This window comes from Thioalkalivibrio sp. ALJ4, assembly GCF_000377225.1.
Taxonomy (GTDB): Bacteria; Pseudomonadota; Gammaproteobacteria; order Ectothiorhodospirales; family Ectothiorhodospiraceae; genus Thioalkalivibrio.
Map to the genome: position 1 here is coordinate 616,067 of NZ_KB897918.1, position 57,671 is coordinate 673,737.

At 65.0% G+C, this 57,671-nt stretch carries 45 protein-coding genes and 1 tRNA gene (2 of these 46 running past the window's edge); 23 read left to right on the forward strand and 23 right to left on the reverse strand.

Features of this window, described 5'->3' with window-relative positions; translation table 11 throughout:
• From C936_RS0109090 to C936_RS0109120, 7 genes are all read right to left on the reverse strand, one after another.
• Positions 1 to 502 carry the 5' portion of a PhoX family phosphatase gene (locus C936_RS0109090; RefSeq protein ID WP_018138499.1) on the reverse strand. 1,478 nt of this gene lie to the left of the window's left edge, so the window shows 502 of its 1,980 coding nt (coding positions 1-502); the start codon lies at positions 500 to 502; the stop codon falls past the left edge of the window.
• Between the two features lie 246 nt (positions 503 to 748).
• Positions 749 to 1,252 carry a GFA family protein gene (locus tag C936_RS0109095; protein ID WP_018138500.1) on the reverse strand — a complete coding sequence of 168 codons (504 nt, stop codon included), beginning with the start codon at positions 1,250 to 1,252 and terminating at the stop codon, positions 749 to 751.
• A 572-nt stretch (positions 1,253 to 1,824) separates the two neighbouring features.
• Complete coding sequence (locus tag C936_RS0109100; RefSeq protein ID WP_018173992.1) at positions 1,825 to 2,136, reverse strand: circadian clock KaiB family protein; 312 nt, start codon at positions 2,134 to 2,136, stop codon at positions 1,825 to 1,827.
• Positions 2,133 to 3,848 carry an ATPase domain-containing protein gene (locus C936_RS0109105; RefSeq protein ID WP_018173993.1) on the reverse strand — a complete coding sequence of 572 codons (1,716 nt, stop codon included), beginning with the start codon at positions 3,846 to 3,848 and terminating at the stop codon, positions 2,133 to 2,135. Before C936_RS0109105 ends, C936_RS0109100 begins: the two co-directional genes overlap by 4 nt.
• Positions 3,849 to 3,862: 14 nt before the next feature.
• A complete protein-coding gene (locus tag C936_RS0109110) occupies positions 3,863 to 6,589 on the reverse strand; it encodes a GGDEF domain-containing phosphodiesterase (protein ID WP_018173994.1) in 2,727 nt (908 codons plus the stop codon).
• A gap of 428 nt (positions 6,590 to 7,017) precedes the next feature.
• Positions 7,018 to 7,371, reverse strand: a complete 354-nt coding sequence (locus C936_RS14620; RefSeq protein ID WP_018173995.1) for a hypothetical protein — start codon at positions 7,369 to 7,371, stop codon at positions 7,018 to 7,020.
• A gap of 281 nt (positions 7,372 to 7,652) precedes the next feature.
• The gene (locus C936_RS0109120; RefSeq protein ID WP_018173996.1) at positions 7,653 to 8,147 is read right to left on the reverse strand and encodes a GFA family protein; all 495 of its coding nucleotides are present in this window, start codon (positions 8,145 to 8,147) and stop codon (positions 7,653 to 7,655) included.
• Between the two features lie 357 nt (positions 8,148 to 8,504).
• Here C936_RS0109120 and C936_RS0109125 point away from each other — a divergent pair, with 357 nt between their 5' ends.
• Complete coding sequence (locus C936_RS0109125; protein ID WP_018173997.1) at positions 8,505 to 8,819, forward strand: c-type cytochrome; 315 nt, start codon at positions 8,505 to 8,507, stop codon at positions 8,817 to 8,819.
• A gap of 18 nt (positions 8,820 to 8,837) precedes the next feature.
• The gene (locus C936_RS0109130; protein WP_018173998.1) at positions 8,838 to 10,133 is read left to right on the forward strand and encodes an NAD(P)/FAD-dependent oxidoreductase; all 1,296 of its coding nucleotides are present in this window, start codon (positions 8,838 to 8,840) and stop codon (positions 10,131 to 10,133) included.
• Between the two features lie 174 nt (positions 10,134 to 10,307).
• Here C936_RS0109130 and C936_RS0109135 read toward each other — a convergent pair whose 3' ends face one another.
• From C936_RS0109135 to C936_RS0109160, 7 genes are all read right to left on the reverse strand, one after another.
• Complete coding sequence (locus tag C936_RS0109135; protein ID WP_018862962.1) at positions 10,308 to 10,724, reverse strand: hypothetical protein; 417 nt, start codon at positions 10,722 to 10,724, stop codon at positions 10,308 to 10,310.
• A gap of 945 nt (positions 10,725 to 11,669) precedes the next feature.
• Complete coding sequence (locus C936_RS14925; protein WP_155988210.1) at positions 11,670 to 12,440, reverse strand: hypothetical protein; 771 nt, start codon at positions 12,438 to 12,440, stop codon at positions 11,670 to 11,672.
• 75 nt (positions 12,441 to 12,515) lie between these two features.
• Positions 12,516 to 13,106 (reverse strand): hypothetical protein, encoded by a 591-nt coding sequence (locus C936_RS0109140; protein ID WP_018648960.1) that lies wholly within the window; start codon positions 13,104 to 13,106, stop codon positions 12,516 to 12,518.
• 289 nt (positions 13,107 to 13,395) lie between these two features.
• On the reverse strand, positions 13,396 to 14,502 hold the full coding sequence (modC, locus tag C936_RS0109145; RefSeq protein ID WP_018648959.1) for a molybdenum ABC transporter ATP-binding protein: 1,107 nt from the start codon (positions 14,500 to 14,502) through the stop codon (positions 13,396 to 13,398).
• Positions 14,499 to 15,191: a molybdate ABC transporter permease subunit gene (gene modB, locus C936_RS0109150; RefSeq protein ID WP_018174002.1), complete on the reverse strand. Its 693-nt coding sequence runs from the start codon at positions 15,189 to 15,191 to the stop codon at positions 14,499 to 14,501. The genes modC and modB overlap by 4 nt, the downstream gene beginning before the upstream one ends.
• A gap of 6 nt (positions 15,192 to 15,197) precedes the next feature.
• Positions 15,198 to 15,956: a molybdate ABC transporter substrate-binding protein gene (gene modA, locus C936_RS0109155; protein WP_018174003.1), complete on the reverse strand. Its 759-nt coding sequence runs from the start codon at positions 15,954 to 15,956 to the stop codon at positions 15,198 to 15,200.
• Between the two features lie 260 nt (positions 15,957 to 16,216).
• Positions 16,217 to 17,470: a NupC/NupG family nucleoside CNT transporter gene (locus tag C936_RS0109160; RefSeq protein ID WP_018648958.1), complete on the reverse strand. Its 1,254-nt coding sequence runs from the start codon at positions 17,468 to 17,470 to the stop codon at positions 16,217 to 16,219.
• Positions 17,471 to 17,646: 176 nt separating this feature from the next.
• Here C936_RS0109160 and recC point away from each other — a divergent pair, with 176 nt between their 5' ends.
• The 6 genes from recC (at position 17,647) to C936_RS0109190 (ending at position 33,036) form a co-directional block, all read left to right on the forward strand.
• Positions 17,647 to 21,138 (forward strand): exodeoxyribonuclease V subunit gamma, encoded by a 3,492-nt coding sequence (recC, locus tag C936_RS0109165; RefSeq protein WP_081616880.1) that lies wholly within the window; start codon positions 17,647 to 17,649, stop codon positions 21,136 to 21,138.
• Positions 21,135 to 24,842: an exodeoxyribonuclease V subunit beta gene (recB, locus tag C936_RS0109170; RefSeq protein ID WP_018174006.1), complete on the forward strand. Its 3,708-nt coding sequence runs from the start codon at positions 21,135 to 21,137 to the stop codon at positions 24,840 to 24,842. Before recC ends, recB begins: the two co-directional genes overlap by 4 nt.
• Positions 24,839 to 26,878 (forward strand): exodeoxyribonuclease V subunit alpha, encoded by a 2,040-nt coding sequence (gene recD / locus C936_RS0109175; RefSeq protein ID WP_018862892.1) that lies wholly within the window; start codon positions 24,839 to 24,841, stop codon positions 26,876 to 26,878. Before recB ends, recD begins: the two co-directional genes overlap by 4 nt.
• A 227-nt stretch (positions 26,879 to 27,105) precedes the next feature.
• Positions 27,106 to 28,410: an efflux RND transporter periplasmic adaptor subunit gene (locus C936_RS0109180; protein ID WP_018648957.1), complete on the forward strand. Its 1,305-nt coding sequence runs from the start codon at positions 27,106 to 27,108 to the stop codon at positions 28,408 to 28,410.
• On the forward strand, positions 28,410 to 31,556 hold the full coding sequence (locus C936_RS0109185; RefSeq protein ID WP_018648956.1) for an efflux RND transporter permease subunit: 3,147 nt from the start codon (positions 28,410 to 28,412) through the stop codon (positions 31,554 to 31,556). The genes C936_RS0109180 and C936_RS0109185 overlap by 1 nt, the downstream gene beginning before the upstream one ends.
• Positions 31,557 to 31,563: 7 nt before the next feature.
• A complete protein-coding gene (locus tag C936_RS0109190) occupies positions 31,564 to 33,036 on the forward strand; it encodes an efflux transporter outer membrane subunit (protein ID WP_018648955.1) in 1,473 nt (490 codons plus the stop codon).
• A 12-nt stretch (positions 33,037 to 33,048) separates the two neighbouring features.
• On the opposite strand, the gene mutS is transcribed toward C936_RS0109190, so the two are convergent.
• A complete protein-coding gene (gene mutS / locus C936_RS0109195) occupies positions 33,049 to 35,691 on the reverse strand; it encodes a DNA mismatch repair protein MutS (RefSeq protein ID WP_018648954.1) in 2,643 nt (880 codons plus the stop codon).
• Positions 35,692 to 36,080: 389 nt separating this feature from the next.
• Here mutS and C936_RS0109200 point away from each other — a divergent pair, with 389 nt between their 5' ends.
• From C936_RS0109200 to C936_RS0109240, 9 genes are all read left to right on the forward strand, one after another.
• Positions 36,081 to 36,380 carry a PilZ domain-containing protein gene (locus tag C936_RS0109200; protein WP_018138515.1) on the forward strand — a complete coding sequence of 100 codons (300 nt, stop codon included), beginning with the start codon at positions 36,081 to 36,083 and terminating at the stop codon, positions 36,378 to 36,380.
• A 7-nt stretch (positions 36,381 to 36,387) separates the two neighbouring features.
• Entirely contained in the window at positions 36,388 to 36,918 is a 531-nt protein-coding gene (locus C936_RS0109205) for a CinA family protein (RefSeq protein ID WP_018648953.1), read from the forward strand.
• A gap of 153 nt (positions 36,919 to 37,071) precedes the next feature.
• The gene (gene recA / locus C936_RS0109210) at positions 37,072 to 38,118 is read left to right on the forward strand and encodes a recombinase RecA (protein WP_018138517.1); all 1,047 of its coding nucleotides are present in this window, start codon (positions 37,072 to 37,074) and stop codon (positions 38,116 to 38,118) included.
• The gene (locus tag C936_RS0109215; protein WP_018862893.1) at positions 38,093 to 38,581 is read left to right on the forward strand and encodes a regulatory protein RecX; all 489 of its coding nucleotides are present in this window, start codon (positions 38,093 to 38,095) and stop codon (positions 38,579 to 38,581) included. Before recA ends, C936_RS0109215 begins: the two co-directional genes overlap by 26 nt.
• A gap of 379 nt (positions 38,582 to 38,960) precedes the next feature.
• A complete protein-coding gene (locus C936_RS0109220; RefSeq protein ID WP_018648952.1) occupies positions 38,961 to 39,251 on the forward strand; it encodes a GIY-YIG nuclease family protein in 291 nt (96 codons plus the stop codon).
• A gap of 389 nt (positions 39,252 to 39,640) precedes the next feature.
• A complete protein-coding gene (gene alaS / locus C936_RS0109225) occupies positions 39,641 to 42,250 on the forward strand; it encodes an alanine--tRNA ligase (protein ID WP_018138520.1) in 2,610 nt (869 codons plus the stop codon).
• Positions 42,251 to 42,401: 151 nt separating this feature from the next.
• On the forward strand, positions 42,402 to 43,646 hold the full coding sequence (locus tag C936_RS0109230) for an aspartate kinase (protein WP_018138521.1): 1,245 nt from the start codon (positions 42,402 to 42,404) through the stop codon (positions 43,644 to 43,646).
• A 68-nt stretch (positions 43,647 to 43,714) separates the two neighbouring features.
• A complete protein-coding gene (csrA, locus tag C936_RS0109235; protein ID WP_012982990.1) occupies positions 43,715 to 43,963 on the forward strand; it encodes a carbon storage regulator CsrA in 249 nt (82 codons plus the stop codon).
• Between the two features lie 84 nt (positions 43,964 to 44,047).
• Positions 44,048 to 44,138 (forward strand) — tRNA-Ser (locus C936_RS0109240).
• A gap of 109 nt (positions 44,139 to 44,247) precedes the next feature.
• On the opposite strand, the gene C936_RS0109245 is transcribed toward C936_RS0109240, so the two are convergent.
• Positions 44,248 to 44,757 (reverse strand): hypothetical protein, encoded by a 510-nt coding sequence (locus C936_RS0109245; RefSeq protein ID WP_018648951.1) that lies wholly within the window; start codon positions 44,755 to 44,757, stop codon positions 44,248 to 44,250.
• Between the two features lie 275 nt (positions 44,758 to 45,032).
• On the opposite strand from C936_RS0109245, the gene C936_RS14930 reads away from it, so the two are divergent.
• Positions 45,033 to 45,227 (forward strand): hypothetical protein, encoded by a 195-nt coding sequence (locus C936_RS14930; protein WP_155998944.1) that lies wholly within the window; start codon positions 45,033 to 45,035, stop codon positions 45,225 to 45,227.
• A 6-nt stretch (positions 45,228 to 45,233) separates the two neighbouring features.
• Here C936_RS14930 and C936_RS0109250 read toward each other — a convergent pair whose 3' ends face one another.
• The 5 genes from C936_RS0109250 to C936_RS0109270 all read right to left on the reverse strand — a co-directional run bounded on the left by C936_RS0109250 (position 45,234) and on the right by C936_RS0109270 (position 48,814).
• Complete coding sequence (locus C936_RS0109250; protein ID WP_018993144.1) at positions 45,234 to 45,461, reverse strand: hypothetical protein; 228 nt, start codon at positions 45,459 to 45,461, stop codon at positions 45,234 to 45,236.
• 74 nt (positions 45,462 to 45,535) lie between these two features.
• A complete protein-coding gene (locus tag C936_RS0109255; RefSeq protein WP_018648949.1) occupies positions 45,536 to 45,742 on the reverse strand; it encodes a hypothetical protein in 207 nt (68 codons plus the stop codon).
• 146 nt (positions 45,743 to 45,888) lie between these two features.
• Positions 45,889 to 46,509 (reverse strand): hypothetical protein, encoded by a 621-nt coding sequence (locus tag C936_RS0109260; RefSeq protein WP_018648948.1) that lies wholly within the window; start codon positions 46,507 to 46,509, stop codon positions 45,889 to 45,891.
• A complete protein-coding gene (locus tag C936_RS0109265; protein ID WP_018648947.1) occupies positions 46,506 to 46,925 on the reverse strand; it encodes a hypothetical protein in 420 nt (139 codons plus the stop codon). The genes C936_RS0109260 and C936_RS0109265 overlap by 4 nt, the downstream gene beginning before the upstream one ends.
• Entirely contained in the window at positions 46,922 to 48,814 is a 1,893-nt protein-coding gene (locus C936_RS0109270; protein WP_018648946.1) for a DUF927 domain-containing protein, read from the reverse strand. The genes C936_RS0109265 and C936_RS0109270 overlap by 4 nt, the downstream gene beginning before the upstream one ends.
• Before the next feature lie 43 nt (positions 48,815 to 48,857).
• On the opposite strand from C936_RS0109270, the gene C936_RS14935 reads away from it, so the two are divergent.
• Positions 48,858 to 49,133 (forward strand): hypothetical protein, encoded by a 276-nt coding sequence (locus tag C936_RS14935; RefSeq protein ID WP_155988212.1) that lies wholly within the window; start codon positions 48,858 to 48,860, stop codon positions 49,131 to 49,133.
• 119 nt (positions 49,134 to 49,252) lie between these two features.
• Here C936_RS14935 and C936_RS0109280 read toward each other — a convergent pair whose 3' ends face one another.
• The gene (locus C936_RS0109280; RefSeq protein ID WP_018648944.1) at positions 49,253 to 49,468 is read right to left on the reverse strand and encodes an AlpA family transcriptional regulator; all 216 of its coding nucleotides are present in this window, start codon (positions 49,466 to 49,468) and stop codon (positions 49,253 to 49,255) included.
• A 95-nt stretch (positions 49,469 to 49,563) separates the two neighbouring features.
• Entirely contained in the window at positions 49,564 to 50,160 is a 597-nt protein-coding gene (locus tag C936_RS0109285; RefSeq protein WP_231363230.1) for a hypothetical protein, read from the reverse strand.
• 256 nt (positions 50,161 to 50,416) lie between these two features.
• On the opposite strand from C936_RS0109285, the gene C936_RS0109290 reads away from it, so the two are divergent.
• The 4 genes from C936_RS0109290 to C936_RS14635 all read left to right on the forward strand — a co-directional run.
• Complete coding sequence (locus C936_RS0109290; RefSeq protein WP_081616878.1) at positions 50,417 to 51,961, forward strand: class I SAM-dependent DNA methyltransferase; 1,545 nt, start codon at positions 50,417 to 50,419, stop codon at positions 51,959 to 51,961.
• A complete protein-coding gene (locus C936_RS0109295; protein WP_231363231.1) occupies positions 51,958 to 53,199 on the forward strand; it encodes a restriction endonuclease subunit S in 1,242 nt (413 codons plus the stop codon). Before C936_RS0109290 ends, C936_RS0109295 begins: the two co-directional genes overlap by 4 nt.
• Complete coding sequence (locus C936_RS0109300; protein WP_018648940.1) at positions 53,196 to 56,420, forward strand: type I restriction endonuclease subunit R; 3,225 nt, start codon at positions 53,196 to 53,198, stop codon at positions 56,418 to 56,420. Before C936_RS0109295 ends, C936_RS0109300 begins: the two co-directional genes overlap by 4 nt.
• A gap of 149 nt (positions 56,421 to 56,569) precedes the next feature.
• Positions 56,570 to 57,671, forward strand: the 5' portion of a protein-coding gene (locus C936_RS14635; RefSeq protein ID WP_196801240.1) for a S1C family serine protease. 980 nt of this gene lie beyond the right edge of the window; only the first 1,102 of its 2,082 coding nucleotides appear in the window; its start codon is at positions 56,570 to 56,572; the stop codon falls past the right edge of the window.

Below are 57,671 nucleotides of genomic sequence, written 5' to 3' on the forward strand. Positions count from 1 at the left end.
CCTTCTCCGCGGTCAGATTGGCCTGGCCATCTGGACCCTCGCCGTCCCCGTGCAACAGGCCTTCATCGGTGAATTCGTGGTTCATGACCAGCAGGCCGTGGTCAGCGTTGTCCGAACCCAGAGGCAGCGGGAAGAACTGCATGCCGTCGTGGTTCATGCCCGCCTGCTGAGCCTGTTCCTCGGCGGTATTCAGGCCATCCTGGCGGAAGGCCGGGCCGTCGGAAACGGGGTCGCCCCACGCGTAGAGAACGCGTGCGGTGTAGTTCAGCGGTACTCGCACCTGGTCAGCGGTCGAGGTCGAGATGGCGTCAAAACCGAGGCGCCCGCCCCCGGCTGCTTGTGAAGCCACGCCGATCGCGGACGCGGATGCACTCCCCGGGGCAGCGAGGGCGGTGCCGCCTAGGAAGGCGGCGGACGCCAGGCCGATTCCGCCGGCCATAAAGTCTCGGCGCGAAACCCGGCGTTCAATGAGCGTGTCGATCGATTCGTTTTTGTGGCGCATGGTCGTCTCCCGTTAGTACGTACTTGAACGTAACGGGAACGCTAATTGGGGACTGTTTCAGGCCTGTTTCCGCCAGGCGAAGAATGTGTGACTTGATTGGCAACGAGAGTCCGTCAGCCGAAGGGACCGGGCGGCGACAGGAAGGTAGCGGTTGTCCCGTTCTTCTATTCGTTGCGCTTCCAAGCGGGAATGACCGTCGTGGTTTCAGAAGGCCATCGAGGTACGGCCCCGATTTGTCCGACATAGCTATCCACTTGAGTCCTTGTCATCGCCCTCGTCGCTTTCCTCCAGCCCCAGCCGTTGGTGCCACTCGGCGATGCTTTCCTCCGGGAAACCGGAGAAGCATTGACTGGTGTCGTCTGCCTCCACATCCACCCAGTTGGCCTTGCTGTCGAGCAGGATATGGACGTGCTCGGGCGGGGTCGGCAGTTCGCTGTCGATGGCGGAGGCAAAGGGGTGGACGAGGTCGGGCCAGCGCGGATCATAGACCCAGAGAGCACTGGCGCAGTGGCGGCAGAAATGGCGCTCGCCGACGCTCGGCTCGCCGTCGATCACTGCATGGTAGATACCCGTGTGCTCGGCGCCCTCGACCTCCAGCGTCTCGGCGCGTCCGCTCAGGTTGATGGCATAGCCGCCGCCCCCGGCGGTCTTGCGGCATATCGAGCAGTAGCAGCGCTGGTAGGGATACGGATGCGGCGATTCCACGCGAAAACGCACCACGCCGCAGTGACAGGACCCTTCGAGCAGCATGTCCTCTTCTCCCGATGTGGGGGCTTACTGTGAGTCTAGTGCAGGCTCACGACACCCAATAGAAAGCCCGTGGAGCGGTTCCTTGGCCGTTACCAATCGGGTCTGGCGCCATGCGCTCGGATCAGGTGCAAGGGCCGTCCCTCGTTTGTCCTGTGCGGACAAAGCAGCCAAACCGGGCACTTTGGCCGACAAAGTGCTGAATTGTCGGTTTGTTACGACGACGGTTATGGCCTGCGAAGGAAGATGGGTGTCCTGCCGCTGGAAAGCCCGTGGAGCGGTTCATTTGGCCGTTACCAACCGGGCCTGGCGCCATGCGCTCGCATCAGGTGCAAGGGCCGTCGCTCGTTTGTCCTGTGCGGACAAAGCGGCCAAACTGGCAAAGGGGTCAGACCTTGCTTCTTGCCCCTCCCGTTGTCCGGCCTGCGAAATCCAAAGGTAGTCCCCCTAACGTCACTTTGTGCCCCCGTAAGGGCAAAGGTCGACCCCTAACTTCGTATGTGCGTTGCGCAGCAGCGCTTAGACCGGTCGTATGAAGGTGGCAGGTTCAATCCTGCCGGGGGAGCATTTCCGGTTTACGTGCCGGTTTCCAGTTCCGCCAGGAACTGGCGCAGCGGCACCTCTTCTGACAGGTCCCCGTAGAGCATCGAAACCTCGCCGTTCGCGTCAGTCTTCAGCAGCGACGGGGTGGCGAACACCGACTGGGTGATGCCCTTTTGGGGCTCTTCCAGCAGATCAACCTCCAGGGGATGGAGGTCAGTACGGCCGATTTGCTCCAGCATTCGGGCTAGATTGGCCCGCGCGCGCTGCGAGCGGGGGGCCGATCCGGTCACGAACAGGGTCAGCACGGGGATGGGGTTTTCGCCGCGGTCCCGGGTCTCGTTCATGGTTCAGTTCCTCCGTCGGTGGGCAGGGCGTGGTCGGCAGAGCCTGGAGCGTGATCCGGGTCCCTGCGCCGACGGATGTCCTCGCGGTAGTTGTGTTCCAGGCGGTCGGTCTCGCCGCTGATCTGCCCCAGGTGATCGCGTTCGGCCTCCAGCCGTCGTTGCTCAGCCTGGGTCTGCAGGATGCGCTGTTCCAGATCCAGACGGCGGCGTTCGCGCTCCAGCTGCCGCTGGCGCTCGTGTTCCCGGTCCTCGCGCTCTTTTATCGCGCGCGCCGTGCCCATTAGTACCTCGGACCCGGACTCGTAGGCATCAGCGAGGTCCAGCCCACTGTCGGACAGGATCAGTTCGCGCTGCTGATTGGAGTGGGCCGAACCCCGGGATTTCACGATCGACAGCGACCGGTTTCGTTCGCCGCCGCGCTCGTTGTACCCAACGACGATCCAGGTATCGGCCAGGGTGGAGACATCGCCCAGCGTGGCTTCGCCTTCCGGATCTTCCACGCCGCTGAGAGCGGTGAGGATGGTCGTGATGCCGCGTCGCCGGGCAAGGTCAACCAGCTGTTCGGTCGCCAAGTGTGCGCCCTCCGTAGAGGTCGCCTTCAGCAGAGCGGAGACCGGGTCGATCACCAGGCAGTCGGGGCTAAAGTTGTCGACCAGACGACGCAGGGCGAGGAAGTGTTCGGTAACACTGGAGGCGTAGGCGGAAAAATCCTGGAAACGCATGGCCCCGCGGGCGATCGGGGTGGCCAGGTCGATGCCCACCGATGCCAGGTTGCGGACATAGGTGGCTTCCAGCTCGTCGAAGCTGATGTACAGCACGCGTTCGCCCTCCCGGGCCCGGGCCTCCGCGAAGCTCCCGGCCAGGGTGCTCTTGGCTGTGCCAGGGCGGCCGGAGATCAGCAGGCTCGATCCACGGAAGATCCCGCCACCCAGCAGGCTGTCCAGACGCGGGATACCGGTGCTCAGACGTTCGCTGCCGGCGGCAACCCGACCGAGTGGTGGGATCTCGTGATAGGGGAGCTGGACGCCCTGGTCGTCCAGCAGCATCGGCATCTCGTCAGTGACATGGGCGCTGCCTCGGTATTTGGTGATGCGCAGCGAGCGGTTGAGTTTCTGATGGGCTACGTGGGCGGACAGCAGCAGGCTCGACGACAGCAGGAACTCGATTCCTTCCAGCCAGGCCGGTGCCTGGCTGGCACCGCGAGCCTTTCCAGTGAGCAGTACCGCCCAGTTGTGGTTCTCGCAGTGGTCGTTGATCCGTCGAATCTGCTCGATCGCTGCATGCCGGTTTGGTTGAAGCTGCAGCAGCTGGTCGATGCCGTCGAAGATCACCCAGCTTGCATCGCCGCCGGCCGCGGCGGTGATCCCGCTCAGCAGGCCCTCGATGTCGAACTCGCCGGCCGTTTCGGCCCCCGGATGCGGTCGCGCGTCGATCAGCTGCCAGCGGTCGGAGTCCAGTAGCCCGGCGCCCCAGTCGAAGGAGGCGGCGTCGCGGCGGACCTGCGCTGGTGATTCCTCGAAGGTGACGAATACGCCGCCTTCACCGCGTTCCACCGCTCGCGCCAGAATCTGCAGGCACAGGACCGTCTTGCCGGCGGCGGGCTGCCCCAGGACGAGCGTCGCCTGGCCGGTGGGTAGTCCGCCCCGGGTTGCGCTGTCCAGCCCGGCGATGCCTGTTTCTCGCTTTTGCAGTTCGCTTGTGGATGTGTCCATGCGTATTCCTTTGATCAGGCCGGTGGCGGGTTGCTGCGGGCCAGCGGCAGGCGGCTTCGCCGCTCCAGCAACCAGCGAAAGTCTTCCGCCTCCAGCGGCATACTGTAGTAGTAGCCTTGGCCGAAGGGGCAGCCCATTTCCAGCAGGGCCTCGGCGACCGCGGCGGATTCGACGCCTTCGGCGACGATATCCGCATCGATCGCCCGGGCCAGCGACGCTACTGTCTCCACGATGCTGCGATTAAAGGGCTCATCCAGCAGATGGAATACGAAGCCCTTGTCGATCTTGATCTCGTCGAAAGGGTACTGCTTGAGGTAGAGCAGCGAGGAGTAACCCGTACCGAAGTCATCCAGTGACAGGCGCACTCCCATCTCATGCAGCGTGCGTATCTGTTGCCGCAGGGCGGCGGATTGATGAATGAACACGCCTTCGGTGATCTCCAGCGCCAGTTCCTCCGGAGCCACGCCTGATTCATCGAGGATTTTGCGCACGCGCCGTGCGAAGTTGCCGACTTGGAACTGGGTCAGTGACACGTTCACCGACACACGGACGGGTGCGAGCCCGGCACCGCGCCATTCGCGCAGATGCCGGCAGGCCCGCGCGAGCGCCCAGTCGCCCACCGCGGTGATCAGCTGACTCTGTTCGGCCACGGCGATGAACAGGTCGGGCGGGAGCAGGCCGCGTTCGGGATGATTCCAGCGCAGCAGGGCCTCGCAGCCCACCAGCTGGCCGCTGGCCAGATCGACCTTGGGCTGGAAGTGCAGTTCGAGTTGGTCTTCGTTCAGGGCCTGACGCAGTTCGCGCGTGAGGTCGATGCGCTGCTGGGTCTCCTCGAGCAGACGGGTGGTGAACGCCGACCAGGGTTCCGACGACTCCGCACGGTTACGGAACTGGGCGAGTTCCGCCTCGTGCAGCAGATCCTCGGCCGTGCGCTGCTGCGTGCCCATCCGGGTGTATCCCACACGGATCGAGACCTCGAAGTCCGTTCCTTGGATCGCGAAGGGCGCGGTCAGCGCATCGTGCAGTTCGCTCAGGGCGAGTTCCAGTGGCTCGCGGGGCTCCGGCATGAACAGGGTGAACTCGTCGCCGCCCAGCCGGCCCGCCAGGCCCCGCTCGCCCGCCTGTGCCTCCAGGCGCCGGCCGAATTCCGTTAGCAGCCAGTCACCGGTCTGGTAGCCGTAGGCCTCGTTGATGTCGCGCAGCGCATTGATGTCGGTGTTTACGAGGAGGCCAGCGGGGTGCCAGTGTCCCCCGTCGATCCGCTGCTGCAGCGCCCGCGCGAAGCCCGGACGTGACAGCAGACCGGTCAGGACGTCCTCGTAGGCGATCCGCCGCAGTTGCTCCTGGGCCTTTTTCAGGGAGGTGATGTCCTGCTTGATCGCCACATAGTTGATGATCTGTCCCTGTTCGTCCTTGAGCGGGGAGATGACCTCCTGTTCCCAGAACAGCGTCCCGTCCTTGCGCCGGTTCTGGATCTCTCCGGTCCAGGTTTCTCCCTCGGTGATGGTCGCCCACAGGTCCCGGTAGATATCGTCCGGCGTATTGCCACTGCGGATCCGTGCCGATGTCTGTCCCTCCAGCTCCTCGCTGGAATAGCCCGAGATCCGTTCGAAGGCCGGGTTCACGTATTCGATGCGGCCCTGCAGGTCGGTCACGGCCACCGCCGCCGGGCTCTGTTCGATGATGTGGCGGAAGCGGTGCAGCAGGCGCTCGCGTTCGCGGTGCTGGGTCAGGTCCTGAAAGGCGCCCTGTGCGCCCACGATGCGGCCGTCGGGATCACGTATCGGCTCCCCCAGGGCGCGCACCCATTTGCGCTGACCTTCGGCGTCGATGAGGGCCAGTTCATCGTCGTAGGGGATGCCCCGTTCGACGCAGTCATTGAATAGGGCTCGGATCCGGTCGCGCGACTCGGGGGCGTAGAAATTGATCCCCTCTTCGAGCGGTGGGGAATAACCATGAGGGAGGGCGTGGATCTCTGCGACAACCGGGGACCAGGCGATCCGGCCGTCATCAAGATCCACCGACCAGCCACCCACGCGCGTGATTCGGCCGGCCATCTCGATCAGATGGGCCTGGCGTTGCAGCTCGGCCTCGGCCGTATGCAGGTCGGTCACGTCGGTGATTACCGCGCCCGCCCGCTGTTTCTGACCGTCAGGAAGACCGAGCGGATAGTAGTTCACCCGGAGCCGATGGCGCTGGCCATCCGCCGAGGTGCGCTCGGTCTCGTAGCGTACGGCCTCACCGCCGAGGCAGCGATCGAGATGGGGTTTGACGGTCTGCTCGAAATAATCCGCACCCAGGACCTCGGGCAGCGAACGCCCCGCGAGTTCCGTGTCATTCAGTCCGTAATGCTCGCGGTAGGCGCGGTTGACCCAGACGTAGCGGTAATCGGCGTCCGCGATGCCGCACAGGTCCTCGCTTTTTTCCAGAAGATCGTGGAGGTGTTGAAGGAGTTCGCTCTGGGCGTGCAGCCGCGCTGTCGTCTCGTCCGGCGAATACAGCATCCGTCGGAGCGTCGTTGCCAGTCCGGACTTTTCCGCCTGTGCTCCGATAGGTACCAGAGCGGCGGATACAGCCCGCCGAAACTCCTCCAGCTTGCTCTGCGTGGTTTCTTCCGGTGTCTTGCGGCGGCGAAGACGTACCAGACGGAATGCGATCACCGTGAGGGCGGCGGAGAGCAATCCGGCGATCAGTGCCGAGAGCGGGCATACATAGAAGCTGGAAAGACCAGCCGGGATCAAGATGCCCGCTCCGGTGTCGTGCGGTGGCCGAACCCTTTGCCGATGGACTCTGCGAGGGCCCGGAGTGCCGTCGGTGTATGAGCGATTGAAACCAGGTGGACCGGATCATGCAGGGCGCGGTAGCGGGCTGCGTCACCAGTCCCTGAAAGTACGAACCCGGCCCGGCACCAAGTGCGGTTCATTTTTACTGTGATACCTGTATTAGACCAGTATCATACGATATAAGGTCTGCACATAACCGTCGAGTGATTCCACTCTCGCCCTCTTCGAATATCGCAAGGTGCGTTACCGGAGCCTGAAGAAAAACCGGCGCCGCTGCACAGCCCGTTCGCCCTTTCGCCCAGCAAAGGGGTCTACCTTCAGACCTGTTTTGTGTCCCCGTACAATGGAAAGCGCTAAAGGCAAGTTCTGACCCGCTGGCTTCTCTTCTACAAGCCCTCCGGGTTTCCGTCGCGGATCTTGCCCGTGCCGGCTTCCTCGCCGTCGCGCAGCCAGGTAATGCTGTCGCCTTCAATCGAGAGTCGCCAGCAGTCCGAACCCCCGTTGAACGTCATGCACAGGGCATCGTCCTCGACCGTCCAGCTGGACTCGATCTCGTCGTTCTCGTTAAGCATTTCTCCGTCTTCGGCGAAGTAGTCCACCGTGCGCCCCGCGCCGTGAATCTTGGAATCGACGGTGTCTCCGGAGATAGCGGCCTCGATCTCCGAACCCGTCGCGGGTTCGAGATCCGCAAACGCGGGTGTGACCGCGAGGGCAAGGATGCTCAGGATCATGACACGCATGGTGGCCTCCTGGATCAACAGCTTCAGGGGCTCGCACGCCCTCAGCCTCGTAAAGCATCGTGCAAACGCCCGAACCCGTCATGCTGCATGTCGAACACAGTGCCGACAAGCCTGCGTACTCATGCAATCGTGGTTTTCCTCGGGGTATCTCCGTGGATGCCCCGGGCGTTGGCCGAAACGGGCACGGGCGCTACGTTCGCAGATGGCCACGCCCCCTTCGGAGCCTCGCCATGAAGGGCCAGAGAAAAGGAGACACGGCCCTTACGCCGAGCCTGGCCGCTTCAGTTTTCATCATTTCTCTCGTTGTTAATCTCCAGACCCAGCCGCTGGTGCCACTCGGCGATGCTCTCCTCCGGGAAACCGGAGAAGCATCGGCTGGTGTCGCCTGTCTCCACCTCCACCCAGTTGGCCTTGCTGTCGAGCAGGATATGGACGTGCTCGGGCGGGGTCGGCAGTTCGCTGTCGATGGCGGAAGCAAAGGGGTGGACGAGGGCGGGCCAGCGCGGATCATAGACCCAGAGGGCGCTGGCGCAGTGGCGGCAGAAGTGGCGCTCGCCGACGCTTGGCTCGCCGTCGATCACTGCATGGTAGATACCCGTGTGCTCGGCACCCTCGACCTCCAGCGTCTCGGCGCGTCCGCTCAGGTTGATGGCATAGCCGCCACCCCCAGCCGTCTTGCGGCATATCGAGCAGTAGCAGCGCTGGTAGGGATACGGATGCGGCGATTCCACGCGAAAGCGCACCGCGCCGCAGTGACAGGACCCTTCGAGCTGCATGTCCTCTTCTCCCGATGTGGGGGGCTACTGTGAGTCTAGTGCAGGCTCACGACACCCAATAGAAAGCCCATGGAGCGGTTCGTTGGCCGTTACCAACCGGGTCTGGCGCCATGCGCTCGGATCAGATGCAAGGGCCGTCCCTCGTTTGTCCTGTGCGGACAAAGCGGCCAAACCGGTCACTTTGGCCGACAAAGTGCTGAATTGTCCGTTCGCTACCCCGACGGTTCTGGCCTGTATGCGGCGAAAACGGCCGTAGCAAAGGCCGGCGGGGCTCTTGGCGCGCTTTCTGCACTGGGGTTGAGTGGCCCGGCTGAATGCCGGGGAACCATGAACCCCAACCGTCAGGAGTTCGCTCGCATGAAGCACTCACGCTTGTTCGCAGCGGGGCTTGTCGCCTCGCTGGCGATGGCCGGCACCGCATCCCAGGCCGTCGCCGACAATGACGAAATCACCCGTGGCCAGTTGATGGCCGCTTCCTGCATGGCCTGCCACAACGCCGCCGCGGCCGCAAAAGGTGTTCCCGATCTCGGCCGAGTCTCGGCGGGTGTCATCCAGAGCCAGATGCGCGCATTCCGCGATGGCGAGCGTGACGCGACCATCATGGATCGTCACGCCAGGGGCTACACCGACGAGGAGATCGAAGCGATGTCGGTCTACTTCGCGCGCTTCTGATCACGGGGGATAACAACAATGCATAACTTTACGCGACGTCACTTCCTCAAGGCCTTCGGGATCACCAGTGCGGCCGCCCTGACCGGTATCGGTTTAACGCCTCTTGCTGCGCACAGCGCTGGCAAGGCCCACGTAGTCGTGGTCGGGGGTGGCACCGGCGGTGCCACCGCGGCGCGCTACCTGAAACAACTCTCGCCAAGCATGGCGGTCACGCTGATCGAGCCCAACGCCACCTACGTCACCTGCTACGGCAGTAACTGGGTGCTCGGCGGCTTCGAGAGCATCGAGGCGATCACGCACGGCTACGACAATCTGCGCGACCGCGACGGTGTCGATGTCATACAGGACAAGGTCATTGGCGTAGACGCCGACAGCCGCACCGTGCGCCTGGAAAGCGGCGACAGCCTGCAATACGACAAACTGGTCATGTCCCCGGGTATCGACTTCAAGTACGACGACATGCCCGGCATCGAAGAGGCCGATGCAGAGACGATCCCGCACGCCTGGAAGGCCGGCTCGCAGACCGAACTGCTGCGCGCGCAGCTACAGGCCATGCCCAACGGCGGCGTCTACGTCATGGTCGCCCCGCCCAACCCGTACCGCTGCCCGCCGGGGCCGTACGAGCGCGTCTCGATGGTGGCGTACTACCTCAAGACCCACAAACCACGTTCCAAAGTCATCGTCCTCGACCCCAAGGAGGCCTTTGCCAAACAGGGCCTGTTCGAGGAGGGATGGGCCGAACACTACGGAGACATGATCGAATGGCGTGGCGGCTCTAACGGTGGGCGCGTCGAGGAGATCGACGTCATCGGAAAGACCGCCCACGCGGATGGTGGCCAGGAGCGTGTCCGCGCGGACGTGATGAACTTCGTCCCCGCACAGCGCGCCGGACAGATTGCCCACGATGCAGGCCTCACCAACGAACAAGGCTGGGCCTCGGTCGATCAGCGGACCTTCAAGTCCGTCATGGACGACAACATCTACGTGATCGGGGATGCCAGCGTAGCGGGTGCCATGCCCAAGTCCGGCCACGCGGCCAACAACCAGGGCAAGATCGTCGCGGCGGCCATCCTCCGCGAGCTATCGGGCCAGGAGCCACTGGAGCCATCCTCGGCCAGCACCTGCTACGGCCTGATCACCCCGGACTATGGCGTCAGCATCGCCGCCGTGTACCAGTATCAAAACGGCGCTCAGGCGGCCGTCGAAGGCTCCGGTGGCGTAAGTCCGCTCGGCCAGTCTTCAACCTTCCGCCGCCAGGAGGCCGAACACACCCGCGCCTGGTACGCCGGAATCACCCAGGACATCTGGGGCTAGGCCCCAGCACTCTCCCACCCACTTCGATCGGCGCCTTCGGGCGCCGAGTTCGTTTCCGGGCAGGCCCGCAGAAAGTGGGTGTCCTCTACTCGGGGCGTCCGGGCAGGCCCGCAGAAAGTGGGTGTCCTCTACTCGGGGCGTGAGAAAATAAATCTGTCCCCATTTTTCCTTCAGTTACACAAGAAGCCCGGTGGCCACCCTAGCCAACCCGAGCATTCCCAAAGTGAATGCAGCCACGGCCACAAGGCCAAGAGCCCAGATCACGATCTCCGGCCATAGAAACTGGCGAGGCGCCCCTTTCTCCGGCGCGTCCATTGCACTGCGCCAGCGCTCTCCGAAGGCGTAGTCGCGAGCGATAATGGCGATAAGGCAGAAAATCAGCAGAAGGATTGATGAGACAAGGCTCCACCAGGAACCGCGCAGCACGCACGCAAGCTCCGGTTCTAATTGAGGGGCGGCATGGTTGGTGAATATGCCTATGGAGACCGTGAGTGCGCCACCGCTCAGCAGAAACATGGCTCGCGCCAGGGAGTCAGCTCTCCGCCGAACATCCTCTTGGTGAGCATTGAATTGTTGGAGTTCATCAGACACTGGGTTCCCATCCTTGTTACGGTCTAACGGTGATCGAGGCGAAGTCTGAAAGCCGCCCGCCTTGCGCGATGTGTTAAGTGTGGTTCGTCCCGCGTACTAAGTGCCGAACCTGTATTGCCGCATTCTCTTCCATCGGAGCGATTACATGAATGAGTTCTCGTGATTCGGCAAGCTCTACCAAATGCTCTGACAGCAAGGTCTCAATTCTGCCCAAGTATTCAGGAACCTTTCTATGGAAAGACAACGAACTTTTGCCTTTTGAAAACGGATTTTGGGAATGAAGAATGGCTCCACATGTATCGTACAACCGCTCGAACTGCTTTCGCGTAAGGTACCCACTTGTCACTCTATTCCAGTCTTTCTTATTGAATCCGTCGACGGGGGCTGGATAGAACTTAGGGTTGATACTCTCAATCCTGCGCAAGATTCGATCCGCGTGCCAATCCTTCGCAATGTCACTCCTCACAGAACGGTAGGCTTCTTGATATGACACTAACGAAGAGAAAGCGATCAGTTCAAGCAATTTCCGAAGCTGAAGGGCTTCTGACTCGATCGTGGTCTGGAGATACGTGCAATGAGTCTTTCCGGACGTGAAGTCACGAAGTGTTTCGACCCGATAGCGACACTCCCACATCATCGAAGCGTATTTTCTGCGAATCCTGCTTTCCATGCTTTACCGGTCAACAGTGATTAGGTAGCGCGCACGGATACTGATTGAGCGTGCGAGCTATATATGCCGGATGATCCGACGTCACAAGACTTAAGGGGTTCAGCCGAGTCCGGTGTGTGGGTGACCATGGATTCAGCGCCGTAGAAAATAAATCTGTCCCCATTCTTCGGGGACTAGGCCCCGGCACTCTCCAGCCACTTCGATCGGCACCTCCGGGTGCCGAGTTCGCATACGGGAGGGCCAGAAAATGATGGGTGTCCTCGTGTTCCTTATAACTAGAGGTCTGGATACACTGCATAAACCTGAAGAACTCCAACCACAGCCAATACAAAAGTTAGAACAACAAGCGTCCAATTCTGGATCCGATTGTCTCTGTGACGTCTATCCTCCTCCTCATACTTTGAGACCGTCTCCATGGCTTTAGGCTGAACCTTGTATGCCGGCCCGTCCTTTTTCAAGTCACCGCTATCCGCGAGGGAATCTAGAACAAGATTGTAATGAGATCGGACCATATTCTTGGCTGGATGCCCTACCCACCGAGAAGTATATAGGTCTGTCATAAGGCTCATCGCTGAGGCCGTGTACGCCGGATCATCTATGGTTTTCTCTATTGCGTCTTTAAGAACGTCAATACGATCTTTTCTTAGAAGTTGTTTTCGGTTGAATAGAGTTTGGCGTACCCGGTCCCACAATAATGCAAGCAGCGGCACACGAGATGAGTCTCGCACAAGGAACCGCCATGGGGATCTGTAGATGAATTCCCAGAGACCGTAGAAATGCTGAATCTCCAAGGTGAACTGTGAGAGGTTTTGGTATGGAATTGATACTGGAACTTCGTATGTATCGTTGTCAGGATTGAGAGCACGAGCACGCACACCGAAACCTTCGTCCTCATCAGCCAATACCTTTAATGCTCCGTCATCCTCCTCGAGGTAGAGCACATAACCATCGACCTTTTCCCCTGCTTCTCCGCTTCTGGGGATAGGATTAGGCGTTGGCTTGTTCAATGCTCGTTGTATTGCGCGTTTTCGGATTCCCCAACCCATTACTTGCTCTCGTTATAACGCTGACCATCAGCCGCGCGAGGTACGAGCGTCGGCTGCATGGACTTGTTGGGCGACTCAGTATGGTGCATGCTGCCCGACCTCATTGGCTAACGCCTTAACCTCGCGTACGAGCCACGCAAACCGTTCCTGCTTCTTGATCCACGCACCGCACGCCGGCATGCGGTCAAAACCCGTGGCCTTCTTGGCGGCATTCTTAGACTGGGAACTGTCGTGGGCGGCGTAATTGCGCAGCGCCGAAAGCTGCTCCAGCGGCTTCTTGTACCGATCCTTCTTTACGACCGAAACAAGATAGTGATCATCCGGTACGTACTGTTTAAGTAGCTTAATGAGGCCGTCGCGCCCCTTAAAGTCGAAATATCCGCTTCCCGTAATTAAGTACTCGCACAGCTCGTCGGTCAGGTGATCCGGGAATTCGATTCCAGTAGTCTGGGAGATCGTTGTTGTGTCGTTGTTTATCGCTCCTGTCAGAGCCTCCAGTATCAGGTTTTCGAACTCGCGATATAATCTGATTATCGCGTACTCGTAGCACCAGGTTACGTGTGCGTCGCCGAGCGACTTCTCCGCTTCGCCTACATACTCAACAAGAGAATCCGCCTTCTCCTGGAAGTTTGCGGCCGACCGCTTGATGCTCTTCTTTCGTGGCATACGCCCCCCTATTCCGCCCAACAGTGATTAGATAGCGCGCACGGATATTGGTTGAACGTGCGCGCTATATATCCCGGATGATGCGGCGGCACGAATGGGCGTGTATTCAGCGGGTTACGGTGCATGGGCGACGATGGATCCTGGATATGTTGCTGCATAGACAGGTTGCGGGAGGCGGTAGGTTGGTCTGCGCGGTCTTGCGTGGCAGTTAGCCGGATTCTGGCACGGACGTTGTGGGTTTGCGAGCCGGTCGGTGGTTGGTCCGATTCGCGGCGTACGCGAGCGCCGTTCAGTCGAGAAAGGCGACAGCCTTGACGAGTGCGTGGGCGCGGGTGCCGGGCCGGATGGCGAGGCGTTCGGTGGAGAGGCGGGTGAGTTCGGCCATCAACGTCTGCCCATCGTCCTGCCGGCAGACTGCGAGTACGCGCGCGGGCCCATGGTGCCCAGGCGCCTCGTCCAGCGACTCGATGGTGACAGGGATGATATTGAGGATGGAGACGTCCTGGGGCGGGGACAGGGCGATGGAGACGTCGCGGGCGTCGATGCGCAGGCGGGCCGGGCGGCCGGCGCCGTTGGTGGAGCCGGGGGTGGACGGTACGCGGTAGCGGGCCTCGGGCGGGCCGAACGGGTGCAGGCCGTGGGCGTCGGCCGGGCCGAGCGTGCCTTGCAGGACGGAGACGGCGCCTTCGTCGCGGAACAGAGGCGAGTCGGCGCGGGCGAGGGCGTCGCGCAGGGGTTCCAGGCGTTCGAGCTGGCCGTCGTGCATGAAGGCGACGCGGGTGGCGAGGCGTTCGACCTCGTCCGGGGCGTGGGTGACGAGCAGGCTGGGGATGCCAGTCTCCTCGGACAGGCGGGCGAGGAAGGGCATGATCTCGCGTTTGGTCTGGGTGTCCAGGGCGTTCAGCGGTTCGTCGAGCAGCAGCAGGTCGGGGCTAGTGAGCAGGGCGCGGCCGAGGGCGACGCGCTGGCGCTGGCCGCCGGAGAGCTGGTCGGCGCGGCGCTCCAGCAGGTCGTCGATGCCGAGCAGGCGGGCGACCTCGTCCAGGTGCAGGCGGCGCAGGGGCTCCGGCGTGCGCTTGTAGCCGTAGAGCAGGTTGCCGCGCACGGACAGGTGCGGGAGCAGGGTGGATTCCTGGAACACGAGGCCGACGCGGCGGCGGTGCAGCGGGACGAAGGTCTTGCCGGACTGCCAGGCGCTATCGCGAAAGTGCACCTCGCCGCCGGGCGGGTGTTCCAGCCCGGCGATGATACGCAGCAGCGTGGTCTTGCCGCAGCCGGAGCGGCCGAACAGGGCGGTTACGCCCTCCAGCGGGAAGGCGGTGTCCACGTCCAGCGCGAAGCCGGGGCGTTCGAGCCGGGCCTTTATGCGCAGCGTGTCGGGCTGGGGCCGGGTCACAGGCGCACCGTGTCGAAGCGGCGGTTGATCGCGTAGACGATGAACAGCACGGCGAAGGCGAAGATCAGCAGCCCGAAGGACAGGCGGTGGGCGGAGTCGAAGTCCATCGCCTCGGCGTGGTCGTAGATCAGGATGGACAGTACCTGGGTCTCGCCGGGGATCGCGCCGCCCAGCATCAGGATCACGCCGAACTCGCCGAGGGTGTGGGCAAAGGCGAGCGTGGCGGCGACGATGAAGCCGCCGCGGGTCATCGGCAGGATCACGGTCACGAAGCGGTCGATGCGCCCGGCGCCCAGGGAGCCGGCGATCTCCACCGGGCGGCGGCCGAGGTTGGCGAAGGCCTGCTGCAGCGGCTGCACCGCGAACGGCAGGGAGTAGATCACCGAGCCGATCAGGATGCCCTGAAAGGTAAAGGCCAGGTGGTTCAGGCCCCAGCTCTCCAGCGTGCTGCCGACCGGCCCGGCCGGGCCGAGCAGCACCAGCAGGTAGAAGCCGAGCACGGTGGGCGGCAGCACCAGCGGCAGGGCGACAAGGGCCTGCACCGCGGTGCGCACGCCGGGGGAGCCGCGCCCGTTGGCCAGCCACCAGGCGATCGGCGTGGCGATCACCAGCAGGATCAGCGTGGTGTAGAGCGCGAGCTTGAGGGTGACCTCGATCGCCATCCAGTCCGTGGGGCTCAGGTCGAACATATTCGGTTACGAATCTCCAGGCATTTCGAAGCCGTAGCGCCGCATGATCTCGCGGGCGGTGTCGCGGCCCATGAACCCGGCGAAGCGGTGTGCGGTGTCCTGGTCCGCGCCGCGGCGGGTGATCACGAAGCCCTGGGTCAGGGGTTCGTGCAGCGCGTCGTCGATCAGGTAGTGCGGGTGTTCGGCGAGATCGGGGAACTCGGCGAGTGACAGCGCGATGATGCCGATGTCCGCGCCGCCGGCCTGCACCATGCGCGCGGTCTGGGCGATGTTGTCGCCGTTGACGATCTTCGGTTGTAGCTCCTCCCAGACGCCGGCGGCCTTCAGCGCCTCCTTCGCGCGCACGCCGTAGGGGGCGTGCGTGGGCGAGGCGATGGCCACGCGGCGGATGTCGTCGCGCGTCAGGTCCTCCAGCGTCAGCTCGGAGGCATCCATGCGGTTGCTCCACAGCACGATGCGGCCGATCGCATAGACGGACGGCTCGGTGACGGCGGCACCCTCCGCGTAGAGCCGCTTCGGGTAGGCGATGTCGGCGGAGAAGAAGAGGTCGTAGGGCGCGCCGTTCAGGATCTGCGTGGTCATGCGCCCGGAGGAGCCGTAGGTCACGCGCACGCGGTCGTCCGGATAGGCCTCGCGGTAGGCCTCCACGATCTCGTCCAGGGCAAAGCGCAGGTCAGAGGCAGCGGCGATGGTCAGCGGGCCGGAGGCGTGCGCCAGGCCGGGCATCAGCAGGACGAGGGTCAGGAGGAGGGCGCGCAGGTGCATGCTGTGGGGGCTTCCCGGTGGTTGGGTCCAGGTGGGTTCGGGTGGTTCCATTCGCGATTACTCGCTGCGCTCGCCCTTCGGGCCGGCCTTCGGCCGTTCAACGCAGCTTCGCTGCTTTTGTGCTTCGTCGCGGTGCTCCTCGCAGTGACGGTGAGGCTGGGGATATGCGGGTCGTTATATTTCAGTTTGCATATCGCCAGACAGAAGCCTACACCGGAACGGCCTCCGGCTGCCAACGGTTTGGCAGGTCCGGCCGCGTGTCAGGCGATATGCACGATGCCGACCACGGCGCCGGTCATCAGCGTGGCCAGCGTGCCGGCGACGATGGCGCGGATGCCCAGGCTCACGATCTCGCTGCGCCGTTCCGGCACCAGCGCGCCGAGTCCGCCGATCAGGATGCCGAGACTGCCCAGGTTGGCGAAGCCGCTGAGCGCATAGATCAGGATCAGCTCGCTGCGTGCAGACAGCGCATCGTCCCCCAGCTCCGCCATCTGCAGGAAGGCGACCATCTCGTTGAGGATGGTCTTGACCCCCAGCAGCGAGCCGGCGGTGGTGGCCTCGGCCCAGGGGATGCCCATCAGCCAGGCCAGCGGGGCGAAGGGCCAGCCCAGGATGCGCTCCAGACTCAGCGCGGCCCCGGCGACCTCGGGCAGCGCCCCCAGCATCACGTTGACCAGCGCGACCAGGGCGATCACCACGATCAGCAGCGCGATGATCTGCAGCAGCAGTTCCAGCCCGCGCAGGGTGCCGCGGGTAATCGCGTCCATGGCGCTGGTCGCGCCCTCGGTCTCGGGGAGCAGATCGCCGGCGGTGGAGGGCGCGGTCGGCGGGATCATCACGGTGGCGATCAGCAGCGCGGCCGGCAGGCTGATCAGCGAGGCGACGATCAGGTGGCCCAGCGCATCGTCCAGCACCGTGCCGATGATGGTCGAGTACAGCACCAGCATCGTGCCGGCGAGCGTCGCCATGCCCACGCTCATCAGCGCGAACAGCTCGCTGCGGTTCATCTGGCGCAGATACGGGCGGATTACCAGCGGCGATTCGACCATGGAGAGGAACACGTTCGACGCCGTGCCCACGCCCAGGGCACCGCCAATGCCGAACGCCCGCTGCAGCACCAGCGAGGCCCCGCGGATCAGCACCGGCAGCACGCGCCAGTAGAACAGCAACGCCGACAGGGCCGAGAGCACCAGCACCAGCGGCAGCGCCTGGAACGCGAGGATGAAGTTGTTGGCCGGGTCGTCGACCGCGAACGGCGGGTCGTCCCCGCCGATATAGCCGAAGACGAATGAGGTGCCGGCCTGGGTGGCATCGGTTAGCGCGATCACGACTTGGTTCAGCCACAGGAACGCATGCTGTGCGCCGGGGACGCTCAACAGCAGTAGGGCAATACCGAACTGCAGCGCCAGCCCGGCCAGCACCTCGCGCCAGGGGAAGCGTGTCTTGTGTTCGCTCAGCAGCCAGGCGATGGCCACGAATACGAGCAGTCCCAGCCCGGCTTGCAGTGCGAGCATGCGCCTTCCTTTATTCTGTGACGGCGTTCAAAAACCGCACAGGATACCGGCTTTGGCTCGGATGCCAATGGGGGCGGGCGCAGGGGCGTGCACATTGGTAGGGTAGGCCCATTACACGGCGCTCACATGGGGCACAAGGAGCAGGGGTGACGCAGTCCGGCGATTTGCAGCCAGGGATGGTGGTGCTGCACGGCAACCATCTGGAGTCGCTGCGTGCCCTGGTGGTCGATTGGATGCAGCGTGCGCCGCTCGGCCCGCTGGAGAACGAGACCCTGCTGGTGCAGAGCAACGGCATGGCGCAGTGGCTGCGCTACGCCCTGGCCGCGCACCCGGATGCCGACCCGCCCGGCTGTGGCATCGCCGCCGCGCTGGACATGCAGTTGCCGTCGCGCTTTGTCTGGTCGGCCTACCGCGCGGTGCTCGGGCTCGAGGCCGTGCCGCTGGAATCCCCGTATGCCAAGCGCCCGCTGATCTGGCGTCTGATGCGTCTGCTGCCGGAGTGTCTGACGCGCCCCGAGTTCGCCCCGCTGGCGCGCTTTCTCGCCGATGACGACCCGCGCGATGGCGGCGATCTGCGCAAGCGCCACCAGCTCGCCGAGCGCCTGGCCGACCTGTTCGACCAGTACCAGGTCTACCGCGCCGACTGGCTGACCTCCTGGGCCGCCGGGCGCGACGTCCTGCGCGATGCGCGTGGCCGCGAGACCCCGCTTTCGGAGGACGACCGCTGGCAGGCCGCGCTGTGGCGCCTGCTGCGCGAGGACATCGGCGAGGGCGCGGCCGACACCAGCCGCGCCACGGTCCACGCCCGCTACCGCGAGGCGGTGCAGGGCCTGAGCGAGCGCCCACAGGGCTTGCCGCGGCGGCTGATCGTGTTCGGCATCTCCTCGATGCCCGGGCAGATCCTGGAGGCCCTGGAGGGGCTGGCCGGCGTGTGCCAGATCCTCGTCTGCGTGCACAACCCCTGCGAGCACTACTGGGCCGACATCGTCGCCGACAAGGACCTGCTGCGCGCGACGCGCCAGCGTCAGGCACGCAAGGCCGGCATGCCCAGCGTGCTGGACGACGCCGAGCTGCACCAGCACGCGCACCCGCTGCTGGCCGCCTGGGGCAAGCAGGGCCGCGACTACATCGGCCTGCTGGACGAACACGACGACCCCACTGCCTACGACGCCGTGCTGCAGACGCTCGCCTGGAAGCGGGTCGACTACTTCGAGCCGCACGGCGGCGAATGCCTGCTGCACCAGTTGCAGGAGGATATCCGCGAACTGCGCCCGCTGGGCGAGACCCGCGAGGCCTGGCCGGCGGTGGCGGCGGACGACGACTCCATCCAGTTCCATGTCGCCCATGGCCCGCTGCGCGAGGTGGAGATCCTGCACGACCGCCTGCTCGCGCACTTCGACGCCGACCCGGGCCTGCGCCCGCGCGACGTGATCGTGATGGTGCCGGACATCGACGCCTACGCCCCGCATATCGAGGCCGTGTTCGGCCAGCTCCCGCCGGACGACCCGCGCTACATCCCCTACACCCTGTCCGACCAGGGGCCGCGCGGGCGCGACCCGGTGCTGATCGCGCTGGAGCGCTTGCTGTCGCTGCCGGAGAGCCGGATGGGCGTGGCCGAGGTGCTGGACCTGCTGGATGTGCCCGCGCTGCGCCGGCGATTCGGGATCGCGGAAGAGGACCTGACCACGCTGCACCGCTGGGCCGAGGGCTCGGGCGTGCGCTGGGGCCTGGATGCCGAGCAGCGCGCGGGCCTCGGCCTGCCGGAGGGGCTGGAGCAGAACACCTGGCGCTTCGGCCTGCGGCGGATGCTGCTGGGCTATGCGTCCGGGGGCGCCGGGGCCTGGCAGGGGCTGGAGCCGTTCGACGAGATCGGCGGGCTGGATGCCGTGCTGCTGGGCCCGATGGATGACCTGATCACCGCGCTGGCGGAGGCCTGGGGCTGGCTGCGCCACGCCCATACCCCCGGCGAATGGAACACCCGGCTGCGCGAGCTGCTGGATACCTTCTTCGCTGGCGAGACCGATGCCGAGCTGTTCACGCTGGGGCGCCTGCGCGAGGCGCTGGACCAGTGGCAGGCCGACTGCGCAGAGGCGGAACTGGACGACCCGCTGCCGCTGGGTGTTGTGCGCGAGCAGTGGCTGGCCAGCCAGGAGGACAGCGGGCTGGGGCAGCGCTTCCTGGCCGGTTCGGTCAACTTCGGCACGCTGATGCCGATGCGCGCGATCCCGTTTCGCATCGTCTGCCTGCTGGGTATGAACGACGGCGACTATCCGCGCAGCCCGACGCCGGTGGACTTCGACCTGATGCGCCGCGACTACCGCCCCGGCGACCGCTCGCGCCGCGAGGACGACCGCTACCTGTTCCTCGAGGCATTGCTGTCCGCGCGGCGGCAGCTGCATGTCAGCTGGGTCGGCCACAGCGCGCGCGACAACGAGTCGCAGCCGCCATCGGTGCTGGTCGCGCAGCTGCGCGATCACCTGGCCGCCGGCTGGCGGCTCCAGGGCGCGGGGGAGGCCGATGAGCCGACCAAGGACGACTCGCTGCTGGACCACCTGACCACCGTGCACACCCTGCAGCCGTTCTCGCCGGCCAACTTCCCGCCCGACCCGGCGCATGCCCGGCACTACACCTACGCGCGTGAGTGGGAGGCGGTCCACCACGCCGACGAGACCCCGGCGCCGGACGCGCTCGAACTGCCGCCGCCGGACGAAGCCGACGATGAACGCGTGCTGGGCCCGGATACGCTGATGCGCTTCCTGCGCGATCCGGCGGAGGCGTTCTTCCGCCACCGGCTGGGCGTGGTGTTCGATCGCGAGGAGGCCCCGAGCGAGGACCTGGAGCCCTTCACCCTGGCCGGGCTGGAACAGTGGCAGGTGCGCGAGGCCCTGGTCGCGGCCGCGCTGGACCATGGCGAGGACCCCGAGACCTGGGGCCCGGTGCTGGAGGCCGAGGCCGCGCGGCTGCAGCGCGCCGGTGCGCTGCCGCTCGGCGCGGCTGGCGAGCTGGAACGCGAGGCGATGATCGCCGAGGCCGCACGTCTGCTGGAGCGCATCGGCCTGCGTCTGGCCGTCTGGCCGGAACGGCTGCCGCCATCGCCCGCCGTGCGTCTGGGGCAGGGTGGCTGGATGCTGGAGGGTGCCGCCCCGCCCCTGCGCGGCGGGGCCGGGCAGGCCGTGCTGCTGGACTACACCGTGAGCCGGCTGAAACAGAAAAAGGACTGGCGCGTGGACAAGGTGGCCAAGCCCTGGCTCGAACACCTGCTGGCGAACCAGGGCACGGGCGCAGGCGGCCGGGTTGCCACCGAGGTGATCGGGCTGGATACCGGGATGCGCCTGCCGGGCGTGGGGCCGGAGCAGGCCCGCGAGCACCTCGGGGCCCTGGTCGAGGGCTGGGTGGCCGGGCTGGAACGCCCGCTGCCGGTGGCCTGCGCCACTGCCTTCGCCTGGCTGCAGGCCGAGGCGAAGGACGACCCCGACCCACTGGCGCGGGCGCGCAAGGTGCTGGTCGGGGACGACTTCAGCCCCGGTGAATGGGCGCGCAGCCCGGCCCTGGCGCGTGCCTGGCCGGACCCGGAGGTGCTGCTGCAGGATCCGGCGTTCGGGCACTGGCGCGACCGGCTGTACCGGCCGCTGTTCGACGCGCTGGCCGCCGGGGAGGAGATGGAATGAGTGCAGGTGCGCAGCCGCTGGAGCTGATGGAACTGCCGTTGCACGGCAGCCGGCTGATCGAGGCCAGTGCCGGCACCGGCAAGACCTACACCATCGCCGCGCTGTATCTGCGGCTGGTGCTGGGCCACGGCGAGCTGCCGGAGGGTACCTGCGAGCTGACCCCGCCGCAGATCCTGGTGATGACCTTTACCGAGGCGGCCACCCGCGAGCTGCGCGAGCGCATCCGCGCGGTGCTGGCGCGCGGGGCGCGCATCCTGCGCGGCGAGCCGGCCCCGGCCCACGAGGCGTTGTGGCCGGCGCTGCTGGACGCCTACCCGGAGCCGGCCGCACGCGCCGGGGCCGCGCGGCGGCTGGAGCTGGCCGCCGAGTGGATGGACGAGGCGGCGGTCTCGACCATCCACTCGTGGTGCTATCGCATGCTGCGCGAGCATGCGTTCGACAGCGGCAGCCTGTTCAACCAGCGCCTGGAGGCGGACCAGAGCGAGCTGCAGGCCGAGGCGGCACGCGACTACTGGCGCCGCTTTGTCTACCCGCAGCCGGCGGATCACCTGAAGCTGCTGCGCCAGGCCTTTGGCGAAGGACCCGACGAACTGCAGGCCCGGGTGCGGCCGCTTCTCGGCCATCTGACAGACACGGCGGGGCTGGAGCCCTACCGCACGCCGGACGGGCTGTATGCGGAGCTGGCCACGCGCCTCGCACGCCTGGCCGAGCTGAAGGCCGTCTGGCGCGAGGATGCCGCCGAGGTGGAGCGACAGTTCCGCGAGTTGCTGGCGAACGTGCTGCTCGGCACGAAGTACCAGAAGCCGGACGAGTTGATCGAAGTGATGCGCGCCTGGGCCGAGGACCCGGCCGCACTGCTGCCGGACAAGGTCGGCACGACGCCTGTGCTGGAGCGCATGTGCGCGGCGGGGATGGCCGAGCGGCTGAAGAAGGGCAAGTCCCTGCCGGACGACCTGCACCCGGCGTTTACCGCGCTCAATGCGGCCGCCGAGGTCTGCGCGGACGACAGCGAACGCCTGCTGCAGGCGGCGGCGGTGGAGATCGATCTCCAGTTCCGCCAGGCCCAGCGCGTGCGGGTGCAGATGGGGTTCAACGACCTGCTGCTGCGCCTGCGCGATGCCCTGGAGGGTCCCGGCGGCGAGGCGCTGGCCGAGACCCTGCGGCGCCAGTTCCCGGTCGCCCTGGTGGACGAATTCCAGGACACCGACCCGGTGCAGTACCGCATCCTCGAACGCGTCTACCGCATCGAGGACAACCCGTCCGAGCAGGGCCTGCTGCTGATCGGCGATCCGAAGCAGGCGATCTACGGCTTTCGTGGAGCGGACATCCACAGCTACCTGAAGGCGCGTCGCGCGACCGCCGGGCGTCACTACACGCTGCCGCGCAACTTCCGCTCGACCGCGCGCCTGGTCGGCGCGGTGAACCGCCTGTTTGCCCATGCCGACGGCTGGTCGGAGGGGGCGTTCCTGTTTGGCCAGGGCGATGACGGCGAGCTGCCGTTCCACGCGGTGGATGCCCAGGATCGCGGCGAGCGCCTGGAACAGGACGGCGCCGAGGTGACGGCGCTGACCCTGTGGTGCATGGACCCGGGCACACCGGTCGGCACCGGTGTCTATCGCGAACAGATGGCCACGGCCGCGGCCGAGCAGATGGTGCGCCTGCTCAATGGCGGGGCGGACGGGACCTGCGGCTTTCGCGATTCAGACGCGCTGCGGCCGGTGCGTCCGCGGGATATCGCCGTGCTGGTGCGCAGCAAGGTGGAGGCCCGCATCATGCAGGAGGCGCTGCGCGCGCGGGGGGTGCGCAGCGTGTACCTGTCCGAGGGCGAATCGGTGTTCGTGACCCCGGAGGCGGGCGACCTGCTGCGCTGGCTGCGGGCCTGTGCCGAGCCGACCAGCGAGCGCCTGCTGCGCGCGGCGCTGGCGACCCCGACACTGGGGCAGTCGCTGGCCGACTTGCACCGGCTGACCACCGACGAACTGCGCTGGGAGCACCGGGTCGAGCAGTTCCGCGAGTATCGCCGCCTGTGGCAGACGCGCGGTGTGCTGCCGATGCTGCGCCGCCTGCTGCACGACTTCGACGTGCCGCGCCGGCTGCTGGCCAGTGCCGATGGCGAGCGCGCGCTGACCAACCTGCTGCACCTGAGCGAACTCCTGCAGCGCGCGGCCGCGGAGCTGGATGGCGAGCAGGCCCTGATTCGGCACCTGGTGGAGCACCGCGAGGGCGAGCGCGCGACCGCGGAGGAGCAGGTGCTGCGCCTGGAGAGTGACGAGGACCTGGTCAAGGTGGTCACGCTGCACAAGTCCAAGGGGCTGGAGTACCCGCTGGTGTTCCTGCCGTTTGTCTGCGCGTTTCGCGCGGTCGACCCGAAGAAGGATGTGCCGCGTATCGATCGCCCGCCGGGCGGCAGGCCGCGCTGGATCTTTCGTATGGATACACGTGCCCAGGAGCGCGCCGATCGCGAGCGCCTGGCCGAGGACCTGCGCCTGCTGTATGTGGGCATGACCCGTGCGCGCCACGCCTGCTGGATGGGGCTGGTGCCGATCGTGTCGGGGCGAAGCAAGGAGAACGAGCTGCACCGCAGTGCGGTCGGCTATCTGCTGAATGGCCCGGAACCGATGCCGAACGGCGAGTTGGAGGACCGGCTGCAGGCGGCCCGAGGCGACGAGGCGGCGATTGCGATCGAACCCCTGCCCGAGATCACGGGCGCGGGCGTGCGGCTGGCACAGCAGATGGCAGCCCCCGGGCGCGCCCGTACCCCGACCCGCCCGGTACGCGAGCCCTGGTGGGTGGCGAGCTACAGCGCGATTGCGCACCCGGACGAGGCGGATGCGCCGGCGCCGCTGGTCGCCGACCCGGTGGCCCCGGATTCCGCGCTGGAGGACATGCTGCGCGAGAGCGCGGCCGACCCCGGGACTGGGCATGACCCGTTGCCCGAGGTACCGGTGGCCGGAGGTCTGCACGACTTCCCGCGCGGGCCGGCGCCGGGGACCTTCCTGCACGGCCTGCTGGAGTGGGCGGCCGAGCAGGGCTGGTCGGCCGTGGTCGCCGATCGCGCCCGGCTGGACGACGAGGTGCAAAAGCGCTGCGAACAACGCGACTGGGGCGACTGGGCCCCCGTCGTGCAGGACTGGATGCGCCGGCTGATCACGGCCGAGTACGCGCTGGCCTCCGGTGGCGCGTTCCGCCTGGATGGGCTGGGCGTGTATCAGCCGGAGCTCGAGTTCCTGTTCGAGACGCGCTGGCTGCAGAGCCGGCGGCTGGATGCCGCCGTGCGCGAGCAGTTGCTGCCCGGACAGCCCCGGCCGCCGGCGGGCGACCGGCTGTTGAACGGGATGCTCAAGGGCTTTGTCGATCTTATCTTCGAGCACGAGGGCCGCTATTACGTCGCCGACTACAAGTCCAACTGGCTGGGGCCCGGCCCCGAGGCCTATGTGCCCGAGCGCCTACGCGACGCGGTGCTGGAACACCGCTACGACCTGCAGCTGGTGATCTACACGCTGGCCCTGCATCGCCAGTTGCAGGCGCGGATGCCGGGATACGACTACGACCGCCACATGGGGGGCGGTGTGTACCTGTTCCTGCGCGGGATCGATGCGCCGGGGCGCGGCGTGTTCCACGACTGCCCGCCACGGGCGCTGATCGAACAACTGGACGACTGGTTCGCCGAGGGGCCGGACCGGCCGCAGGAGGCGCGGGCATGACGGCCGAGCGTGCATTGCAGGACACCGGGGCGCTGCTGGATCTGCTCGGGGAGTGGGAGCATGCCGGCTGGGTGCGCGGCGTCGACCGCGTGCTGGTGCGTTTTCTGCGCGAACAGGTGCCCGCCGCACCGCCACTGACACTGCTGCTGGCGGCGCTGACCAGCCACCAGGCCGGGCGCGGGCATGTCTGTCTGGACCTCGACGGCCTGCTGGAGGCCCCGGACCGGATGCTGTCGTTGCCGCCGGAGGGCGCGGAGCGGGGACTGCCGCGGCCCTCGGATGTCCTGCGCGGCCTGGACCGTGCGGCACTCGACACCGCGCTGGAAGGCCATCGAATCTGCGGCGTCGACGCGGACGCGGGGACCCCCCTCGTGCGGGCACAGGACCGGCTGTACCTGCGCCGCTACCGCGAGGCCGAACGCCGGATCGGGGAGGCGGTGGCCGGACGCCTGCGCGAGCAGCCCGCCTGGCGCGACGGGCTGGATACGGATGCGCTGCGCACCTGGCTCGATCGGCTGTTCGGTCCGGCCGAGGAGGGCGACGGCGAACCGGACTGGCAGCGTCTGGCCTGCGTACTGGCGGCCGGGTCCGCGTTCAGCGTGATCACCGGCGGGCCGGGTACCGGCAAGACCTACACGGTGTTGCAACTGCTCGCGCTGTTGCAGGGCCTGCAGGGGGAGGGCGAGCCGCTGCGCATCCGCCTGGCGGCGCCGACCGGCAAGGCCGCCGCGCGGCTGAATGCCTCGGTCGCGGGGGCGGTGGATGCGCTGGGGCTGGAACGCTTCCCCGGTGGCGAGCGCCTGCGCGCCGCGATCCCGCGCGAGGTAGTCACGCTCCACCGCCTGCTGGGCGCGCGACCCGATACCCGGCGCTTCCGCCACGATGCGCGCAATCCGCTGCCGGTGGATGTGCTGGTGGTGGACGAGGCCTCGATGGTGGATCTGGAGCTGATGGCCAGCCTGATGGCCGCGGTGCCGGCGCATGCGCGGCTGGTCCTGCTGGGGGATCGCGACCAGCTCGCCTCGGTAGAGGCCGGGGCGGTGCTGGGCGAGCTGTGCGCGCGGGCGGACGGCGGGCATTACACACCGCAGACGGCGGCCTGGCTGCGCGAGGTAGCCGGGCTGGCGCTGCCGGCCGGCTACGTGGACGAGGACGGGCGGGCACTGGACCAGCACGTGGCGATGCTGCGCCGCAGCCGGCGATTCGGCGCGGACAGCGGGATCGGTCGTCTGGCCGCGGCGGTGAACGACGGCACGGCCGAGGTGGCGGGCCACCCGGGCGAGGATGTACACGCGGCGGTGCTGCAGGGCCCGGACGATCCAGCCCTGCTGCGGCGCGCGCTGGACGGGGCCGGGCATGCCGAGGCGGCACCGTTCGGGGTCGTCCGCTATCTGGAGCATTTGACGGCCGGACGCCCGGCATCCCGCGATGCGCGCGGCACGTGGGAGGAATGGGCGCGCGGCACGCTGCGCGAGCACGGGCGCTTCCAGTTGCTGTGCGCTGTGCGCGAGGGGCCCTGGGGTGTGGACCGGATGAACCGCCGAGTCGCCGGGGCGCTGGCGGCCCGTGGTGTATTGCAGGCGGAGGGTGCCTGGTACGAGGGGCGCCCGGTGATCGTCACGCGCAACGACTACGCGCTGGGGCTGATCAACGGCGATATCGGCGTGACCCTGCGCGTGCCCGCCTGGCTGGCCCGGGGTGATGCCGAACCGGGCGCGGACGATGCGGCGGAATCGGCCCTGCGGGTGGCCTTCGTCGCGGCGGACGGGCATGTGCGCTGGATGATTCCGCAGCGCCTGGAGTCCGTGGAGACGGCGTTCGCGCTGACGGTGCACAAGTCCCAGGGCTCGGAGTTCGAGCATGTGGCCTTCCTGCTGCCCCCGCCGGAGAGCCCGCTGCTGACGCGCGAGCTGGCCTACACCGCGATCACGCGCGCGAGCGGCTGGCTGAGCCTGTTCGAGCCACAGGCGGGGGGGCTGCAGCAGGCGAGCCGGCAACCGACCCGGCGCAGTGGCGGCTTGCTGACCTGGCTGTAGCGGCCCTTTCTGGAGTGGGTGCGCAATAACAAGGGTTGTTTACGTGCGACATCGGGGCACGCTACCGTGGTTCCAAGCACCGTCATGGCGCCGTTTCGGCCGGGTAACGATCGTATGCCGGCCCATATTTTCGACGACTGCGACTTTTTGGCGTGACGGAAATCACAGTTTTGCGCCCCTGACGGGGGTGGACTCCGGGCGCGCCCGGATCAGCGGGAGAAGCATTCATGCACCACCTGCGACTGGCCGCCCCCCTTTCGGCCCTGAGCATTCCTCTACTGGCCCTTTTGCTGGCCCTTGTCCTGCCCGGTTGCGCGGCGGAATCCGACGACGAAGACGATGCTGAACCCGAGGCGGTCGAGGTGCCGGTACGGGAGATGGAGAGCGAACTGGTCTCGATCTCCCGAACCTATACGGCGCGCACCCGCAGCCCGCGCGAGGTGGAGGTGCGCGCGCGGGTCGCGGGCGTGCTGGAGAGCCGGCGCTACGAAGAGGGCGAGATGGTGGAGCGCGGTACCGAGCTGTTCCGCATCGACCCCTCGCCCTATGCCGTCCAGGTGCGCAGCGCGCAGGCCAGCCTTGAACGCGCCGAGGCCGAGAAGCGCCAGGCCGAGCGCGAGTGGGAGCGCGTGCTGGACCTGTACGAGGACAACGCTGCCAGTGGCCGCGAGCGCGATGAGGCCCGCTCGCAACTGGAGCTGGGTGACGCCGCGGTCGCGGAGGCCGAGGCGGCGCTGGCGGAGGCCCAGCTGGATCTGGACTACACCTCCGTGACGGCGCCGCTGGAAGGGGTTGCGGGGCTGGAGGAGCGCCCGGAAGGCAGCCTGTTGCAGGCGGGTGACCTGCTGACCACCGTGACTCAACTCGACCCCATCCGTACCGACTTCGCGATCCCCGAGGGCCATCTGACGGCCTATGGGCCGCAGATCCGTTCCGGCGTTGGCCTGACCGTAGTGCTGACCCTGCCGGATGGCTCGTTGTACCCGCATCAGGGGCAGATCGACGTGACCGAGGCCGCGGTGGACGAGGCCACGGGCATGGTCGAGGTACGCGCGCTGTTCCCCAACCGGGAGGTCCAGTTGCTGCCGGGGCAGTTCGTGCGCGTGACCCTGAGCGGGCTGATGGCGGGGCATGGCATGCGCGTGCCGCATGCCGCGGTCATCGAGGGCTCTGACGGGGCCGCGGTGTATGTCGTCGACGCCGATGACATCCCGCATGTGCGGCCGATCCAGATTGGCATGGACCTCGACGAGGACTTTCTGGTCACCGCCGGGCTGAGCGATGGTGACCGGATTGTGGTCCGGGGCGTTGAGGGCGTCGAGGAGGGCGAACGGATCGATCCCCGGGACGCCCCGCGCGAGACGGAAGAACCCGTGTCGCCGGGCGTGCTGCCGGAGGTGGCGCCGGATCTGCTGGACGAGGTGATGGATCCGGAGACCGAGACCGATGCGGTCGAGGACATCCTGGATGGGCTGGGCAATGGCGCCGAGCCGGGTCTGGATGATTCTGACGCCGACGAGGCGTCCGACTAATGCTGCGCTTCTTCATCGGCCGGCCGGTACTGGCCTCGGTCATCTCGATCCTGTTCGTGCTGGCCGGGCTGTCTTCGGCCCTGCTGCTGCCGGTGGATCAGTATCCGGACATCCTGCCGCCGAAGGTGATCGTGACCGCCAGTTATCCGGGCGCGAGCGCCGAGGCGGTGGCGGAGACGGTGGCCGCCCCGATCGAGGCGACGGTCGATGGCGTGGACAACATGGCGTACATGCGCTCGAAGTCCACCGATGATGGCGACATGGAGCTGATCGTCACCTTCGAGGTGGGGACCGACCCTGATATCGCCGCGATCAACGTCAGTAACGAAGTCGAGGGCGCGATGGGGCGCCTGCCGGAGACGGTGACCGGCGCCGGGATCGCGGTGGAGAAACGTGCCCCCTCGATGCTGCAGATGATCACGTTCACCTCGTCGGACGGCAGCCTCGACAACCGCTTTATCAGTGACTACGTCTGGCGCAATGTCTATGCCGAGCTGCGGCGCGCGCCGGGGGTTGGCGACCAGACCTTCTTTGGCGCGCAGATCTATTCGATGCGGATCTGGCTGCAGCCGGACCAGATGGCGGAGTACGACCTGACCGCCAGTGACATCCGTTCCGCGATCCAGGAGCAGAACGAGCAGTACGCGGCCGGCCAGTTCGGGGCCGAGCCGATGGACAACGCGATCGACTTTACCTACGCGGTGACGACCCCCGAACGGTTCTCCGAGGAGGAGGAGTTCGAGCAGGTGATCCTGCGCAGCGCACCGGACGGCTCCGCGTTGCGGCTAGGGGATGTGGCGCGCGTGGAGCTGGGTGCGCACTTCTACAACTTCGAGGCCAAGCACAACGGCCAGTCCACGGTGCCGGTGGGGATCTACCTGGAGCCCGGGGCCAACGCGCTGGAGACGGCGCGTGGGGTGCGCGAGATCCTGGAGGAGCTGGAGCCGCGTTTCCCGGATTCGCTGGAGTACTCGATCCCGTTCGATACCACGATATTCATCGATCAGTCGGTGCAGCGCGTACTGCTGACCCTGGTGCAGGCGCTGATCCTGGTGGTCGCGGTGGTGTATCTGTTCCTGCAGACGTTCCGGGCCACGGCCGTGCCGATCATCGCGGTGCCGGTGTCGCTGATCGGTACGCTGGCTGGAATGTACGTGCTCGGCTTCTCCGCGAACATGCTCACGCTGTTCGGGCTGGTGCTGGCGATCGGGATCGTGGTGGATAACGCGATCATTGTGCTCGAGAACACCGAGCGGCTGATGCGCGAGCAGGGGATGAAGGCGGTCGATGCGGCCTATCAGACCGTGGACGAGGTGGCCACGCCGATTATCGCGATGACGCTGGTCACCATCGCGGTGTTCGTGCCGGTGGCCTTTATCGGCGGCTTCAGCGGGCAGATGTATCAGCAGTTCGCGATCACCATCGCCGTGTCGGTGGGGATCTCGGGGATCGTCGCGCTGACCTTGAGCCCGGCGATGTGCGCGCGGCTGTTGTCCGACAAGCCACGCCGCCCGGCCTTTCCGTTTCGCTGGTTCAACAGCGCGTTCGACCGCTTTACCGCCGCCTACATGGTGGGGGTGCGCTTCCTGCTGCGGCGCAATTTCGTCGGCATGGGCCTGTTCGCGCTGCTGCTGGTGGCGATCGTGGTGCTGTTCCGGATCGTGCCGGGCGGGCTGGTGCCGCAGGAGGACCAGGGCTATGTGTTCGCGGCCGCCGAACTGCCCGCTGCGGCCTCGCTGCAGCGTACCCGTGACGTGATGGATCGCCTGGGCGAGGAGGCGCTGGAGTACGACGACACCGCGGATGTCGTGGCCTTCTCCGGGATGGACCTGCTGTCGGACGGCATGAAGACCTATGCCGGTGCGGCCTATGTGACGCTTAATGACTGGTCCGAGCGTCGCGGCGACGATCAGAGCAGCGACGCGGTGATCGACCGTCTGGTCGCCGATGGCGAGCGCCAGCCGGAGGCGACGATCCGCGCGTTCAATCCGCCGCCGATTTCCGGGATCTCCACTACCGGCGGATTCGAGGCCTACCTGCAAAGCCGGGTCGGGGATGACTCGGAGACCATGCGCGCGCGGGCCGAAGAGATCATTGAGGCGGCCGCGGAGCGCCCGGAGCTGGCGGATGTGCGTACCTCGCTTAATGTCGAGGTGCCGCGCTACGACGCCGATGTGGATCGCGAACGCGCCTTTGCCGCCGGGGTGCCGCTCGCGGACGTGTTCGATGCGATGCAGAGCACCTTTGGTGCGGTCTACATCAACGACTTCTCGCTGTTCGGCCGGGTGATGCAGGTGCAGATGCAGGCCGAGGCCGATTATCGCCGCAGCCCGGATGACCTGGACCGCATCTTTGTGCGCTCGGATGCCGGCGACCTGGTGCCGCTGTCCAGCCTGGTGTCGGTCGAGCGGGTACAGGGGCCGGACGAGGTGGAGCGCTTCAACGTGTTCCCGGCCGCGCGGATCATGGGCGATCCGGGACCCGGCTACAGCTCGGGCGATGCGATACAGGCGCTGGAGGAGGTGGTCGACGAGACCCTGTCGGACGACTACCTGCTGAGCTGGACTGGCGCGGAATATCTGGAGCAGCAGGCGGCCGGGACCTCGGTGCTGGCCTTCGTGCTGGGCGTGGTCTTCGTGGTGTTGATCCTTGCCGCACAGTACGAGCGGTGGAGCCTGCCGCTGGCGGTCTTGATGGCCGTGCCCTTTGCGGTCTTCGGGGCCCTGGTGGCGATCTGGCTGACCGGGCAGGAGAACGGGATCTACTTCCAGATCGGCCTGCTGGTGCTGATCTCGCTGGCGGCGAAGAACGCGATCCTGATCGTTGAATTCGCGCAGATCAAACGCAACGAGGGGCTGAGCCTGTTCGATGCCTCGGTGGAGGCGGCCCGGCTGCGTTTCCGGCCGATCATGATGACGGCGATGTCGTTCATCCTTGGCGCGGTGCCGCTGGCGCTGGCCTCCGGGGCGGGGGCGAACAGCCAGCACGCGATCGGTATCGGCATCATCGGCGGCATGCTGAGCGCGACCTTCCTCGCGCTGCTGTTCGTACCCCTGTTCTATTTCGTCATTTCCAGTGGCCTGGAGCGCCTGCACAAGCGCCCGCGCGACACGGACGACTCGAAGGAGGCCGGAACGCATGCGTAGGACGTTGTTGGGGGTTTCTGCGGCCGCGCTGCTGGCGGGCTGTGCAGTCGGGCCGGATTACGAGCGCCCGGAGGTCACGCTCCCGGACGAGTGGCCGGAGGAGATCGGTGACCCGATGGATGCCGACTACGCCGATGCCGAGTTCTGGTGGGAGATGTTCGAGGACCCGCTGCTGGATCGTCTGGTGCGCGAGGCGCTGGAGAACAACGTGGATGCCGAGATCGCCGCGGCGCGGGTGGTACAGGCACGCGCGGTGCTGGGCCTGAGCCGTGCCGAGCAGTTTCCCCAACTGGAAGGCATGGCGTCGGTCGAGCGCGACTACCCCGCGGGGGATGCCGACCCGGAGACCGAGATGACGATTGGGGCCCTGCTAAGCTACGAGGTCGATCTCTGGGGCCGGCTGTCGCGTTCGGAAGAAGCGGCCCGCGCGCAGCTGCTGAACACCGCGTTTACCCGTGATGCCACCCGTTTGGCGGTCGTGAGCGATGTGGTCAGCACCTATTTCGATTATCGCGCCACGCAGGAGCAGATCGAGACCACCGAGGCGACGATCCTGTCCCAGATCGAGGCCCTGGAGCTGGAGCGCTCGCGCCTCGAGAGCGGTGCCACGACGGATCTGACCGTGCGCCAGGCTCAGGCCGAGCTGGAGACCAGCCGCGCGGGCCTGCCCGACCTGCGCGCCGATGCCGCACAGCAGCGCCGGGCGCTGGCAGTCCTGGTGGGGGATACCGAGGCCGTGGTCGAGGGCCTGGAAGGGCTCGGTGACGAGGGTCTGGAGGATCTGCCGGATACGATCTCCGGGCTTCCGCACTCGGTGCCGTCGGACCTGATGATCCGCCGGCCGGATATCCGCGCGGCGGAAGCCAGCTTGATTGCGGCCAATGCCGATATCGGTGTGGCCCGCGCGGAATGGCTGCCCAGCCTGAACCTGGCCGCGCTGTTCGGGCAGGAGGTCAGCCGGGTCAGTCAGTTTTCCTCCAGTGATTCGTTCTTCTGGGAGTTCCTGGCGGAGTCCACGGTGCCGATTCTCGATTTCGGCCGTCGGCGCGCCACCATTGAAGGCGTGGAGGCCGAGCGCGATATCGCCGAGCTGGAATACCGCGCGGCGATTCAGGAGGCCCTGGAGGAGGTCGCCAACACCTGGAGCGTGCTGAATGCAGCGCACGAACGGGTGGAGGTGCGCCAGCGCGAGGTCGGGGCGCGGGTCGAGGTCCTGGATCTCGCGGAGCGCCGCTATCTGGGCGGGTTCGTGGGGTATCTGGAGGTGCTGGATGCGCGGCGGGCCCTGCTGGATGCGCGCCTGACGCTGACCGAGGCCTCGCGCGATCGCCTGGCGGCCACCGCGACACTGTTCCGCGCCCTGGGCGGTGGCTGGGATAGCGCCGCCATTCCGCATGATGTGCTGGAGGACGGCGATCCGGATGTCGCCGAGGCGGAGGCCGAGGAACAAATCATCGTTCCGGCCGATTCGGAAGACTGACCGCCAGGACGCCTATTGCCGATCGCGCAGGGCATCCTTCATGCGGTAGAGGGCGTCCAGGGCCTCGCGCGGGCTCATCTCGTCCGGCTCCAGGGTGTCGAACAGGGCCTTCAGGGCTCGTTCTTCCGAGGGCCAGTCTTCGGCAACCGACTCGGGGGCCGCGGTCGCGGTGTCCGGGGCGGCGGCGAACAGCCCCAGTTGCGGCGAGTCCGTCGCGGCCGCCCGATCCTCCAGTTCGCGCAGGTGTTCCCGCGCGAGCTTGAGTACGTCGGCCGGGACGCCGGCCAGCTGCGCGACCTGCAACCCGTAACTTTGATTCGCCGGGCCCTCGCGGACCTGGTGCAGGAACACGATGCTGTGTTCGTGCTCCATGGCGTCCGTGTGCACGTTGGCCACGGCCGGCTCGCGCTCGGCCAGCGCGGTCAGTTCGAAGTAATGCGTGGCGAACAGGGTCAGCGCGCGGTTGTGGCGCGTCAGGCGCTCGGCGCAGGCCAGGGCGAGCGCCAGCCCGTCGAAGGTGCTGGTGCCGCGGCCGATCTCGTCCATCAGCACCAGGCTCTCGGGGCCCGCGTTGTGCAGGATGTTCGCGGCCTCGGTCATCTCCACCATGAAGGTCGAGCGTCCGGAGGTCAGGTCGTCGGAGGCGCCGATGCGGGTGAAGATGCGGTCCACGGGGCCGATCTGCGCACGCGCGGCCGGCACGAAGCTGCCCATGCAGGCGAGCAGCACGATCAGCGCCGTCTGGCGCATGTAGGTGGACTTGCCGCCCATGTTGGGGCCGGTGATCACCAGCAGCCGCCGCGTCTCCGGGTCCAGCTCGGTGTCGTTGGCGACGAACGGGGTGTCGAGCCCGGACTCGACCACCGGATGCCGGCCCTGCTCGATCTGGATGCCGGGTTCGCCGACCAGCTCCGGGCAGTGCCAGTCGAGGCGGGCCGCACGCTCGGCCAGGCAGGCGAGCACGTCCAGTTCGGCCACGGCGTCCGCGATCGTACGCAGACGCGGCGCACGCGCCTGCAGGTCGGCGATCAGGTCGTCAAACAGCGCGCGCTCGCGGAGCATGGCCTGCTCGCGGGCGGAGAGGATCTCGTCCTCGAAGCGCTTGAGCTCCTCGGTGGTATAGCGCTCGGTGTTCTTCAGCGTCTGGCGGCGCATGAAGCGGCCGGGGAGCTCGGCCGAGCGGCTGCGCGAGACCTCGATGTAGTACCCGTGCACGCGGTTGTAGGCGACCTTCAGCGTGGGGATGCCGGTGGCCTCGCGCTCGCGGGCCTCGATCTCGCGCAGGAAGGTGTCGCCGTCGCTTTCCAGCGCGCGCAGGCGATCCAGCTCGGGGTCGTAGCCCGCGCGGATCATGCCGCCGTCGGTCACCCGCAGCGGTGGTTCCTCCACCAGGGCCGCGGCGAGCCGCGCGGTCAGCTCATCCTCCGGCGCGAGCGCGGCATGCAGCGCGGACAGGCGCTCGGCGGCATCGGCCAGCGGCGCCAGGGCGGTGTGCAGGGCCGGCAGGCGCTCCAGGCTGGCGAGCAGGGCGGTCAGGTCGCGCGGGCGCGCGCTGCCCAGCACGATGCGCGAGAGGATGCGCTCGCTGTCGGCGCTGCCGGCCAGGGCGTCGCGGATCGGGGTGACGGCCTCCTGCTCCAGCAGGGCGGTGATCGCGGTCTGGCGCTCGCGGATGATCGCGCGCTCGCGCAGCGGCTGGTGCAGCCACTGCATCAGGCGGCGGGCGCCCATCGCGGACTGGGTCGTGTCCAGCAGGGCGAGCAGGGAGCCGCGGCGTTCGCCCGTCAGGGTGCGCGTGAGTTCGAGATTGCGGCGGGTGGCCGGGTCCAGCACCAGCATCTGGCTGCGCTGCTCGTGCGCCAGGCTGGTGATGTGGGCGAGATCGCCGCGATGGCGGTTCTGCACGTAGGCGAGCAGGGCCCCGGCGGCAGCGATGCCCAGGTCCAGCCCCTCGCAGCCAAAGCCGGACAGGTCGCGGGTGCCGAAATGGGTGATCAGCAGGCGATGGGCGGACACGGCGTCGAAATGCCAGTCGGCGTGGCGCTGGGGGGCGAAGGACTCGGTGCCCGGGATCGCGCCCGCCTGATCCGGCATCAGCAGCTCCACCGGGTCGAGCCGCGCCAGTTCGGCGGCCAGCTCGGTTTCGTCGCCGACCTCCAGTACGCGGAACTGGCCGCTGGCGAACTCCAGGCTGGCGATGCCGTAGCCGGTCTTGCGGCCCTTTACGGCGGCGGAGGCGGCCGGGCAGACGGCGACCAGGCGGTTCACCTGGCGGGCATCCAGCAGGGCCTCCTCGGTAACCGTGCCCGGAGTCACGATGCGCACGACTTCGCGCTTGACCGGGCCCTTTTGCGCGCCCACCGCACCGGTCTGCTCGCAGATCGCCACGCTCTCGCCCATCTTCAGCAGGCGGGCCAGGTAGCTCTCCAGCGTGTGCACGGGGATCCCGGCCATCGGGATGGGCGCCCCGGCTGATTCGCCGCGCCGGGTCAGGGTAATGTCGAGCAGCCCCGCGGCGCGCTCGGCGTCGTCGTAGAACAGCTCGTAGAAATCCCCCATGCGGTAGAGCAGCAACGTATCCGGGTACTCGGCCTTGATGGCCAGGTACTGCTGCATCATCGGGGTATGGGCGGAGAGGGGCTCGGCGGTGCTCATCGGTTCGGCTGCGGTCGATCCGGGCTTGGGGAAACACTGATTAATGTACACGTTCGCGCTCGAGTCGCTTTTGCGTGCGAACAAGGCGCGGTGACTGCCGTGCAGTCATTCTGCACAAGGGAACCGCAACGCCGTTCCCACGCAAAAGCGGCCGAGCCCCTTGGGGTTGGCACCCCAGGTTCCCCGATTCTGCGTTGCGCCGCTTGCGGGTAGAACCACTACCCGCTGCACGACGCGCCTTGTCTCGGAAAACCTGGGGTACCAACGCGAGCGTGTACATTAATCAGTGTTTCCCTGCCGTGCAGTATACGGATGCGCGGGCCCGTGTGGCAGGTGCACCATCACGAGACGTGATGTGCCACACTCGGGTGGAGTCATGGAGGATGCGCATGCTGGGAGAAGATGACCGCCGGGGCTTCCGGCGCATGCAGGTCGACACCCCCGCACGAGTGACCTGGATGGCGACTGGTGCGGCGGACGAGGTGCGGCTGGAGGACCTTTCGGCCAGCGGCTGTGCCTTTCGCTGGCCGCATGCACCGCAGGCGGGCGAGCGTGTGAGCATCGCGGTCAACAGCCCGGACGGGCGACTGCCCTCCCTGGAGCGGGCCGGCCAGGTGGTGCGCAGCGAGCCCCTGGGCGAAGAGCGGGTGATCTGGCGTGTGGCCATAGCCTTTGACAGCGAGGGATGATCCGGACATGGAAGCGGAATCGACTCTGATTGCAAGCCCGCGCGAGGCTGATCTGGCCGGGCTCTCGGCGCTGGTCTACGACCTGGGCGAGCGGCTGCTCGCCAGCGAACGCAAGCTGTGCACCATCGAGTCCTGTACCGGCGGCGGGATTGCCCAGGCGATTACCGATGTCCCGGGCAGCTCGGGCTGGTTCGAGTGCGGCTGGGTGGCGTACTCCAACGCGGCCAAGACGCGGATGGTCGGGGTGCCGGCCGAACTGATCGAGCAGCATGGCGCGGTCAGCGAGGCCGTGGCGCGCGCGATGGTCGAGGGCGGGCTTGCCCACTGCGATGCCGACCTGGCGCTGTCGGTGACCGGCATCGCCGGGCCCGGTGGCGGCAGCGCGGACAAGCCGGTGGGTACGGTCTGCTTCGGCTGGCAGGAGCGCGGGCGGGACGCGCGCGTCGAGACCCAACATTTCGATGGCGAGCGCCACGATGTACGCCTGCAGGCGATGCTGCACGCGCTCAGTGCGTTGCTGGCGCACGAGGCGGCCTGACGCGTCGACCATTCCCCGGGGCATCGCGCCCCGGTGATCCCCTTCGAGCCGTGAACCCGGGTTGGGTCGCTCCCCGCCCTGTGGGATACTGCGGCCCCGTATCCGCCCCGCAACGGATCGGAAACCATCGCTGCAAGTATCGGGAGGCATACCGTGGACGAGAATCGCAAGAAGGCCCTGACCGCCGCACTGGGGCAGATCGAACGCCAATTCGGCAAGGGCGCGGTGATGCGCATGGGCGATCAGCAGGCGGTGGATGTGCCGGCCGTGTCCACGGGCTCCCTGGCGCTGGATATCGCGCTCGGGATTGGCGGCGTCCCGCGCGGGCGCGTGGTCGAGATCTATGGCCCGGAGTCCTCGGGCAAGACGACCCTGACCCTGCAGGTGGTGGCCGAGGCGCAGAAGCTGGGCGGCACCGCCGCGTTCGTGGACGCCGAGCACGCGCTGGACCCGACCTACGCCGAGAAGCTGGGCGTGAACGTCGACGACCTGCTGGTCTCGCAGCCGGATACCGGCGAACAGGCGCTGGAGATCGCCGATATGCTGGTGCGCTCCGGCGCGGTGGATGTGGTGATCGTCGACTCCGTGGCCGCGCTGACGCCCAAGGCGGAGATCGAGGGCGAGATGGGCGACTCCCACGTCGGGCTGCAGGCACGCCTGATGTCGCAGGCGCTGCGCAAGCTGACCGCCAACATCAAGCGGTCGAACACCCTGGTGATCTTCATCAACCAGATCCGCATGAAGATCGGCGTGATGTTCGGCAGCCCCGAGACCACCACCGGCGGCAACGCGCTCAAGTTCTACTCCTCCGTGCGCATGGATATCCGCCGCATCGGCGCGATCAAGAAGGGCGACGAGGTGATCGGCAACGAGACCCGCGTGAAGGTCGTCAAGAACAAGATGGCACCCCCGTTCCGCGAGGCCTACTTCGAGATCCTCTACGGCGAGGGCATCTCGCGGGTCGGCGAGATCATCGAGATGGGCGTGAAGGAAGGCCTGATCGACAAGGCCGGCGCCTGGTACAGCTACAACGGCGAGCGGATTGGTCAGGGCAAGGAAAACGCCCGCCAGTACCTGAAGGACAACCCGCACATCGCCGAGGAAGTCGAAAAGACCCTGCGCGAACGCCTGCTGCCGAAGCGAAACAAGGCTGCGGTGGAGGACGAGCCGGTCGATGCCCCGGTCGAGGAGCAGGGCTGACCCGGCTGATCCGGACGCCGCACTGGAGGCCGGGCTCCGGCTGCTGGTGCGGCGCGAGCACTCCGCGCTGGAGCTCGCGCGCAAGCTGGCCGAGCGCGGGTTCGAGCGCGACGCGGTGGATGCCGCGCTTGAGCGTGCGCGCGAGCTCGATTACCTGAGCGACACCCGCTACGCGGACTTCATCGCCCGCCACCGCACCGAGCAGGGTTACGGCGAGCAGCGCATCCGTGCCGAACTCGCCCATAACGGCATCGGCAGCGACACCGTCAATGCCGCCATCGACGCCCTGGAGGTCGACTGGACCGACCAGGCCCGCGGCCAGCTCGAACGCCACTTCCGCCACCCCCCCGAGACCCGCGAGGACGAGGCCCGCTACCTGCGCCACCTCGCCGGGCGCGGTTTCCCCGGCGGTGTCGCCCACCAGGCCCTCGCCGCCTGGAAAGACGACGCTGGTGGTTCCTGACCGATTGCTTCGTCGCGTTGCTCCTCGCAATGACGGGTTTGGAGGAACGTCATTGCGAGGAGCAACGCGACGAAGCAATCTCTGGGCGCAACCACCAGTTTCAGGGTCTGTGCCGACCCAGCCGATTGCCACGGCCCCTTCGGGGCCTCGCAATGACGTATTTCTGACCCCGTCATTGCGAGGAGCCCTGCGACGAAGCAATCTGTGTCCAGAACCACCCGGCCCAGACGCCGAGTGATCCACCAGCGGTTGCCACTGCCCCTTCAGGCCATCGCAATGACGTGCTGGTATCGAGGACACGCGAGTGTCACCGGTGGTGAATGGCCGAAAGGATTCTCGGCCGCTGAGTACCAATGTGCAGTCGCCCACGGAGGGAGCGATGAAACAACCCTGTGTCTACATGATGAGCAACCGTCGTGACGGGACCCTCTACGTGGGTGTGACCAGTAGCCTTGTGCAGCGGGTCTGGCAGCATCGTTCGGGAGAGGTATCCGGGTTCACCAGCCGCTACGGTCTGCATCGGCTCGTCTGGTTCGAGCAATGCGTGGAGATGGAATCCGCGATCGAACGCGAAAAGCAGTTGAAGGCGGGTCCGCGGCGCAGGAAGGTTGCGCTGATCGAGCAGGTGAATCCCGGGTGGCGGGATTTGTTCGACGACATTGTGGGTTGAACGCGGCTGGGGAGGTACTTGCCGATTGCTTCGTCGCCACGCTCCTCGCAATGACCGCGATCATGGTGCGTCATTGCGAGGCGTTGGAGGGGCCGTGGCAGTCGTTGGTGGGTCACTCGGCGCTCGGATCAGGTGGCCGTGGATGCCGATTGCTTGTCGCGTTGCTCCTCGCAATGACGTCGTTTTTGTCCCGTCATTGCGAGCGCAGCGAAGCAATCGCTCTACGGAACCACCTGATCCCGATTCTGGCCAGGCTCAGCCGATTGCCACACCCTCTTCGGAGCCTGGTGATGATAGGCAACATGGCCCGAAGGCGGGGGCGGCAATACGCGGGTTGGGGGCTTGCGTGATAGGATTCCGGTTTTGACCCCATATTCAATCGGAACCGCATGAAAAGCGCCGACATTCGCCGGAGTTTCCTCGAATTCTTTGAAGGGCATGGTCATACGATCGTGTCTTCCAGCCCGCTGGTACCGGGCAACGATCCCACGCTGCTGTTCACCAACGCGGGGATGGTGCAGTTCAAGGATGTGTTCCTCGGCCGCGAGAAGCGTTCGTACAACCGCGCGGTGTCCAGCCAGCGCTGCGTGCGCGCCGGCGGCAAGCACAACGATCTGGAAAACGTCGGCTATACCGCGCGGCATCACACCTTCTTCGAGATGCTGGGCAACTTCAGCTTCGGCGACTACTTCAAGCGCGATGCCATCCACTACGCCTGGCAGTTCCTGACCGAGACCATCGGTCTGCCGCCGGAAAAGCTGTGGGTCACGGTCTACGAGACCGACGACGACGCCTACAACGTCTGGGCGAACGAGATCCAGGTTCCAGCCGAGCGCATCGTGCGCATCGGCGACAAGCCAGGCGGCGGTTCCGACAACTTCTGGCAGATGGGCGACACCGGCCCCTGTGGCCCCTGCACCGAGGTCTTCTATGACCACGGCCCGGAGGTCGAGGGCGGCCCGCCCGGTTCCCCGGACGAGGACGGCGACCGCTATATCGAGATCTGGAACCTCGTGTTCATGCAGTACGACCGCGACGCGGACGGCACGCTGAACCCGCTGCCGCGCCCGTCGGTGGATACCGGCATGGGCCTCGAGCGCTTGGCCGCGGTGCTGCAGGGCGTGCACTCCAACTACGAGATCGACCTGTTCCAGGACCTGATCGCGGCCGCCGCGCGAGTGACCGGGGCAAAGGAGCAGGACTCCGCCTCGCTGCGCGTGATCGCCGACCACATCCGTTCTATCGCCTTCCTGATCACCGACGGCGTGCTGCCGTCGAACGAGGGCCGCGGCTACGTGTTGCGCCGCATCATCCGCCGCGCCGCACGCCACGGGTTCAAGATGGGCGCGCAGGACGCCTTCCTCTACCAGATGGTCGGCGATTTGGTGCGCGCGATGGGCGAGGCCTTCCCGGAGCTGGCAGAGGCACAGGCCCGGGTCGAGCAGGTGCTGGAGAAGGAAGAGCGCAAGTTCCTGGAGACGCTCGACAAGGGCATGAAGATCCTGGAAGACGATCTGCGTGACCTGAAGGGCACGGTGATCCCGGGCGAGACCATCTTCCTGCTGTATGACACCTACGGCTTCCCGGTGGACCTGACCGGTGACATCGCCCGCGAGCGCGGTCTGGAGCTGGACATGGCGGGCTTCGAGTCCGCGATGGCGGATCAGCGCGCCCGCGCCCGCGCGGCCAGTCACTTCTCCATGGACGACGGCGGCCTGCCGCAAGTCGACGTCGAAACCACATTCTCCGGCTACGAGACCGTCGACGACGAGGGTCGCGTGGTCGCGCTGTACCAGAACGGCGAGCCGGTCGAACGACTCGAGGTCGGCGCCGAAGGCCTGGTGGTACTGGACCGCACGCCGTTCTACGGCGAGTCCGGCGGCCAGGTGGGCGATGTCGGCACGCTCAGTGGCTCCGGCGTGCGCTTCCAGGTCGCCGACACCCGCAAGCAGGGCGCGGCACATATCCACGTGGGCCAGGTGCGTGCCGGCACGCTGGAGGTCGACCAGACGCTGCAGGCCGCAGTCGAAGGCCCGCGTCGCGAGAACATTCGCCGCCATCACTCGGCGACCCACCTGCTGCACAAGGCCTTGCGCGACCAGCTGGGCGACCACGTCCAGCAGAAGGGCTCGCTGGTGGACCCCGATCGGCTGCGCTTCGACTTCACCCACATGGAGCCGCTGACCGACGAGCAGCTGCGCTCCATCGAGGCCCAGGTGAACGCGGAGATCCTGGCCAACGACGCCACCGATACCCGCGTGATGGACATCGAGTCGGCGATGGAGTCCGGCGCGGTCGCGCTGTTCGGCGAGAAGTACGGCGATCAGGTCCGGGTGCTGAAGATCGGCACCTCCGTGGAGTTGTGCGGCGGCACGCATGTGGACCGCACCGGGGACATCGGGTTGTTCCGCATCACCTCCGAGGGCGGGGTGGCCGCCGGTATCCGCCGCATCGAGGCGGTCGCCGGCGAGGTCGCGCTGCGCTGGGTCGATCAGCAGCTCGGGTATCTGGATGCGATCGCCGACCGCCTGCGCGCCGGGCGTGGCGAGGCGGCCGATAAGGTCGCTCAGCTGCAGGAGCGCTCGCGCGAACTGGAAAAGCAGATCGAACAGCTCAAGGGCAAGCTGGCCAGCCAGGCCGGCAGCGATCTGGCCTCGCAGGCGCAGGAGGTCGGCGGCGTGCAGGTGCTGGCCGCGAAGGTCGAGGGCGTGGAGCCCAAGGCCCTGCGCGACATGGTCGACCAACTCAAGCAGAAACTCGGCAAGGCGGTGGTGGTCCTGGGTACCGCGACCGGCGAGGGCAAGGTCAGCCTGGTGGCGGGTGTCACCAAGGCCGAGACCGGCCAGTTCAAGGCCGGCGATCTGGTCGGTCATGTGGCCGCGCAGGTGGACGGCAAGGGCGGTGGCCGCCCGGACATGGCGATGGCCGGCGGCCAAAGCCCGGACAAGCTTGAGGCCGCGCTGGCCTCGGTCGCCGACTGGGTACGCGAGCGCGCCTGAAGACCATCCGTCACCGCGGGGCCAGCGCCGCGGGGATGTCTGTCCGCCACCCTCGGGGCGCCTTACGCGCGTGCCCGTGGGTGCTCGCAATGAAGAACTGAATGATGTTTAATGCGCCGCCTTTCCGGGTGGCGGTGAATGGAATCGTGCAATGGCGTTGCTGGTACTGAAATTCGGGGGCACCTCGGTGGGCACCACCGAGCGCATCCAGGCGGTCGCGGAGCGGGCGCTGAAGCTGCGCGAGGAGGGCCACCAGGTGGTGATCGTCGTCTCCGCGATGAGTGGCGAGACGGATCGTCTGCTGGGGCTCGCGCATGCGCTGAACCCGCGGGCCGATGGCCGCGAGCTGGACGTACTCCTATCCACCGGCGAGCAGGTGACGATTGCCCTCCTGTCGATGGCGCTGGAGGCGCATGGTTGCCCGGCGCGATCCTATACCGGCGCCCAGGTCACGATTCGCACCGACAGCGCGCATAACAAGGCGCGTATCCGCAGTATTGACGATGCCCGTGTGCGCGCGGATCTGGAGGCCGGCCGTATCGTCGTTGTGGCCGGTTTCCAGGGCGTGGACGAGCACGGCGCGATCACCACGCTGGGCCGCGGCGGATCGGATACCACGGCGGTCGCGCTCGCGGCCGCGCTGAAGGCCGACGAGTGCCGGATTTATACGGATGTCGATGGTGTGTACACCACCGACCCGCGCCTGGTGCCGAATGCGCGACGCCTGCACAGCATCACCTTCGAGGAGATGCTGGAGATGGCGAGCCTCGGGTCCAAGGTGCTGCAGATCCGCGCGGTGGAATTTGCGGGCAAGTACAACGTCCCTCTCAGAGTGCTGTCCTCGTTCGAGGAAGGACCGGGGACCCTGATTACCACGGAGGAGGATGCGCAGGTGGAACAGGCGCTGGTTGCGGGTATCGCGTTCAATCAGAACGAGGCCCAGCTGACGGTTCAGGGCGTCCCCGATCAACCGGGGGTCGCGCATCGCATCCTCGGCCCGATCGCGGACGCCAACATCGAGGTGGACATGATCGTGCAGAACGTGGGCGCGGATCAGACCACCGACTTCACCTTTACGGTTCATCGCAACGACTACGACAAGGCGCTGGCGATTCTGCAGGATGCCTGCAGGGCGCTGAGTGCGCGTGAGGTCTCCGGGGACACCCACATCGTGAAGATCTCGGTGGTCGGCGTCGGTATGCGCTCGCACGCGGGGATTGCCAGCAAGATGTTTGAGGCGCTCTCGCGTGAGACGATCAACATTCGGATGATTTCGACCTCCGAGATCAAGATCTCGGTGGTCGTGGATGAGAAGTACCTCGAACTTGCAGTACGCGCTCTGCATGATGCCTTTGAACTTGAGCAGGAACCTGTCGGTCAACAGGAGGACGGTTAAGGATGACAGACCGTAAAACGGTTACCGGACGACCGACTGCGTCCGACACAGGCACTGCGGAGAAGAGCATGCTCATTTTGACTCGACGTGTGGGCGAGACCCTCATGATCGGCGAGGACGTTTCCGTCACCGTCCTGGGGGTCAAGGGCAATCAGGTTCGTATCGGGATCAACGCGCCTCAGGACGTTGCTGTCCACCGCGAGGAGATTTTCCAGCGCATCCAGCGCGAATCCAACGTAGCGGGCGACGATCAGGGTTCGTCCGGCGGTGGGTCCGCCCCGGGGGGGAGCGTGGCCGCTTCCTCGCGCGACGACTGACAGAGGTTGCCAGGCCCGGCGGCCCCAGTGGCCGCCGGGCCTTTTCTTTATGGGCACAAGTCCGTATCCTGTGCCGCGCATTCCGGAGAGTTGGCCGAGTGGTCGAAGGCGCTCCCCTGCTAAGGGAGTATGGGTCAAAAGCCCATCGAGGGTTCGAATCCCTCACTCTCCGCCATTTTCAAAGGTAACCCGCTGATCTCGATGACAAAATGGAGGTCCGCGGGATATCGGTCCCCCGATTAGTCCCCCACTAGATACATCATGCGAGATCCTTGCCTAGAGGATTACGTCCACTTGCTGTCTGGGTCGATGCCCGTTTCTTTCCACTGAGGATCCCATTCCTCTCTTCCCGCCATCACGATGCGCCAAGCTTCGGGGTCGCCTTCCACAAATCCAGGTAGAACCCCCATCTTGGCTGCATACCCGTATTGGCGGGCTCCTGGGCTCTCGAACGCGCCCTCTTCGTAGAGCTGAGCCGTGGACTTGCATGGCGTTCCTTCTGGAGGGAGTTCAAGCGAATCAGGTGTAATGGTCTCATCCTGGTAGCGTTTGGGTGTGTCCAGACGCGACGGTGGTGTTGCGCCCGGACTACTTGAGTCTTTTAGCCGAAGCAGTTCCGGGTCGCCAGGGTCCATCGGCAAGCCAGCGATCACGCGGTCGATCGGGTCGTCCGGCTTGAGCGGCCCGGGAGGCATCATTGCGGAGATCGCTTCGTTGATCTCGTCGTAGGGCCTGCCTTCCTGCACCATCTGCCGTATCTCGTCCCAGATCGCCCCAAGGGTTTGCTGATTCATCTTGCTTCTCCACAGCGGATCCGTAGAGAAAGCCTACATGCTAGGTATTGCCCATGGGGCTGGTCGTCCCTTTGGGTCTCTTTTCATGGCCCAACCAGCAGGTTCAAATCCGGAGCCAATGACGTGGTTGCAGGCATGCGACGGTGGTGCCGTTTCTATCCCCTTTTCGTCCCTCGAGACGGGCGACTGCAGGGTGTAGATTCTCGGCATGGTGATTTGCCGGATATGCCAGGCGATGGCTGAGGCCAGAGGTTGTTCCTCAGGGGAGATAGCGCATGACCAACGGAAAACGTATCGCATTGTCGGCCGCTGCGGGCCTGACCGTAGTGTTGGTGGTTACCGTGATCCGCGGGGCACTCGCCACCGAACCTGGCGTCTCCTATGGGATCGGTGGTCCAGGATTCCTTGGAGCTATGGCTGCCTTTGTGACTTGGTGGATCACCGACGATAAGCCCGACGGCGATCGTTAGCAGGCCTCAATCGTGGCTCGCCCGCGATCGGATTACGTGCAATTCGCCGTAGACAAACTGCGTCAGTCGATCCCGCACGTATTCGCTTGTCGTCTTACCGTGGATCGCCGCGAGGCCGGCGATTGCGGTCTTGAGGTCTTCGGGCAACTTGACCTTGATCTCTTCGGTGGCCTTGCCGTCAGGGTGCGTGTTCCCGCTTCGCGAAAACCTCGGCTCGTCGTCTGCATCATTCATCATTTGGCTCCGTAGCGGTCATAAGCGCCCGTCAATGGGGTTGTCACCCGCGAACGGACGGGTGAACCGAATCATCAATCCTTCACGGCCTTCCGTATCTCGCTGAGCGCTTGCCGGATCTGCTCCGGCGTCTCCAGCGGGTAGCCCGCCTCGCGCGCCGCGCTGATCAGCATCAGGCGGGCCTGTGCGGCCTTGATCGCGGCTTGTCGCTTCTCCGGAGGCATCGCATCGAGCCGCGCCTGCAAGCGAGCCCCGATGGCTTCGCGTTTGGATTGACTCATGGCCGGTCCTCCGTATTGCTGCTCGCATCGAGGAAGATTAGTCTCGGTTAAGCAGCTTCGCGTGCTCCCTCAATACACGGGCAAGCTCGCGCTGATGCTCCCGTGCCCCTCCACGATATGCATTCTGAGCGGACCGTGCACGCCCCTCAGGCGTCCTTGGGCCGCTGGAATGCTCCCACGGTCTCCATCGCTGGATCGCCTGTGCCTGTCGAGCTCGTCGTTCTGGTGTCCAGCCATTGCTCACTCGAGTGCTCCTCCAATAGTTCGTTTTGCGTCATCTGCGTTTTGTCTGAATCTGGGGTGGCCGGTGATTCCATGTGGTTGATCTGCTGGTTCTGCGCGACGTTGGCCTGCCGGGCGAAAACATGCGATCGCGGTGTGCGCAAATCTGCCAGGGCCTGCAGTGTGGTGCGCGACTGGTTTTGAGCACGCAGGGCCAGCTGCAAAAGCTTGGAATAGTGGTCCGCGAGCGTCTGTTGCTCCGCGCGTTCGATTAGGCGCACGAACATCTGCTGCAGCGTGACAGCCTGGTCCAAAAGCATCGCTTCTTGCTGGTCGGACCCGCTGTCTCGCATTGCAGCAACCTGGCGTTCCAGCGCCTCTTTTAGATCGACGATGTCGATACTCGCTGGTAACCGGCGGCCTTCCAAGGCTCGTATAGCACGAGCGCTGGCCACCCCGGGTGTCAGGAGCATCTTGGCCATATCGCCGCCCTTGTTGCTCTTGGACGAGCTGTCACGATCAGCATGTGAGGTTTTCGTCGTCATTTAATCGCTCCTTGGTCGTTTCCGGTCGAGACTCCGGTCGGGGCGTGTGCGTGTCTGCGAGCAAACAATCGCTTCTCGTCGGGCAGCAGGGCACCAGACCTCCACCGGGCGGCGACGCTGGCAGCAAACCAGGTTAGTTCCCGCTCGGTCATCCGGCCGCAGGCCAGGTCCTCGTGGTCATCGGTGCTCAACAAGGCGTTGAGTGTGGCCGAGGGAAGACCGGCAGCTTTTTCGGCATGTTGGATCATGGCCTGCTGTTCCGCCTCGGAGTCATATTTCTTCGGCGTGTTACACGGGTTGCAGGGGTTACCTGTCTGTTTCTTCGAGCCTTTTGTGTAACCACCCTCGGGTAGCTGCAGGGTGTCAGGGGTTACGGAGTCTCGCCCCAAGCGCTGCAAGACAGTCTCAAGCGTCATGGCTGGCTCTCCAGGGCAGGGTAGATGCAATACAGGCGCCTCGGACCTGCGGGGGTTCTTTTCACTCTCGAGCGCTTGTTGTGGTCTCGTTCCGAAAGCCAGCCAGCTTCCTCGAGGGCGTCCGCAATACGTGTCACGTCAAACCCGCCTCCTGCCTCGCGAAGCGCGGCACTGTTAAGCATCCAGACGCGGCGGTTTTCAGTATCCTCCCAATATCCGGCGCGATCCCTGACTGGCGGACTGGACTTATCTCGAATATTCGAGAATCGGGCGTCGCCGTGGCGTTCGATGTAGCTGCGCACGGCCTCCAGGATCTGTCGGGTCTCGGTATGTGCTCCGCCGCGCGCATCGCGCCAGCACCGGAAGCCTTCGAGGGCGGCACCCATTGCTTCGCCTTCTGGCCATGGCAGAACCCCGTAATCGGTGGCCAGCTCACCCGCCATGCCCGCCAGTGCGAACACCGCTGCGGCGCGACCCTCAAGGCCGGACGCTCCTGCGAACTCGGGGATATCCAAGGTCTGCGCCCGCAACGCGGGTAGGTCACGGGTCTCGACAATCAAGCGCTCAACGAACGCGGGTCCTGCGTGTCCGTAGTGTCGGGCGCTCGCCTGCTTCAGCGCGTCCGCGAAGCTTCTGCCATCCGGGTGCTGGTGCAGGGTGTCGAACGCGCCATGGGCTCGATCGGTCGCGGGCAGGTCCAGTAGCCGGGCCTCTTGGCCGGCCTTCGCGCGCTTTCCGCCCTCCGCCATGTGCGCGGCCAAGGAACGTTCGCCGCTCGACAAGGCCATCAGTCGCCACCTGGCCGGGGCGCGGGCCGCGCCGGTCCGGCTGGATCGCTGTTTGCCGAGGCCGTTGGCAATGCTGTAGACCACGGCGCCGATCTCGCGCGGGTCGCATTCGCTGATTTCGTCCAGGATCATCAGGGTGTCATTCAGGGCAGCGGCGCGGCCTTCGAGGCCGTTGGCGGTGGCTCTCCAGGTGCGGACGAATTCGGGCGGTCCCCAGACGGAACCGACAGCCTGCAGCACGCTGGTTTTGCCCTGACTAGAATCGCCCCGCAGGTGAATGCCGGCCCCGCCAGTTTCTTGAAGCGCCGCAAGCTTCAGCAGCGGACCCGCGAACGCCATGCACACCGCAAGGGCTGCCACAGGGTTGCCAATACACGGGGCGGCCACCTCGTCACGCCAGCCGTCCAGACTTCCGCCGGTCCGGTAATCATCGGTTCGGGCGTGACTTGCCTGAAAGCGCACCTTGCCCAGTCCGATGGTCCGACTTGGCAGCACGAATGCGGTCGCGTTCCCGTGCCATCCGGTATGTGTGGCGGCGATTACCTGCTCGCCGGGGTACTGCCCCATGATCCATTGCGACAGTAGATTGCGCTTGCGCGGGTCGATCCGAACGCCGAGGTGCAACAGCTCGCGCCGAAGTTCTTCACCCGACCCCGCCAGCAATTCGAGCGGGGCTGCCCATTCGCGCCACTTCCCAAGCGGGTCCATGAAGCGCAGTAGCAGACCCCATCCGTTGCCTTCGCTATCTGCTGTCTGTGCGGTGGCGTGGATCGGGCTGGCAATCCAATCGTCTACGGGTTCGGGGTTGGCGTCGCCCTTCGGGCTGGTCCAACCGTGCCAGTACAGTCCGGGGCGGCGCGCCTCGCCATTGAGCTCGAAGGTCTGGTCATGGGTCTGGAATCCGGGGCGGCGGATCTCGGGCTCTTCAAACCGAGCGTTACCCGCCGTAACCCCGTTCTCGGCGGCCAGGTTCGGCCTGGAGCCCTCGTTCTCATGTGCCCGTACCCCATGTAACCCTGGTAACCCGGAAATGCTGGAAGGGTCGTCTCGAAGCGCATCAGCACGTCGGTCCAGCCAAGCGATTCCACGATCCTCACTCATTGCCCCCGACCTCCCAGGCCGCGGCCCGAATGCGGCCGGCCGCTTGAGCCAGACGGTTCATGTCGGCCTCAGTTGGGGTGCGACCTCGAAAAACGTCTTCCGCGACGATTACCACCAGCAAGCATTCACGGGCCACCGCTTCGAGGGCATCGCGCGGGATCCAGCGTTGACCGGGGCGCAGCGGTGCGCGGCTGGGCGCCAGGTCCGTCGGGAACAGGTCACGCATCTCCAGACCGGCGGCTTCTACAACCTCGGCGGCACCGCAACCGGCGAAGCATTTGACCAGGACCGTTCCATCGTCTGTCTCTCGGACGGATAGGCTCGGACTGCGATCTCCGTGCGCAGGGCAGCAAGCCATCCAACGACCGTGGCCAGTAGCTTTCACCTTCTCCAGACGGTCCAGCAGGCGTTCAACTGGCGTTTCCCGGACTTGGGGACTCATTGCCGCCCCTGAGTGTTGTTCTGGCACTCACGGGTCACGGCAATCTGCTGCTGCAGCCAGTCGTCGACTTCCTCTTCCACCCAACCGACGGCTCGGCCACCCAGCGGGATCGGCTTCGGAAATGCACCCTGCGCCACGCGCAGGTAGATCGTGGACCGGGACAGTCCGGTACGGGCTTTGACGGAGGGTAGTCTCAGGATCACGGTAGCCATGTTGGGGCCTCCTCGGGCCTTGTCGAACATGGCTGCTACGTTAGGCTCTCCAAGGATCCCAACTACCCGATTTGATTAGCCAGATTTTGGGGCAATCACTTCGCCTTTGGTGGCGTGTGGACAATCAGTCCGCCTTGGCTAACGTCTTTCTGCACCTTCAAACCCTTCCGGGCCAGCGCGTGGGCGTCCTGCACCGGTTGTCCTGTCGCGAGTTCCAGCGCTATGGACAGAATGGTTTCGTACAGACCGCCTTTCGTAGTGGTAGGACGCACGCCCAGATGTACTTGGATAGCGTCGGCAATATCTCGGGCGAAGAAGGTTCGGTGGTCTTTCGGCAAGTCTCCCTTCCTAGGGTATTGGGCAGCTGTGTCCCTCGCCCCATACAGGGCGCCGAGTAGAGCCGCGTGTGCAGACTGCATGGATAAGAGGCCATCATCCGACTTCGTGTCGAGGAGATAGCGGGACAAGTCGTCGAGGTTGTTCAACTGATCCAGCAAGATCTCTGCCGTGTCCACCGTCGCAGCGAGATTCTCCCGAACGGTCCCGGGAAGGACTTCTTGGCGGAGCTTGTCTCCGGATAGGAATGTTCGGATGCCCTCAGTCAACGCGTTGAAGAACGCCGCAGGATCTCCGATCTGAATGCCCCTCTGTTCCAACTCGGTCGCGATGTAGCGACGATCTTCGTCCGTCATCTCGAATGGCACGTAATTGTGCACACCCGTTGGGCTCCAAGTTGTAGGCATAGATCTCATCCGTGCGTGTTGGGGGTGGCGCGGCGGCGGCCAGCGGGCTCCGCTCACCGGTCATTGGATCATGAGAGATCCTCCGGTATCTTGCCGGATTAAACCGTAATTGAAGTGGGGCAGTGGCCCGAGTAAGGGTGGCGATCAGTGGTCGCAGTTGGGCACGGTGCAAGAATCGGCACTAAACAAGGATGGGAGAGCAGGAATGGTCGAGGGGGATGAAAGGAGGCGGTTGTGGGCGGCAGCCAATAAGTTGTGGGCCAACACCGGTCTCAAGCCGGCCGAGTTCTCGGCCCCGGTGCTGGGGCTGATCTTTCTGCGGTACGCCGAGAAGCAATACGCCGCTGCCGAGGAGCTGATCGGACCGGTAGGGTCCGGGGGGCGGCGTAAGGTCAGCAAGGACGACTACCTCGCCGAGGGCGTGATCTTCCTGCCGGAGACTGCCCGCTTCTCTCACCTTCTGGATCTGACCGAGGCCGACAACATCGGCAAGGCCATCAACGATGCCATGAAGGCCATCGAGGTGGAGAACCCGGACCTTCGGGGCGCCTTGCCGCGCAACTACACACAACTGGAGAACTGGGTCCTGATGGAGCTCTTGAAGCTCTTGGGGCCGGTGGATCTCTCCGGGGATGCCTTCGGCAAGGTCTACGAGTACTTCCTCGGCAACTTCGCCCTGAACGAAGGCCAGAAGGGCGGGGTCTTCTATACGCCTGAGTCCATCGTCAAGCTGATCGTGGAGATCATCGAGCCCTACCACGGGCGCATCTTCGACCCGGCTTGTGGATCAGGTGGCATGTTCGTCCACTCGGCAGACTTCGTAGAGCGCCACCACCAGACGGCCATGGACGAGATCTCGATCTTTGGAACGGAGAAGGACCAGACCACCGTCAACCTCAACAAGATGAACCTCGCGGTGCATGGCCTATCCGGTGATGTACGGGTGGCTAACACCTACTACGAGGACCCGCACGACGCCCTGGGGCGGTTCGACTTTGTGATGGCCAATCCGCCGTTCAATGTCTCCGGCGTGGACAAGGAACGGCTGGAGGGGGACCCGCGATTCCCCTTGGGGATGCCCAAGACGGACAACGCGAACTACCTCTGGATGCAGCTCTTCTACTCTTCCCTGACACCGGATGGACGGGCTGGCTTCGTCATGGCCAACTCGGCGGGGGATGCCCAAGGCAGCGAGCAGTTGATCCGTCAGAAGCTGATTGAGTCCGGTGCCGTAGACGTGATCGTCTCGGTGGGGCCGAACTTCTTCTACACCGTCACGCTGCCCTGCACCCTCTGGTTCTTTGACCGGGCCAAGAGCGAAACCGAGCGAGGGGACAAGGTGTTGTTCATCGACGCTCGCCACCTCTACCGCCAGATCGACCGTGCGCACCGAGACTGGCTGCCGGAGCAGATCGAGTTCCTGGCCAACATCGTTCGCCTCTACCGTGGTGAAGACATCGAGCTGGACCAGGGTAGCGAGCCGCTGCTGGCCGAGAAGGGGCTTAGCGAAGGCTATGCCGATGTGCCTGGGCTCTGCAAGGTGGCGACTCGGGAAGAGATCGAGGCGCAGGGCTGGTCGTTGAACCCTGGGCGTTATGTCGGGGCAGCGGCGAGGGAAGCCGAGGATGTGGATTTTACAGAGCGGCTGGAGGAGCTGGCTGAGGAGCTGGAGGTGCTGAACTCTGGGGCTAAAGAGCTTGAAGGTGTAATCTCTGAGAGCGTCTCGGTCATTATGGAGGCCTCAAGATGACTGTGACTCAACCTCTTTGGTTGCGGAAAGAGGATGTGCCAGATCTCCCTGATGGCTGGATAGCGCTCACGACAAACGAAGCGTGTGAACAGCTGAAGCCTGGGAAGTTATATTCTGGAAAAACGACCTTTGAGATTGGTGATGTACCTGTATTGAGCCAAGGCGAATCAGGATTTGTTGGATATCATAATGATGCCCCAGGGGTTGCTGCCTCACCTAAGAGCCCGGTCGTAACTTTTGCTAATCACACTTGTGCGATGCGGCTTGTGACGCACCCATATTCCTGCATTCAGAACATCTTTTCAAAGGTAGGAAAAGATGGCGTGTGTGACACAAGGTACTTTTACTATGCCGCCATGGGTCGGGTTACGATAGGTGACTACAAGGGGCACCATCCTCTCTTTCGCCAAGCCTATATTCCGATTCCCCCTCTGGGAACTCAGCATCGAATCGCCTCCATCCTTTCCGCTTACGACGACCTCATCGAGAACAACACGCGCCGCATCGAGATCCTTGAGGAGATGGCTCGGCGGCTGTACGAAGAGTGGTTCGTCCACTTCCGTTTCCCTGGGTATAAGGAGGTGAGCTTCAAGGAGAGTGAGCTAGGGAGGACTCCTGAGGGATGGGAGGTTCGCCGACTTGAAGATGTGGTGGCTTTGAACCCAAAAACCAAGGTTCCCAAGGATGGGGAAAAGTGGTTTGTACCGATGGGAGCCTTATCAGAATCGAGCATGGTCGTTGGTAGCCTTGAGAAAAAAGCTGGCAACAGTGGTGCGAAATTCCAAAATGGCGATACCTTGGTTGCTCGCATCACTCCTTGCCTTGAAAACGGAAAAACAGGGTTCGTTGACTTCCTGCCTGTGGATCAGCCAACCGGCTGTGGCTCTACTGAATTTATTGTGATGCGCTCGACGTCTCTGTGTCCCGAGATGGTCTATCTGCTAGCGAGAAGTAACCGGTTCCGCGATGTGGCCATCAAGAGCATGTCTGGTGCCACCGGTAGGCAGCGGGTTCGTGTTGAAAGCCTTAGGGAGCTCCCCGTAGTTCAACCGGATCAAGCTACCCTAGCTGCTTTCCAAGGGTTCGTTGCGCCTTGCTTCAAACAGATCCGCACCCTCGCACGGAAAAATAACAACCTCCGCGCCCAACGCGACCTGCTGCTCCCCAAGCTGGTCTCGGGTGAGATCAACGTATCCGACATCCCCATGCCCGACGACAAGGAGATCGAAGCCGCATGACGCCCCCGCCATCCCCGGCTTATGACTACTCGGAGGATGCTCTGGTGGAGCAGCCCGCTATTGAGCTGTTCGATCAGCTGGGGTGGGACACGGCCAATCTCTATGGGGAGTGGACGGGAACGGTATCGAGCGAGGGGCGGCAGACCCAGCAGGATGTGGTACTAGTGCCTCGGCTGCGGGTGGCCCTGGAGAAGCTCAACCCCGAGCTGCCCGCCGATGCCCTAGAGAAGGCCATTGAGGAGTTGACCCGCGACCGGTCGAAGTTGCTGCCAGTGAACGCCAACCTGGAGGTCTACCGGCTGCTCAAGGATGGCGTGAAGGTAGAGCTGTCCGAGGAGAATGGCGGCACCGCTATAGAGACGGTACGGGTGATCGACTGGAGCCAGCCCGAGGAGAACGATTTCCTGCTGACCTCACAGTTCTGGGTTCGTGGTGAGTTGCATACCCGGCGCACCGATCTGGTCGGTTTCGTCAACGGGTTGCCGCTGCTGTTCGTGGAGCTGAAGGCGAGCCACAAGACGCTGAAGGCTGCCTATGATGGCAACCTGAGCGACTACCGTTCGGTGATCCCCCAGCTCTTCACCTATAACGCTGTGGTAATGCTCTCCAACGGCTCTGAGACCGTGGTGGGGAGCACTTTCTCACCATGGGAGCACCTCTTCGAGTGGAAGCGCATCAACGACGAGGGTGAGAAGGGTGTTGTGTCCCTTGAGACGGCTATCCGCGGTATCGCGGAGCCTGTGCGTCTGCTGGACATGGTGGAGAACTTCACGGTGTTCGAGGAGGCCCAGGGCGGCACCATCAAAAAGATCGCCAAGAACCACCAGTACCTCGGCGTGAACAAGGCCATTGCCGAGCTGAAGCGCATCAAGGATCGTCCTGCCGGTGAGGCCGGTCGGCTGGGGGTGTTCTGGCATACCCAGGGCTCGGGCAAGTCGCTGTCCATGGTGTTCTTCACGCAGAAGATCCACCGCACGATCCCCGGCAACTGGACGTTCGTGATCGTCACCGACCGCAACGAACTGGACGAGCAGATCTACAAGACCTTTGCCGCCACGGGCGCGGTCAACGAGGTGGAGGCTCACGCTGAGAGTGGAGCCCATCTGAAACAACTGCTGACCGAAGACCATCGCTATGTCTTCACGCTGATCCATAAGTTCGGCACTCGAAACGGGGAGGCGTATCCCAAGCTCTCCGACCGGCAGGACATCATCGTCATTACCGACGAGGCCCACCGCTCCCAGTACGACACCCTGGCCATGAACATGCGCACGGCGCTGCCTCATGCCGCCTTTCTAGGGTTTACCGGGACACCGCTGATGGCGGGTGAGGAGAAGACCAAGGAGGTGTTCGGTGACTACATCTCGGTCTACGACTTCGGGCAGTCCATCGCTGATGGGGCGACGGTGCCGCTCTACTACGAGAACCGCATCCCCGAGCTGCAGCTGATCAACGAGAACCTGAACGAGGACCTGACACAGTTACTGGAAGACGCTGAGCTGGACGAGGAGCAGGAGAGAAAGGTCGAGCGGGTATTCGCCCGGGAGTACCACCTGATTACCCGAGATGATCGGCTGGAGGCTATTGCCGAGGATCTCGTGCAGCACTTTGTCGGTAGGGGCCACCAGGGCAAGGCGATGATGGTCTGTATCGACAAGGCCACCGCTGTGAGGATGTACGACAAGGTTCAGGCTCACTGGAGCGCCTACTTGGAGCGCCTCAGGACTGAGCGGGGATCCGCCCCAGAAGAGCAGCAGGAGCCGCTGAGGCACAAGATCAAGGTGCTGGAGAAGACCGACATGGCGGTGGTGGTCTCTCAGGGGCAGAACGAGGTGAAGGAGCTGGCGGACAAGGGGCTCGACATCCTGCCCCATCGTAAGCGAATGGTGGAGGAAGACCTCGACGAGAAGTTTAAGGATGCCAATGACCCGCTGCGGCTGGTGTTTGTCTGCGCCATGTGGATCACCGGCTTTGACGTGCCTTCCTGCTCGACCATCTATCTCGACAAGCCGATGAAGAACCACACCCTGATGCAGACCATCGCCAGGGCGAACCGAAAGTACCCCGGCAAGGAGGCGGGTCTGATCGTGGACTATGCGGGCGTCTTCAGGAAGCTGCAGGAGGCGTTGGCCATCTACGGCGGACTGCCATCGTCTGGTGTTGGTGAACCACCAGCTGGTTATGGGGATCAGCCTGGTCAGGACGGCGGGAGCCCTATCCAACAGAAGGCGGAGCTGGTCGAGTACCTGAGGCATCTCCTCGCGGAGGCTCTGGGCTTGCTGACCACGAACCAGATCGACCATGAGGCGATCAAGTCTGCGGAAGGCTTCGAGAAGGTGGCTCTGCTGGACGATGCTCGCGAGAAGCTGCTGGCGAGTGAAGAGACCAGGAAGTCGTTCCTGAACCACGCACGAGCGGTATCCCGGGTCTACAGGGCCATCCTGCCGGACCCTTCTGCTAACGAGCTGGCTCCTGACGCGGTGCTTCTGTCGGTGCTAGCTCAGAAGATCAAGGCGTTGGAACCCGAGGTGGACATCTCTCAGGTGATGAGGGAGGTGGATGATCTCCTGGATCAGTCCGTCGCTCCGGTGCCCTATGTCATCGAGGAAACAGACGAAGAGAAGCTGTTCGACCTCAGCCAGATCGACTTCGAGAAGCTGCAGCAGAGGTTCGCCAAGGGTCGAAAGCGCACAGAAGCCGAGCGGCTGAAGGCACTGCTGACCCAGAAGCTGGAGACCATGGTAGCCAGGAACCCCAGCCGGGCGGATTTCATGGAGAAGCTGCAGAAGCTGATCGAGAAGTACAACACCGGAAGCCTCAACGTCGAAACCTTCTTCCAGCAGTTGATGGAGTTCACTGACGAGCTGCAGGAAGAAGACCGGAGGGCAATCCGCGAGGGCCTCACGGAGGAAGAACTGGCACTGTTCGATATCATGACGAAACCGGCCCCCGCAATGACCGATAAGGAAATCTCTCAGGTGAAGACCATGTGTCGAGATCTACTGGAGACCCTGAAGAAGGAAAAACTGGTCCTGGACTGGCGGAAGAAGGCCCAGGCCAGAGCCGAGGTCCGTCGGACACTCGAGATCGTCCTGGATCGACAGCTGCCAGACAGCTTCGACGAGCAGACGTACGAGGCGAAATGCGATACCGCTTTTCAGCACCTCATGGCTAACTACTACGGACCAGGCGTCAGCGCGTACGCTGGTGCGCAAGCGTAGGAGTTCCGATCAACCCCCATGAATCGTAGGCACGCCGGGCAGCGCCATTGGTCTTGATCGCTGCAAGGCAGGAGAACGGCGCGTATGACAAAGGTGCGCCAGGCTCGTTCGACCCAATCCCCGATGAACAACTGAAACGGTAAGCGATGATGCATCCAACTCTTGAGCGGTTCATTTTTGCGGGCACCAGCGTAATGGTCGCTTTTTCCTTGGCCGGATGTCTCGCAGGACCGGCACCTAAACCTACAGAAGCAGTCTACGACGATAATTTTTCACAAGCAGACCATGTCGAGCGCTTGGTCCGAGAAGGCCGAATCTCGGAAGCCTTTACGGTCTATATGGAAATCGAAGAAGGCCAGGATCCACGATGGTCTGTTATACGGGATCTGGCTCAAGGCTTGGCGGAATCACCCGACTCAGAGGATTATCTGACCGCTCTGGGGAACCAGCTTCAAGCTCTTTCGGTTGAGTCTGCGCCTGAATCTTGGCCCGAAAAACGACATCTTTTCGGTCGCGCCTCGACTCTAAGCTCGATCTATGACGGGCAGCAAGATGTAGATGACCGAGACGCTGTGGGGAATTTTGTCTCCGCAGTAGACCAAGCCCGTGCCGAATGGTATCTGGCCAAGCCCCGCCTCGTGTCTGAATGCGGTATGTCTGGTTTCCGGGAGTGCGTTGACTTGTACCCAGTCCCATCTGAGTTTGATGACTGGGGCGATCAAAGCCGGTCGGAACTCGCGCTCGCACTTATCTCTCAAGTCGATCTGGACAGTTCTTCGAGTAGTGCGCTTCGGGAGTTATTCGATCACGCAGACGCCGTGTACGAAATGATCGAAGTTGAAAGACCCGAAGGCGTTATACCGGAAAGCTATGTTATCGACCAAACATTGTGGTCCACAGCGGGTGATGGTTCGGAAGCTGCTGGGGCCAATTTGAAACTGGGATCTGTCTACCCGTCCCCTGTGCAGCCAAATGAGGTTGTAATAGAGGATATTTGGGGGAGTCCAGGGCACAGGTTCCAAGTATTTTTGGTTAGGTCTCGTGAGAGTGTAACCCCTAGCGAGTTGGCCGTTTACAGTCAGCCCTCAGAGTTTCGAGTGTCTGAACGTCATGTACCGAACCCGGAATATCAGCGAGCTCAGGCAAGAGTAAACAATTTACGTGCTCAGTTGCAGCAGGCACAAACTTCGGCTGCTTATGCCCAGGATCCGATTTCTCAGGGTTTCGCACAGGGGCAGGCTATGGGCCTTC

Excerpts from the sequence above, each read along its gene's own strand:
- C936_RS0109270 (WP_018648946.1), bottom strand. The coding sequence starts at position 48,814 with ATGAGTGAGGATCGTGGAATCGCTTGGCTGGACCGACGTGCTGATGCG.
- C936_RS0109285 (WP_231363230.1), bottom strand. The coding sequence starts at position 50,160 with ATGACGGACGAAGATCGTCGCTACATCGCGACCGAGTTGGAACAGAGG.
- C936_RS0109160 (WP_018648958.1), bottom strand. The coding sequence starts at position 17,470 with ATGCTCGCACTGCAAGCCGGGCTGGGACTGCTCGTATTCGTGGCCATC.
- C936_RS0109280 (WP_018648944.1), bottom strand. The coding sequence starts at position 49,468 with ATGGCTACCGTGATCCTGAGACTACCCTCCGTCAAAGCCCGTACCGGA.
- C936_RS0109180 (WP_018648957.1), top strand. The coding sequence starts at position 27,106 with ATGCACCACCTGCGACTGGCCGCCCCCCTTTCGGCCCTGAGCATTCCT.
- C936_RS0109265 (WP_018648947.1), bottom strand. The coding sequence starts at position 46,925 with ATGACGCTTGAGACTGTCTTGCAGCGCTTGGGGCGAGACTCCGTAACC.
- C936_RS0109095 (WP_018138500.1), bottom strand. The coding sequence starts at position 1,252 with ATGCTGCTCGAAGGGTCCTGTCACTGCGGCGTGGTGCGTTTTCGCGTG.
- C936_RS0109220 (WP_018648952.1), top strand. The coding sequence starts at position 38,961 with ATGAAACAACCCTGTGTCTACATGATGAGCAACCGTCGTGACGGGACC.
- alaS (WP_018138520.1), top strand. The coding sequence starts at position 39,641 with ATGAAAAGCGCCGACATTCGCCGGAGTTTCCTCGAATTCTTTGAAGGG.
- modB (WP_018174002.1), bottom strand. The coding sequence starts at position 15,191 with ATGTTCGACCTGAGCCCCACGGACTGGATGGCGATCGAGGTCACCCTC.
- C936_RS0109255 (WP_018648949.1), bottom strand. The coding sequence starts at position 45,742 with ATGAGTCAATCCAAACGCGAAGCCATCGGGGCTCGCTTGCAGGCGCGG.
- C936_RS0109105 (WP_018173993.1), bottom strand. The coding sequence starts at position 3,848 with ATGGACACATCCACAAGCGAACTGCAAAAGCGAGAAACAGGCATCGCC.
- C936_RS0109125 (WP_018173997.1), top strand. The coding sequence starts at position 8,505 with ATGAAGCACTCACGCTTGTTCGCAGCGGGGCTTGTCGCCTCGCTGGCG.
- C936_RS0109300 (WP_018648940.1), top strand. The coding sequence starts at position 53,196 with ATGACGCCCCCGCCATCCCCGGCTTATGACTACTCGGAGGATGCTCTG.
- C936_RS0109200 (WP_018138515.1), top strand. The coding sequence starts at position 36,081 with ATGCTGGGAGAAGATGACCGCCGGGGCTTCCGGCGCATGCAGGTCGAC.
- C936_RS0109100 (WP_018173992.1), bottom strand. The coding sequence starts at position 2,136 with ATGAACGAGACCCGGGACCGCGGCGAAAACCCCATCCCCGTGCTGACC.
- C936_RS0109205 (WP_018648953.1), top strand. The coding sequence starts at position 36,388 with ATGGAAGCGGAATCGACTCTGATTGCAAGCCCGCGCGAGGCTGATCTG.
- C936_RS14925 (WP_155988210.1), bottom strand. The coding sequence starts at position 12,440 with ATGGGTTGGGGAATCCGAAAACGCGCAATACAACGAGCATTGAACAAG.
- recD (WP_018862892.1), top strand. The coding sequence starts at position 24,839 with ATGACGGCCGAGCGTGCATTGCAGGACACCGGGGCGCTGCTGGATCTG.
- C936_RS0109290 (WP_081616878.1), top strand. The coding sequence starts at position 50,417 with ATGGTCGAGGGGGATGAAAGGAGGCGGTTGTGGGCGGCAGCCAATAAG.
- C936_RS0109215 (WP_018862893.1), top strand. The coding sequence starts at position 38,093 with ATGCCCCGGTCGAGGAGCAGGGCTGACCCGGCTGATCCGGACGCCGCA.
- C936_RS0109260 (WP_018648948.1), bottom strand. The coding sequence starts at position 46,509 with ATGACGACGAAAACCTCACATGCTGATCGTGACAGCTCGTCCAAGAGC.
- C936_RS0109295 (WP_231363231.1), top strand. The coding sequence starts at position 51,958 with ATGACTGTGACTCAACCTCTTTGGTTGCGGAAAGAGGATGTGCCAGAT.
- C936_RS14930 (WP_155998944.1), top strand. The coding sequence starts at position 45,033 with ATGACCAACGGAAAACGTATCGCATTGTCGGCCGCTGCGGGCCTGACC.
- C936_RS0109140 (WP_018648960.1), bottom strand. The coding sequence starts at position 13,106 with ATGCCACGAAAGAAGAGCATCAAGCGGTCGGCCGCAAACTTCCAGGAG.
- recB (WP_018174006.1), top strand. The coding sequence starts at position 21,135 with ATGAGTGCAGGTGCGCAGCCGCTGGAGCTGATGGAACTGCCGTTGCAC.
- modA (WP_018174003.1), bottom strand. The coding sequence starts at position 15,956 with ATGCACCTGCGCGCCCTCCTCCTGACCCTCGTCCTGCTGATGCCCGGC.
- C936_RS0109230 (WP_018138521.1), top strand. The coding sequence starts at position 42,402 with ATGGCGTTGCTGGTACTGAAATTCGGGGGCACCTCGGTGGGCACCACC.
- C936_RS0109245 (WP_018648951.1), bottom strand. The coding sequence starts at position 44,757 with ATGAATCAGCAAACCCTTGGGGCGATCTGGGACGAGATACGGCAGATG.
- csrA (WP_012982990.1), top strand. The coding sequence starts at position 43,715 with ATGCTCATTTTGACTCGACGTGTGGGCGAGACCCTCATGATCGGCGAG.
- C936_RS0109130 (WP_018173998.1), top strand. The coding sequence starts at position 8,838 with ATGCATAACTTTACGCGACGTCACTTCCTCAAGGCCTTCGGGATCACC.
- C936_RS0109120 (WP_018173996.1), bottom strand. The coding sequence starts at position 8,147 with ATGCAGCTCGAAGGGTCCTGTCACTGCGGCGCGGTGCGCTTTCGCGTG.
- mutS (WP_018648954.1), bottom strand. The coding sequence starts at position 35,691 with ATGAGCACCGCCGAGCCCCTCTCCGCCCATACCCCGATGATGCAGCAG.
- C936_RS0109250 (WP_018993144.1), bottom strand. The coding sequence starts at position 45,461 with ATGAATGATGCAGACGACGAGCCGAGGTTTTCGCGAAGCGGGAACACG.
- C936_RS14620 (WP_018173995.1), bottom strand. The coding sequence starts at position 7,371 with ATGCGTGTCATGATCCTGAGCATCCTTGCCCTCGCGGTCACACCCGCG.
- recC (WP_081616880.1), top strand. The coding sequence starts at position 17,647 with ATGGTGGTGCTGCACGGCAACCATCTGGAGTCGCTGCGTGCCCTGGTG.
- C936_RS0109185 (WP_018648956.1), top strand. The coding sequence starts at position 28,410 with ATGCTGCGCTTCTTCATCGGCCGGCCGGTACTGGCCTCGGTCATCTCG.